At 35.8% G+C, this 57,671-nt stretch carries 37 protein-coding genes, 3 tRNA genes and 1 rRNA gene (1 of these 41 running past the window's edge); 30 read left to right on the top strand and 11 right to left on the bottom strand.

Annotated features, from left to right (window positions below; translation table 11 throughout):
* The 15 genes from E0F98_RS14745 to E0F98_RS14675 form a co-directional block, all read left to right on the top strand.
* On the top strand, positions 1–6,470 hold the end of the coding sequence (locus tag E0F98_RS14745) for an MBG domain-containing protein (protein WP_132112824.1). 8,458 nt of this gene lie to the left of the window's left edge; the window shows 6,470 of its 14,928 coding nt (coding positions 8,459–14,928); its start codon lies beyond the left edge, outside the window; its stop codon occupies positions 6,468–6,470.
* 74 nt (positions 6,471–6,544) lie between these two features.
* The gene (locus E0F98_RS14740) at positions 6,545–7,378 is read left to right on the top strand and encodes a hypothetical protein (protein WP_132112822.1); all 834 of its coding nucleotides are present in this window, start codon (positions 6,545–6,547) and stop codon (positions 7,376–7,378) included.
* Positions 7,379–7,638: 260 nt separating this feature from the next.
* Positions 7,639–12,174 (top strand): DNA polymerase III subunit alpha, encoded by a 4,536-nt coding sequence (dnaE, locus tag E0F98_RS14735; protein ID WP_132112820.1) that lies wholly within the window; start codon positions 7,639–7,641, stop codon positions 12,172–12,174.
* A gap of 240 nt (positions 12,175–12,414) precedes the next feature.
* The gene (locus E0F98_RS14730; protein ID WP_132112818.1) at positions 12,415–13,326 is read left to right on the top strand and encodes an outer membrane beta-barrel protein; all 912 of its coding nucleotides are present in this window, start codon (positions 12,415–12,417) and stop codon (positions 13,324–13,326) included.
* A gap of 355 nt (positions 13,327–13,681) precedes the next feature.
* Positions 13,682–13,999, top strand: coding sequence for a thioredoxin (trxA, locus tag E0F98_RS14725; protein WP_073244015.1), 318 nt, complete (start codon positions 13,682–13,684; stop codon positions 13,997–13,999).
* 103 nt (positions 14,000–14,102) lie between these two features.
* A complete protein-coding gene (locus E0F98_RS14720; RefSeq protein ID WP_132112816.1) occupies positions 14,103–16,664 on the top strand; it encodes a M1 family metallopeptidase in 2,562 nt (853 codons plus the stop codon).
* Between the two features lies 1 nt (position 16,665).
* Entirely contained in the window at positions 16,666–17,595 is a 930-nt protein-coding gene (locus E0F98_RS14715; RefSeq protein ID WP_132112814.1) for a DUF58 domain-containing protein, read from the top strand.
* Positions 17,596–17,681: 86 nt separating this feature from the next.
* A tRNA-Asp gene (locus E0F98_RS14710) sits at positions 17,682–17,755 on the top strand.
* Between the two features lie 665 nt (positions 17,756–18,420).
* Positions 18,421–18,494, top strand: a tRNA-Asp gene (locus E0F98_RS14705).
* Between the two features lie 625 nt (positions 18,495–19,119).
* Positions 19,120–19,626, top strand: coding sequence for a DUF4402 domain-containing protein (locus tag E0F98_RS14700; protein ID WP_132112812.1), 507 nt, complete (start codon positions 19,120–19,122; stop codon positions 19,624–19,626).
* 681 nt (positions 19,627–20,307) lie between these two features.
* Complete coding sequence (locus E0F98_RS14695; protein WP_132112810.1) at positions 20,308–20,820, top strand: DUF4402 domain-containing protein; 513 nt, start codon at positions 20,308–20,310, stop codon at positions 20,818–20,820.
* A 96-nt stretch (positions 20,821–20,916) separates the two neighbouring features.
* On the top strand, positions 20,917–21,765 hold the full coding sequence (locus E0F98_RS14690) for a fimbrial biogenesis chaperone (RefSeq protein WP_132112808.1): 849 nt from the start codon (positions 20,917–20,919) through the stop codon (positions 21,763–21,765).
* 19 nt (positions 21,766–21,784) lie between these two features.
* Positions 21,785–22,297 carry a DUF4402 domain-containing protein gene (locus E0F98_RS14685; protein ID WP_132112806.1) on the top strand — a complete coding sequence of 171 codons (513 nt, stop codon included), beginning with the start codon at positions 21,785–21,787 and terminating at the stop codon, positions 22,295–22,297.
* Positions 22,298–22,320: 23 nt separating this feature from the next.
* Positions 22,321–25,626 carry a hypothetical protein gene (locus E0F98_RS14680; RefSeq protein ID WP_132112804.1) on the top strand — a complete coding sequence of 1,102 codons (3,306 nt, stop codon included), beginning with the start codon at positions 22,321–22,323 and terminating at the stop codon, positions 25,624–25,626.
* A gap of 215 nt (positions 25,627–25,841) precedes the next feature.
* On the top strand, positions 25,842–31,187 hold the full coding sequence (locus E0F98_RS14675; RefSeq protein WP_132112801.1) for an ice-binding family protein: 5,346 nt from the start codon (positions 25,842–25,844) through the stop codon (positions 31,185–31,187).
* 301 nt (positions 31,188–31,488) lie between these two features.
* Here the strand turns inward: E0F98_RS14675 and E0F98_RS14670 are convergent, their stop codons facing one another.
* Positions 31,489–32,748 (bottom strand): DUF819 family protein, encoded by a 1,260-nt coding sequence (locus tag E0F98_RS14670; protein WP_207917114.1) that lies wholly within the window; start codon positions 32,746–32,748, stop codon positions 31,489–31,491.
* A 243-nt stretch (positions 32,749–32,991) separates the two neighbouring features.
* On the bottom strand, positions 32,992–33,492 hold the full coding sequence (locus E0F98_RS14665) for a DUF456 domain-containing protein (RefSeq protein ID WP_132112799.1): 501 nt from the start codon (positions 33,490–33,492) through the stop codon (positions 32,992–32,994).
* A gap of 357 nt (positions 33,493–33,849) precedes the next feature.
* Between E0F98_RS14665 and E0F98_RS14660 the strand changes: the two genes are divergently transcribed.
* Positions 33,850–34,326: a hypothetical protein gene (locus E0F98_RS14660; RefSeq protein ID WP_132112797.1), complete on the top strand. Its 477-nt coding sequence runs from the start codon at positions 33,850–33,852 to the stop codon at positions 34,324–34,326.
* A 136-nt stretch (positions 34,327–34,462) separates the two neighbouring features.
* Here E0F98_RS14660 and E0F98_RS14655 read toward each other — a convergent pair whose 3' ends face one another.
* Together E0F98_RS14655 and E0F98_RS14650 are read right to left on the bottom strand one after the other, a co-directional pair.
* Positions 34,463–35,563: a glycosyltransferase family 2 protein gene (locus E0F98_RS14655; protein ID WP_132112795.1), complete on the bottom strand. Its 1,101-nt coding sequence runs from the start codon at positions 35,561–35,563 to the stop codon at positions 34,463–34,465.
* Positions 35,564–35,575: 12 nt separating this feature from the next.
* Positions 35,576–36,538 carry a lysylphosphatidylglycerol synthase domain-containing protein gene (locus E0F98_RS14650; RefSeq protein ID WP_132112793.1) on the bottom strand — a complete coding sequence of 321 codons (963 nt, stop codon included), beginning with the start codon at positions 36,536–36,538 and terminating at the stop codon, positions 35,576–35,578.
* A gap of 298 nt (positions 36,539–36,836) precedes the next feature.
* Here E0F98_RS14650 and ruvC point away from each other — a divergent pair, with 298 nt between their 5' ends.
* The 10 genes from ruvC (at position 36,837) to E0F98_RS14600 (ending at position 44,855) form a co-directional block, all read left to right on the top strand.
* The gene (ruvC, locus tag E0F98_RS14645) at positions 36,837–37,391 is read left to right on the top strand and encodes a crossover junction endodeoxyribonuclease RuvC (protein ID WP_132112791.1); all 555 of its coding nucleotides are present in this window, start codon (positions 36,837–36,839) and stop codon (positions 37,389–37,391) included.
* Positions 37,392–37,454: 63 nt separating this feature from the next.
* Positions 37,455–37,817 carry a four helix bundle protein gene (locus E0F98_RS14640; RefSeq protein ID WP_132112789.1) on the top strand — a complete coding sequence of 121 codons (363 nt, stop codon included), beginning with the start codon at positions 37,455–37,457 and terminating at the stop codon, positions 37,815–37,817.
* 51 nt (positions 37,818–37,868) lie between these two features.
* Complete coding sequence (gene hemW / locus E0F98_RS14635; RefSeq protein WP_132112787.1) at positions 37,869–38,996, top strand: radical SAM family heme chaperone HemW; 1,128 nt, start codon at positions 37,869–37,871, stop codon at positions 38,994–38,996.
* Positions 38,997–39,155: 159 nt separating this feature from the next.
* Positions 39,156–39,440: a GIY-YIG nuclease family protein gene (locus tag E0F98_RS14630; RefSeq protein ID WP_132112785.1), complete on the top strand. Its 285-nt coding sequence runs from the start codon at positions 39,156–39,158 to the stop codon at positions 39,438–39,440.
* Positions 39,441–39,480: 40 nt separating this feature from the next.
* Positions 39,481–40,254: a cyclase family protein gene (locus E0F98_RS14625; RefSeq protein ID WP_132112783.1), complete on the top strand. Its 774-nt coding sequence runs from the start codon at positions 39,481–39,483 to the stop codon at positions 40,252–40,254.
* Positions 40,251–40,652, top strand: a complete 402-nt coding sequence (locus E0F98_RS14620) for a GNAT family N-acetyltransferase (protein WP_132112781.1) — start codon at positions 40,251–40,253, stop codon at positions 40,650–40,652. The genes E0F98_RS14625 and E0F98_RS14620 overlap by 4 nt, the downstream gene beginning before the upstream one ends.
* Positions 40,653–40,671: 19 nt before the next feature.
* The gene (locus E0F98_RS14615) at positions 40,672–41,043 is read left to right on the top strand and encodes an MmcQ/YjbR family DNA-binding protein (protein ID WP_132112779.1); all 372 of its coding nucleotides are present in this window, start codon (positions 40,672–40,674) and stop codon (positions 41,041–41,043) included.
* A gap of 105 nt (positions 41,044–41,148) precedes the next feature.
* Complete coding sequence (locus E0F98_RS14610; protein WP_132112777.1) at positions 41,149–41,871, top strand: PH domain-containing protein; 723 nt, start codon at positions 41,149–41,151, stop codon at positions 41,869–41,871.
* Between the two features lie 326 nt (positions 41,872–42,197).
* Positions 42,198–43,499, top strand: a complete 1,302-nt coding sequence (locus E0F98_RS14605; protein ID WP_132112775.1) for an aminopeptidase P family protein — start codon at positions 42,198–42,200, stop codon at positions 43,497–43,499.
* A 63-nt stretch (positions 43,500–43,562) separates the two neighbouring features.
* Positions 43,563–44,855, top strand: a complete 1,293-nt coding sequence (locus E0F98_RS14600) for a S28 family serine protease (RefSeq protein ID WP_132112773.1) — start codon at positions 43,563–43,565, stop codon at positions 44,853–44,855.
* Between the two features lie 37 nt (positions 44,856–44,892).
* Here E0F98_RS14600 and E0F98_RS14595 read toward each other — a convergent pair whose 3' ends face one another.
* From E0F98_RS14595 to E0F98_RS14585, 3 genes are all read right to left on the bottom strand, one after another.
* Positions 44,893–45,993, bottom strand: coding sequence for a DUF4407 domain-containing protein (locus E0F98_RS14595; protein WP_132112771.1), 1,101 nt, complete (start codon positions 45,991–45,993; stop codon positions 44,893–44,895).
* A gap of 184 nt (positions 45,994–46,177) precedes the next feature.
* Complete coding sequence (pckA, locus tag E0F98_RS14590) at positions 46,178–47,779, bottom strand: phosphoenolpyruvate carboxykinase (ATP) (RefSeq protein ID WP_132112769.1); 1,602 nt, start codon at positions 47,777–47,779, stop codon at positions 46,178–46,180.
* A gap of 80 nt (positions 47,780–47,859) precedes the next feature.
* Entirely contained in the window at positions 47,860–48,246 is a 387-nt protein-coding gene (locus E0F98_RS14585) for a DUF423 domain-containing protein (protein WP_132112767.1), read from the bottom strand.
* Positions 48,247–48,399: 153 nt separating this feature from the next.
* On the opposite strand from E0F98_RS14585, the gene E0F98_RS14580 reads away from it, so the two are divergent.
* Entirely contained in the window at positions 48,400–49,767 is a 1,368-nt protein-coding gene (locus E0F98_RS14580) for a saccharopine dehydrogenase family protein (protein ID WP_132112765.1), read from the top strand.
* Positions 49,768–49,835: 68 nt separating this feature from the next.
* Here E0F98_RS14580 and E0F98_RS14575 read toward each other — a convergent pair whose 3' ends face one another.
* From E0F98_RS14575 to E0F98_RS14565, 3 genes are read right to left on the bottom strand one after another with little or no spacing between them, the layout of a single operon-like run.
* Positions 49,836–51,305, bottom strand: coding sequence for a M56 family metallopeptidase (locus tag E0F98_RS14575; protein ID WP_132112763.1), 1,470 nt, complete (start codon positions 51,303–51,305; stop codon positions 49,836–49,838).
* Positions 51,302–51,676, bottom strand: coding sequence for a BlaI/MecI/CopY family transcriptional regulator (locus E0F98_RS14570; RefSeq protein ID WP_132112760.1), 375 nt, complete (start codon positions 51,674–51,676; stop codon positions 51,302–51,304). Before E0F98_RS14570 ends, E0F98_RS14575 begins: the two co-directional genes overlap by 4 nt.
* A gap of 11 nt (positions 51,677–51,687) precedes the next feature.
* Entirely contained in the window at positions 51,688–52,113 is a 426-nt protein-coding gene (locus tag E0F98_RS14565; RefSeq protein ID WP_132112758.1) for a hypothetical protein, read from the bottom strand.
* Between the two features lie 383 nt (positions 52,114–52,496).
* Here E0F98_RS14565 and E0F98_RS14560 point away from each other — a divergent pair, with 383 nt between their 5' ends.
* On the top strand, positions 52,497–53,015 hold the full coding sequence (locus E0F98_RS14560) for a hypothetical protein (RefSeq protein WP_132112756.1): 519 nt from the start codon (positions 52,497–52,499) through the stop codon (positions 53,013–53,015).
* A gap of 287 nt (positions 53,016–53,302) precedes the next feature.
* Here the strand turns inward: E0F98_RS14560 and E0F98_RS14555 are convergent, their stop codons facing one another.
* Positions 53,303–54,691: a dipeptidase gene (locus E0F98_RS14555; protein ID WP_132112754.1), complete on the bottom strand. Its 1,389-nt coding sequence runs from the start codon at positions 54,689–54,691 to the stop codon at positions 53,303–53,305.
* A gap of 113 nt (positions 54,692–54,804) precedes the next feature.
* On the opposite strand from E0F98_RS14555, the gene E0F98_RS14550 reads away from it, so the two are divergent.
* Positions 54,805–54,886 (top strand) — tRNA-Leu (locus E0F98_RS14550).
* A gap of 1,194 nt (positions 54,887–56,080) precedes the next feature.
* A 16S ribosomal RNA gene (locus tag E0F98_RS14545) occupies positions 56,081–57,596 on the top strand.
* Positions 57,597–57,671: the final 75 nt, after the last annotated feature.

Genomic DNA, 57,671 nt, shown 5'->3' with positions numbered 1-57,671 from the left:
AAATAAATAGAATAGCAGGAACAGTTACAATTAAAAATTCTTTGCTATCTAAAGCGCAATCTTTTTATAGCGCAATGACATTAGCAAATAATAGCTATGAACAACCTGCTGATTTTATTGATGTAAATGCAAATAACTTTGCTTTAAAAACAAGCTCTGTGGCAGTTGATAAAGGAAGTAATGCATTTTATAATGTTGGAATTGCTGGTAATAAAGATCTTTCTGGTATCAGTCGTTATTTTAACACGATTGTAGATATGGGGTGTTATGAGTCTAAGTTACCACAGATTATTACAGCAACAGCCTTAACAAAAACCTATGGAGAGGTAGATTTTATCCATCCGATGGCAACAGTAAATAGTAGTTTACCATTAACTTTCACTAATAGTTCTGACGTAACTGTTGCTACCATTATAAATGGTATGATTCGTATACTAAAAGCGGGTACAACTACTATTACGATCACCCAAGTTGGTAATGAAAACTATGCTCCACTAGAAAAGACATTTGTTTTAACTGTAGGGAAAGCAACATTGACTGTAAAAGCAAATGATAAGACTAAATTTGCCAGTAATACTGCAATGCCAACTGCAAATTATGATGTAAGCTATACTGGTTTTGTTAATGGTGATGATAGTTCAAAATTAGCAGGAACGCTACTGTATTCAGGTAATGCCATAAGTAAAACAGAAATTGGTATTTACAAAGATGGTATAACTCCAAGCGGTTTAACTTCGGGTAATTATAGTTTTGTGTATCAAAATGGAACTTTAAAAATACTACCCAATACGATACTAATAGACAATACATTATATGTTAAGCAAGGTGCTACTGCTGGTGGAGACGGATCTTCATGGCAACTAGCCTTAAACGACTTATCTTTAGGGTTACGCTATGCTTCTATTCTTAATAGCGCGACACCAAATACTGTAAATAAAATATTTGTTGCTAAAGGTAGTTATACCCCAAAATACAGTGCCAGAGATAATACCAACTTTATTGATGAAGGAAGAGATAATAGCTTTTTAGTATTAGATGGCGTAAAATTATATGGAGGATTTGACGGAGCTATTGCTAATGAAAGTTTGATTGACCGAAAGATTCAAGAGAATAAAACAATCCTAGATGGCGCATCTGTAATCAATCATATCATAACAGTTGCTAATGCAACCGGCAACAACGAAATAGATGGTTTCACTATCTCGAAAGGTGCAGCAGCAAATGCAGGCTATGGCACAGAAGGAACTGTAACAATAAATGGAAAGCTTGTTACTAGAGAATATGGAGGTGGTCTACGTGTACACAGTTCTAATGTTATTATAAAAAACTGTGTTATTTCAGAAAACTCTTCAGGTCATAGAGCTGGCGGTGTTTATATTACAGATCAATCTAATGTTACTCTATACAATACACTCTTTTACGGTAATTCGGCGTATCACTTTGGGGCCACTGGTTCTTCAATGGGAATAAATGATGCCAATGTAAAAATCGTTAATGCTACTTTTGGAGATAATTCAACTCACATTGCTACTTACGGAGCTTCTACTTTAGAAGTGCTTAATTCTATCTTTGGAACTAATGGAGTTAACACTGAAATAAATAGAATAGCAGGAACAGTTACAATTAAAAATTCTTTGCTATCTAAAGCGCAATCTTTTTATAGCGCAATGACATTAGCAAATAATAGCTATGAACAACCTGCTGATTTTATTGATGTAAATGCAAATAACTTTGCTTTAAAATCAATATCTGTAGCAATCGATAAAGGAGATAATACACTGTATAACTCAGCAATTGCAGGTAATAAAGATTTTGAAAATAACAGTCGTTTCCTAAACACTATAATAGATATGGGTTGTTATGAGTCCAAATTGTTACAGACGATTGATATCACTAATATAACTAAAAAATATACAGATCCTGCCTTTGTGATAGGAAACGCATCAAGTAGCCTGCCGCTTACTTATAGTAGTGGTACTAAAACGGTAGCTTACATAACAAAGGATAATAAAATTGAAATTGTAGGCGTTGGACAAACCATAATAACGGTTACTCAAAGTGGAGACGAAATATATGGTTTTGCATCTAAAAGTTTTATACTTACTGTTGAAAAAGGAGATGTTATTGCCACTTTAGACCCAGAAACATATACTTATGATGGTTCTAAAAAATACCTGAATGTTACAGGTTTACCAACGGGGACTACTGTGTATTATGAGGATAATGGACAAATAGAGGCAGGCGATTACGTTGTAAAAGCTTTTATTAGTGGAGGTCAATATTATAATGATACTACAATATCTAATACCCTTAAAATTAATAAAACAACTCTATCAGGAATTTTATTTACTCCCAACACGTTTACTTATAACGGGTTTAATAAACACCCGGAAATTGCTGGAACCTTACCTGAGGGGGTAATTGTAGTTTACTCAAACACCCAAAATAATGCTGGTGTTTATAACAATGTAAAAGCGACAATTTCAGGTTCTAATTATAACGATCTTGTATTAACCACTTCAATGACTATTAAGAAAGGTGATCTTTCGGATGCAATATCTTTGTTAGAAAAAGAGGAAGTGTATGATGGAACTATCAAAGAATTATCATTTGCAGGAACACTTCCTGAAGGAGTTACAGCTACCTATACCAATAATAATAATATAAACGTGGGAGCCTATGATGTTGCAGTTAATATTAATGGTGGTATAAATTATAATGACAAACAGCTTATAGCTAAATTAATAATTTTAAAAGGCAATTTAGATACCAATGCCGTATTAGTATCTACAACGTATACTTATGACGGAAGCGAAAAATCAGTAACTATTGATGGTACTCTTCCTAATCAAGTAACTGTAAGTTATTCGAATAACAACAAAAAAGAGGTTGGTGAGTATAAGGTATACGCTGTATTAAGTAAACCAAATTATAACGATAAAATACTTGAAGCCAATTTAATTATAGAACCAAAGTCTTTAAATGTTATAGCACAAGGCGAAATATCAAAAGTGTATAATGCTAATAGCGTTGTAATATTAAAAGCTAGTAATTTTGCTTTAGAAGGAGTTGTTAATGGTGATACTGTAGAATTAAATAATCCTTTTTCTGGTGAATTAAATGATAAAAATATAGGAGAAAATAAAGCAGTTTTAGTTAACGATTTAAAAGTATCGGGAGCCGATGCTAAGAACTACATCTTAAGCTCTACCTCATTAATGGTTAATATTGGTAAAGTTACTCCTATAAAATTAGATGTTTCATTAAAAGGAAACGTGTCCAAAATTTATGACGCGACAACTAAAGCAGTTTTAGCAGGTAGTAATTTTGAACTTAATGGAATATTAGAAAATGAAATAGTAACTTTAAACAACCCGTCATTAGGAGAATATGACACGAAAGACGTTGGAACTAATAAGGCTGTAACAATTAGCAATTTGACGATCAGTGGAGATGATGCTTCAAATTATATATTAAAGTCTCAATCAACGTCTGGACAAATAGGTGAAATTAGTAGTCAAGCAATAACGGTTACAGCTGCTGCTAAAACAAAAGTGTATGGTACAGTTGATCCTAGTTTGACTTATGTAGTTTCACCAAGTTTAGAAGCAGGAGATTCATTTACAGGATCATTAAGCAGAGCTGCAGGAACTAATGTAGGGGCTTATGGAATTACAAGTACTTTGAATAATGCAAACTACGCTATAACATATGTGCCAGCCGATTTTACTATCACTGCCAAAGCAATAACAGTTACCGCTGCTACTAAGACAAAAGTGTATGGTACAGTTGATCCTAGTTTGACTTATGTAGTTTCACCAAGTTTAGAAACGGGAGATTCATTTACAGGATCATTAACAAGAGCTGCAGGAGAGAATGTAGCGACTTATGGAGTTTCAAGTACTTTGAATAATACAAACTACGCTATAACATATGTGCCGGCTGATTTTACTATCACTGCCAAAGCAATTACGGTTACCGCTGATTCTAAAACAAAAGTGTACGGTACGGTTGATCCTAGTTTGACTTATGTAGCTTCACCAAGTTTAGAAACCGGAGATTCATTTACGGGATCATTAAGCAGAGCTTTAGGAAGTATTGTAGGGGCTTATGGAATTACGAGTACTTTGAGTAATACAAACTACGCTATAACATATGTGCCAGCTGATTTTACTATCACTGCCAAAGCAATAACGGTTACCGCTGCTGCTAAAACAAAAGTGTATGGTACAGTTGATCCTAGTTTGACTTATGTAGTTTCACCAAGTTTAGAAGCAGGAGATTCATTTACAGGATCATTAAGCAGAGCTGCAGGAAGTAATGTAGGGGCTTATGGAATTACAAGTACTTTGAATAATGCAAACTACGCTATAACGTATGTGCCGGCTAATTTGACAATCACTGCGAAAGCAATAACGGTTACCGCTGCTGCTAAAACAAAAGTGTATGGTACAGTTGATCCTAGTTTGACTTATGTAGTTTCACCAAATTTAGAAACGGGAGATTCATTTACAGGATCTTTAACAAGAGCAACTGGAACTGATATCGGAACCTATGTCATTGCAAGTGCTTTAAATAATACTAATTACGCTGTAACTTATGTGCCGGCTGATTTTACTATCACTGCCAAAGCAATAACGGTTACCGCTGCTGCTAAAACAAAAGTGTATGGTACAGTTGATCCTAGTTTGACTTATGTAGTTTCACCAAATTTAGAAACAGGAGATTCATTTACAGGATTTTTAACAAGAGCTACAGGAGAGAATGTAGCGACCTATGGAATTACAAGTACTTTGAATAATGCAAACTACGCTATAACATATGTGCCAGCTGATTTTACTATCACTGCCAAAGCAATAACTGTTACCGCTGCTGCTAAGACAAAAGTGTATGGTACAGTTGATCCTAGTTTGACTTATGTAGTTTCACCAAGTTTAGAAACGGGAGATTCATTTACAGGATCATTAACAAGAGCTGCAGGAATTAATGTAGGGGCTTATGGAATTACAAGTACTTTGAATAATGCAAACTACGCTATAACATATGTGCCAGCTGATTTTACTATCACTGCCAAAGCAATAACGGTTACCGCTGCTGCTAAAACAAAAGTGTATGGTACAGTTGATCCTAGTTTGACTTATGTAGCTTCACCAAGTTTAGAAACCGGAGATTCATTTACGGGATCATTAAGCAGAGCTTTAGGAAGTAATGTAGGGGCTTATGAAATTACGAGTACTTTGAGTAATACAAACTACGCTATAACATATGTGCCGGCTAATTTGACAATCACTGCGAAAGCAATAACGGTTACCGCTGCTGCTAAAACAAAAGTGTATGGTACAGTTGATCCTAGTTTGACTTATGTAGTTTCACCAAATTTAGAAACGGGAGATTCATTTACAGGATCTTTAACAAGAGCAGCTGGAACTGATATCGGAACCTATGTCATTGCAAGTACTTTAAATAATACTAATTACGCTGTAACTTATGTGCCGGCTGATTTTACTATCACTGCCAAAGCAATAACGGTTACCGCTGCTGCTAAAACAAAAGTGTATGGTACAGTTGATCCTAGTTTGACTTATGTAGTTTCACCAAGTTTAGAAGCAGGAGATTCATTTACAGGATCATTAAGCAGAGCTGCAGGAAGTAATGTAGGGGCTTATGGAATTACAAGTACTTTGAATAATACAAACTATGCTATAACATATGTGCCGGCTAATTTGACAATCACTAAAGCCAATCAAACCATCACTTGGAACCAAACTGTGGGACTAGGCTGTGATGCAGTAACTACAGCTGTACTAACAGCTGCTTCTACAAGCGGTTTGCCAATAAGCTACACTTCATCGAATATTAATGTTGCCGCCGTTTCAAATGAGGTGTTAAGCTTTACTAATTTTGGTTCTGCAACGATTACTGCTACACAATTAGGAGATGGTAATTATAATGCTGCCTCTGTCATTACTATACCAGTTCTAAGAAGTCAACCTAATTTAATTAGAAAGCATTTCGACAATGTTATTTTCTTTGACAATAGCTCTGATAGTTTTAAATCATATACTTGGTATAAAAATGGAATGTTAGTTCCAGGTCAAACAGGGCAGTACTTTAAGGAAAGCGAATCTCTAAATGGAAGCTATTATGCTGTCGGGACAAAAGTAGATGGAGCAATAATAACTACTTGTCCTTTAATATTGAGCCCTTCAATAGAACAAGAATTTTTAAAGATAGCGCCTAACCCTGTTAGAAGTAATTCAAGTTATCAACTAATCACGAATGTTACAACTGCTAAACTACAAAGCGCACGTGTTACTGTGATTAGTATGCTTGGAAAGGTTTTGACTGATGCTGCTATTGATAAGAATACGTTAGAGTTGATTGCTCCAAGTGTTGAAGGAATTTACATTGTAAAAATGACTTTAAGTAACGGTCAATACTTTACAAAAAATCTATTAGTTAAAAATTAAATAATAAGAGTAGGAAGTCCTTATTCGATTAGAATGAGGATGGACTATTCTAATTAAAAAAAACAGAAAAACGTATGAAATTTGATGTTAAATATATTTTAGGAATTGCAATACTTTTATTCTCAACAGGAATGAGTGCGCAGTTTTATGTAGGACTACAATCAGGAATTGCTAATCTTCAATCTGATTTAAAAGGAACGAAATCAGGCAATGAATTAGGAGGTGCTTTAAAAGCAGGTTACATTTACTTATTAACAGATCACATTGGTATTGGATCTGGAGTAGAGTTTGCACAATATAAGCAAAAAGCCTTTTTAACTCTAGGTTCAGCAACGCTAACCAATTTTGAGGTTGATGCGTCAGGTTCTGCGTTTGTTTACAATGTAACTACGGCTAACTATAGAGAAGAGCAAACATTACAAGCGATTCAGATTCCGCTTTATTTACAGTATAAAAGGAATATTAACAAAGGCGTTGACTTTAATTTCAGAGCTGGTGTTAAGTATTTTCTACCTGTAAATTATAAGATTGAATCTTCGGCATCATCTGTAAGAGGAATTGGGTACTATCCAGATGTTAATTTGTCTATTGACAATTTACCTGAATATGGTTTTGGAACTCAAAATAATTACTCTGGAACAGGAGAATACCAAACAAAAGGAGTTTTGATGAGTACGTTTGAGTTAGGATTTACTTTCGAAATGGGTGAAAAGAACTCTTTGTATGCTGCTATGTTTCTTGACACCGGTTATGGGTCAGTTATTGATCAAAAACAAAACGAGTCTTACATAGGTTATAATCCAACAGCTGTTAATGATAGAAAAGCAAACGGATTATATAGCACTGACAAAAATGCAACTATTAAACCTGTTGCATTCGGTCTAACATTCGGATTGAATTTTCTATAAATAAGTATGTTTCTTAAAAACTAGAAGGTCTTGAGTAATCAAGGCCTTTTTGGCTTTTAATAAGTACTTAGATAATTTAAATTAGGCGGCAATAATTTTTTTAGTAATTCATCTCTTTTCGTAGTCTAAAAAAACCTAAATTTGAAGTTCAATTTTTATGACTTTTACTAATTTTAAAGTGTTATAAACCAGTTAAATACACGGTCTTTATCTGAAGATTTAGACTCCCTCACCGTGACGAGGGACTGGGTAAGAGACTTATGTACTTAATATTCGATACCGAAACTACAGGATTACCAAAGCGCTGGGATGCGCCCATCACCGATACTAATAACTGGCCGCGTTGTATACAAATCGCATGGCAGCTACATGATGATATGGGGAAACTCATCGAACATCAAGATTATTTAGTGAAACCGGATGGGTTTAATATTCCCTATGATGCAGAGCGAATTCACGGTATTTCTACTGAATTAGCAGCAGAAAACGGAATCTCCTTAGCAGAAGTATTAGAGAAATTCAATCTAGCACTTGGTAAAGCAAAGTTTATTGTAGGTCAGAATCTAGGTTTTGATTTGAATATTATGGGTTGTGAATTTCATCGTTTGGGAGTAGAAAGCCAAATGAGCGCTATGCCAGTTCTTGATACTTGTACTGAAGTTACTGCTTCCTTATTGAAATTACCTGGTGGTCGTGGAGGAAAATTCAAATTACCAACATTAACTGAATTACATAGCTTTCTTTTTAATAAACCATTTGGGGAAGCGCACAACGCCACTGCCGATGTTGAGGCAACTACGCGTTGTTTCTTGGAATTAATTAGAAGAGAGAATTATACTAAGGAGCAATTAGATGTTCCGGCTGGTTATTTCCAGGAATTCCAAAGTAAAAATCCAAGGGAGATTCAGCTTATTGGGTTAAAGCATATCAATTTAAAAGCAGCTTCTGATGCTATTCGTCAGCAGTTTGGTGAAAAACAAACGGCAACGGTTTCTAAACAGGAACTTTCAGAAAATAAGAAAGTACTGGTTGATACTGATTTTGTGCATTTACACAACCACACTCAGTTTTCGGTTTTACAATCTACAATAAGTATAGCGCAACTTGTTAAAGCAGCTTCGAAGGAGAAAATGCCTGCGGTTGCCATGACAGATCACGCTAACTTAATGGGAGCTTTTCACTTTGTGCGTGATATTTTAAATCATAATAAAGCGGCTGAAGCCAAAAATGCGGCCCTAATAGAAAATGGTGAGGAACCTACAGAGGTTCCTATGAAGCCTATTGTGGGTTGCGAGTTTTTTGTTTGTGAAGATCATAAAGATAAATCTCGAAAAGACAATGGATACCAAATAGTGCTTTTGGCGAAGACCAAAAAAGGCTATCATAATTTGGCCAAAATGTCTTCGATCGCCTATACTCAAGGTTTTTATTATGTGCCTAGAATTGATAAAAAAGTCATTCAACAATACAAAGAAGACATCATTGTATTGTCTGGAAACCTTAATGGAGAAATCCCGAATAAGGTTTTAAACCTTGGTGAAAACCAAGCCGAAGAAGCCGTGTTGTGGTGGAAAGAAGAGTTCAAGGAAGATTTCTATATGGAGGTGATGCGTCACAATCAAGAGGATGAAAATCGTGTGAATACAACTTTGATTTCTTTGGCTAGAAAGCATGATGTGAAAATTGTCGCGACAAACAACACCTTTTATATAGATAAAGAAAATGCCAATGCGCACGATATTTTGCTTTGTGTGCGTGAAGGCGAAAAGCAAACTACGCCAATAGGTCGTGGTCGTGGGTATCGTTTTGGTTTGCCAAATCAAGAATACTATTTCAAGACTGGTGATGAGATGAAGCAACTCTTTGCTGACTTGCCTGAAGCGATTTCGAACTTATCGGAAATTGTCGATAAAATTGAAATTTATAATTTGGCGAGGGAGGTTTTGTTACCAAAATTTGAAATTCCAGACGAGTTTTTAGTTCCAGAAGATGCTGTGGATGGTGGAGTGCGTGGAGAAAATGCTTACTTGAGGCATCTTACTTATGAAGGTGCTAATAGAAGATATCCTGAAATTACAGAAGTAATTAGGGAGCGTTTGGATTTTGAATTGCTAACTATTTCTAACTCCGGTTATCCGGGATATTTCCTGATTGTACAGGATTTAATTGCCGAAGCTCGAAGTATGGGAGTTTCAGTGGGGCCAGGCCGTGGGTCTGCGGCTGGATCAGTAGTGGCTTATTGTTTGAAGATTACAAACATTGACCCTTTGATGTACAACCTGCTTTTTGAGCGTTTCCTGAATCCCGATCGTGTGTCTCTACCCGATATTGATATCGATTTTGATGACGAAGGCCGAAGCAGTGTAATGGATTATGTGATCCGGAAATACGGTTCAAAACAAGTGGCACAAATTATCACTTATGGTAAAATGGCGACTAAATCGGCGATTCGTGATACGGCTCGTGTGCTGGATTTACCTTTGTTTGAAGCCGATAAAATCGCCAAATTAATTCCGGGGATGATGCCTGGAAAATGGAATCTCGCCCGATTTTTAAATGAAGACGAGGCCTTAATTAGAAAAGCCGTTCGTCCCGAAGAGTTTGATAAAATTAAAGAATTAATTGCTCTAGCAGGCGAGGATGATTTAGGTGGAGAGACCATTCAGCAAGCCAAAGTGCTGGAAGGGAATTTAAGAAATACAGGAATACATGCTTGTGGGGTTATTATTACGCCTAGCGATATTACTGATTTTGTTCCTGTGGCTACCGCCAAAGATTCTGATTTGTATGTAACACAGTTTGACAACTCGGTTGTGGAAACCGCCGGATTGTTAAAAATGGACTTCTTGGGTTTGAAAACCCTAACACTTATAAAAGATACAGTCAAATTAGTAAAATATAGAAACGGAATCGATCTGGATCCAGATACCTTTCCTATCGATGATTTAAAAACGTACGAGCTTTTCCAACGTGGAGAAACAGTGGGGATTTTCCAATATGAATCTGCCGGAATGCAGAAATACATGAAGGAATTGAAGCCAACGGTTTTCCCCGATTTGATCGCCATGAATGCGTTGTATCGTCCGGGACCAATTGCTTATATCCCTAGTTTCGTCAAAAGGAAAAATGGTGAAGAGGAAATTATTTATGACCTTGAAGCCTGTGAAGAATTATTGAAAGATACTTATGGGATTACCGTTTATCAAGAACAGGTAATGCTTTTGTCTCAAAAACTAGCTGATTTCTCCAAGGGTGATGCCGATGTTTTGCGTAAAGCGATGGGAAAAAAGCAAAAAGATGTCTTAGATAAAATGAAACCTAAGTTCATTAGTCAGGCTGCGGCCAAAGGGCATCCGGAAGATAAATTAGAAAAAATTTGGAAAGACTGGGAAGCCTTTGCTGAATATGCTTTTAACAAATCGCACTCTACTTGTTATGCTTGGATTGCGTATCAAACAGCGTATTTAAAAGCAAATTATCCTGCCGAATATATGGCTGCGGTACTTTCGAATAATATGAGTGACATCAAGCAAGTATCTTTCTTTATGGAGGAATGTAAGCGAATGGGACTTGAAGTATTAGGGCCAGATGTAAATGAGTCGTTCTATAAATTTACCGTAAACGATAATTATGCGGTTCGTTTTGGTATGGGAGCCATCAAAGGAGTGGGAGCGGGAGCAGTAGCAACCATTGTCGAAAACAGAAAAGATGGTAAGTATAAGTCGGTTTTTGATTTAACCAAACGTATCGATTTGCGTGCTGCCAATAAAAAAGCTTTAGAAAATTTAATACTTGCTGGAGGATTTGACTCTTTTGAGGGGACATTAAGATCACAGTATTTTCATGATGACGGCGACGGAATTACCTTTTATGAAAAGGCGATAAAGTATGGTGCTAAATTCCAGGAAAATGAGAACTCGTCTCAGGTAAGTTTATTTGGCGAAAGTAGCGATGTGCAAATTGAAGAACCAGTTATTCCGCCTTGTGAGGATTGGAGTACCATGGAAAAACTCGCCAAAGAGAAAGAGGTTGTAGGTATTTATATTTCTGGACATCCATTAGATGATTACAAATTTGAGATGAAGTATTTTTGTAATGCCAAGTTGGAAGCCTTAAGGAATTTGGAACATCATGTGGGTAAGAATCTAACTTTTGGCGGAATCATAAATAACGTACAACATCGTGTCGCCAAAAACGGAAAAGGCTGGGGAATATTTACCTTAGAAGGATATGATGAAAGTTATGAGTTTAAGATTTTTGGAGAAGAATATTTGAAGTTCCGCCATTTCTTTATTCAAAATAATTTCACTTATATGAAAGTTGTGGTGAAAGAAGGTTGGGTGAATCAAGATACAGGTAAGAGAAGTGAGCCAAGAATACAATTTATGCTGGTACAATATTTACAGGATGTATTAGATGATTTTGCCAAAAAATTAATTGTATTGCTTAACATTAGTGATTTGGATCCTGAGTTTATTCATAAGTTAGGACATCTTTTTTTCGAAAATAAAGGTGATAATCTAGTAACCTTCGAAATCATGGAATTGGAAAAAGTAAAAAAAATTGTGGAAGCTGCTCCAATTATTATTGAAAACGACGCCGACGATTTTATTGAAGATACGGATGCGATGGAAGTTTCTGAATCTATAGAGACGCCGGCGGCTAATGTTGTTGAAATCGAGGAAATTAAAGTGGTTACTAAACTGTCAATGGCCAGTAGAAAACTTAAAGTAAAGATTTCTAATGAGTTGTTATTCGAATTAGAGAAAATGCAAATTAATTTTAAACTTAATTAGGCTAGAGATGTTGCAAAGATATAATTAGTGGAGTTTATAGACTACTATAACGTTTGAAAAACGTCATTTTCTGCCATGAAAATGGCGTTTATTATGATTTATTTAAATTATAATAAAAACTGTTTTTGTGTAACTAGCTGGTTTTTATATGCATGCATAATATTTTGGTTTTTGAGGGTAATATTTAAGGAAATAGAGAATAATTCTTTAAATTTGGTAGCATTAACAAAAAAATAAATTATGAAAAAGAACCTATTTTTATTAGGATTTATGGCTTGCTCTTTGACGATGTTGGGCCAAACAGACAAAAAAGAAAGTTGGTATTTTAAAGCGGGTGCATCTTATTTTGGTCAAACTGCAGCAACTGAATTTCCAACCGTTGGAGGGAATTTACCTTTAAATAGAACTTACGTTGGTGGAAAATTAGTATCAGAGGAAAGTGTTACTGGGTCTTTTGGAGAGGGTTTTAGAACTGGAATTACTGCTGGTTATAGATTCAATACTCGTTTAGGAGTAGAGATGGGTGTGAATTACTATTCTAGTGCTGATAAAACAATGGCGCAAACAACTACTGACCAAATTTTTGTGTCTAATGGTAAGCCAGTTTATAACTTTAAATCAGTTGGACAAATTACAGCATTCGATTTAGCTCCGGCTTTGGTTTTGTTTCTAGGAGAACATGCAGGTTTTGAATCTTATTCTAAGGTAGGAGTTATTGTGCCTATTCATGGAGATTTAGAAATTACTACAGATGCAATAGCACCTACAGGTGTTGCGTCTCCTGCAACAGTAGCTGTCCATAGTGTTGATAAAGTAAAGCCTAACCCAACAATTGGTTTTATGGCGGCATTGGGTACTTCTTATAAATTAGGGAAAAATATTTCTGTTTTTGGAGAGTTAGAATATCGCAACTTCACAGTACATGGTAAAACGAAGGAGACGATTGAGTTTACTCAAAATGGTCAAAACGCCTTAGCTGGTAGAACTCAAGCGCAAATACATACAAATTATCAAGATCGTTTAGATACTAATTCAAACAACGCTGCTACAAATCCAAATGGACTAGATAGCTCAAAACCAATGGATGAGTTAAGTTCTTACGTAGGAATTAGTGGTCTAGGCCTGACATTGGGACTAAAATACAGTCTATAAGTTTTAAATACAATGTTTTTAAATTAGACCTTCTGAAAAGAGGGTCTTTTTTTTGTGCACTATAATGTACTGTAAATGTTTTAGTACTGATAGTCGCGGCATCCTTTTTATCCTGAACTTGTTTCAGAATCCTGAAATAAGTTCAGGACAAAGAGGTACAGCATCCTAAAGTTTCGGGAACGGGAATAACTACTAATTTATAAACAAATTGCTATTTAATATGATTTTTATAAATAAAGTCAATGCACATATAATCAAAACTAATTTGGGAATAGTGATTCTTTTGGTTTTAATGCCTAAATTTGTGTCCAAGTTTTGAATGAGATTAGAACTTTAAATTTTAAATATAAAAAATATGGCTTTAGCAATAACAGATGCTACTTTTGAAGAAGTAGTTTTGAAATCAGACAAACCAGTAATGGTGGATTTTTGGGCAGCATGGTGTGGACCTTGTAGAATGGTAGGACCAATCATTGACGAATTGAGTACTGAATATGACGGTAAAGTTGTAATTGGAAAAGTAGATGTTGATGCAAACCAAGAATTTGCTGCAAAATACGGTGTGAGAAATATTCCAACAGTTTTGGTTTTTCATAACGGTGAAGTAGTAGGTAAGCAAGTAGGAGTAGCTCCTAAGCAAACTTACGCTGATAGTTTAGACGCGTTGTTGTAATCGGTAGATTATAATTTATATACCCTCTGAAGTAATTCAGATAAAAAAGTTTGATGTAAGTCAAACTTTTTTTATTTTTAGTCTGTTTTAAATCTAAGTTTTGATGAAAATAAATTCCGTTTTCCTGTTTTTTGTCTCTTTATTGTTTTCTTGTCAGTCAGTAAAAAAGCCGATTTTGTTAGAGAGGGGAATATCTAAAGAATTGGCTGTCTTTCGTAAAAGTCAGGTTTCTGATGTTTCTTATGCTCTTTCATTCGATTTACCAAAAGAAAAAGAAAGCCCTATTTCCTCTTCGCTTATTTTGAACCTAAAAATTAATAGCCTTCAAGAGCCATTGTATTTGGATTTTAATGAAAGCAAGGAAAACTTAAAAACGATTGTTGTAAACGGAAAAAACATTCCCGTTTTGCATGAGAAAGAACATGTGATTATTCCGAAAGAACAGCTATTAATAGGACAAAATACCATTGAAATTAAATTTATTGCCGGGAATCTATCCTTAAATAGGAATGAGGATTTTTTATATACCTTATTAGTTCCTGATAGAGCCAGTACTTTGTTTCCCTGTTTTGATCAACCTGATATTAAAGCTAGCTACACACTTTCTTTAACGGCGCCAAAGGATTGGACTGTTTTAGCTGGAGCTTCTGTTAAGAAAAAAACAGAACAAGGCAATTATACGCATTATCAATTTGAAGAGTCAGATAAGATGAGTACGTACTTGTTTTCTTTTGTTGCTGGTAATTTTAAAAGTGCAACCCAAACGCTTGATGGTTTTCCTATGACGATGTTGTACCGGGAAAACAATCCTGAAAAAATAAAAGCTAGTACCGATACTATTTTTAATTTACACCACAATGCAGTTAAATATTTAGAAAACTATACCCAATATGCATTTCCTTTTAAGAAAATGGACTTTGCCACTATTCCTGTATTTCAATATGGCGGAATGGAGCATGTGGGTGCAATACAATATAGAGAAGGAACCTTGTTTTTAGATAATAATGCGACAGATAGCGAAAAGCTGAAACGGGGTAAATTGATTGCTCACGAAACGGCGCATATGTGGTTTGGAGATTTGGTGACGATGAAGTGGTTTAACGATGTATGGATGAAGGAAGTCTTTGCTAACTTCATGGCCGATAAAATTATGAATCCTGCTTTTCCACATATTAATCACGATTTGCAATTTCTTACGGCGCATTATTCTGCGGCTTATTCCGAGGATAGAACTCAGGGAACGCATCCCATTCGTCAGGGATTAGCAAACTTAAAAGATGCTGGTTCGCTTTATGGTGCAATTATTTACAATAAAGCACCTATTATGATGCGTCAGTTAGAAGCGACTATGGGGAAAGATTCTTTTCAAAAAGGAATTCAAAAGTATATTTCTAGCTATGCTAATGATAATGCAGACTGGAATAATCTAGTGGAGATTCTAGATCAAGAAACGCCGAAAGATATTAAAAAGTGGAGTGCTGTCTGGGTGAATCAGCCGGGAAGAGCGATTTTCACTGATGAAATATCTTATGATGTAGATTCGAAAATCAAAAGTTTTGTAATCGAACAAAAAGCGGAGGACGGCTCTAATAATGTTTGGCCGCAAATTTTCGAAATTGGATTAGTCTATACTGAAACTACTAAAGTAATTAGAGTGGCTGTTCAAGGCCGCTTTTCAGAAATAAAGGAAGTAGTAGGTTTGCAAAAGCCATCGGCGATTATTTATAATTATAATGGATTTGGCTATGGTGTGTTTCCATTGGAAAATAATGAAGTAAAAAGTATTCCAGTAATTAATAATGAGGTTGCCCGAGCGTATAGCTATATTAATCTATATGAGAATACCTTGACGGGAACTATAGCGCCAAAAGTGGCTTTTGATACTTGTCTTAAGGGAATTAGTATCGAAAAAAACGAGCTAATCGCAAAACTGCTTTCAAGTCAACTCAGTTCACTATATTGGAACTTCCTCACCGAGAAGCAACAACAAGAGCGTCAAAATCAGCTGGAAGAAATAGTTTATGATAGACTTCAAGAAGATTTACCTTCGAATGTTAAAAAAACGTTGTTCGGTTTATTCGAAGAATTGGCCTATTCAGAAAGTGGTAAAGAAAAATTATATCAAATTTGGAACAAAGAATTGTTAATTTCTGGTTTAAAATTTAATGAAGATGATTATGTTGATATGGCTAGTAACTTAGCGTTGTTTAAACATGATAAGTCAGCTCAAATCCTCTCAAAAACTAGAGAATTAATTCGCAACCCCGATAAGCAAAAACGATTTGATTTTTTACTACCTTCACTATCTAAAGAGGAAGCAGTTAGAGATTCTTTTATGGAATCAATGAAAGAAGAGAAGAATAGAGAGAAAGAATCATGGGTACAATCAGCTTTATCGAATATCCATCATCCGTTGCGTCAGCAAAATTCGGTGAAATATTTAAAAAGTGCTTTAGATTTGATTGAAGAAATCCAGCTAACGGGAGATATTTTTTTCCCAAAAGGATGGCTTAATAATAGTATTGGCAAATACACAAGTCCCGAAGCGTTAAATATTATGACCACGTTTTTAAAGGACAATCCTGAATTCAGTCCTATTTTGAAAAGAAAATTACTACAGGCTACAGATGATTTGTCGCGTGCGCAACTAATTAAAAAAGAATAAAATTAAGATAGAATCGCAAATAGAAAAGATTTCGAGTTTCCAACATCTAGAATTGTTGGCAAACCAAGTTGTGGAAGGATTTATCTCCGGAATGCACAAGAGTCCTTTTCATGGGTTTTCGGCTGAGTTTGCAGAGCATAAAGTGTATAATGTTGGCGAAAGCACGAAACACATAGACTGGAAGCTATTTGCTAGAACAGATCGCTTATATACCAAACGTTTTGAAGAAGAGACTAATTTACGGTGTCATATTATAATTGACAATTCCTCGTCAATGCATTACCCAAAGTTAAGGAAGAGTCAAGAGTTTCATGAAAATAAAATTGGCTTCTCTGTTTTGGCTTCCGCAGTTTTAATGAATCTCTTAAAGAAGCAGCGGGACGCTATTGGATTAAGTGTGTTTTCGGATACTTACGAATATTATGCGCCAGAGAAAGGCAGTGATCGCCATCATAGAATGGTGTTGAATGCACTCGAAAATCTGTTAGTGGAACCCAAGATTAAAAAAAGTACAGATACTATTAGTTTTTTACATCAGATAGCTGAGAAAATGCATCGACGTTCGATGGTTATACTTTTTACAGACATGTTTCAACCTGGATCTGGAGACGAGGCGCTGTTTAGTGCGCTGCAGCATCTAAAGCATAACAAACACAAAGTAGTTTTGTTTCATGTTGTAGATAGTGCTACAGAGTTGAATTTTGACTTTGATAACACTCCTAGAAAGTTCATTGATGTGGAAACGGGTGAGTCAGTATCGATTTTTGCTGATAATGTGAAGCAGGAATATGAAAAACAGACCGCTTTGTACTTTAAAAAACTGGCTTTAAGCTGCGCTCAAAACAAGATTAAGTACGTTCCGGTTAATGTGGGAGCTAATTTCGAAAAAATTTTACTGACGTATTTAGCTGAAAAACAAAACTTTGGATAATAGTAATAAAAAAACGCATTTTTTTTTATTGTAAACGCTTGTGTAAGTCGAAAGGAATTGTATCTTTGCAACCGCAATAATGCTGAGGTCTGGTAGTTCAGTTGGTTAGAATACCTGCCTGTCACGCAGGGGGTCGCGGGTTCGAGTCCCGTCCAGACCGCATATTGGGGAGAGCCTTTCTTAACGGAAAGGCTTTTTTGCCCCTTTAAAGTTTCTAAAGTTAGTTGTGTTGTTTGGTCGAGTTGGTAGCAACGAGACCGGGTTTAGTAGTTAGACCAATGAAAAGCTTTCCATGTTTTTGAATTTATTCAAAACCTACGGATGGCTTTTTTGATTTTGCGTAATGTTGGTTCTTTTTTGATGAATTTCAAAAGTTAGATTGATATAATTAAAGATCAAGTCAAAAATTTGTAGGGTAGCACAATTTAGGACTAAAAATATTTCAGGTCCAATAATAGCAAAAGCAATAAAATATTTTAGCCAAGTTGAGAATCTTGTGACTAGGCAACTAATGGTTGAAAAGATAAAAACCTTATAGTTTATAGTGTGAATACCTCCCAATTATTTTTAGAAATGTAATTTTTCTAGCGTTTTTCCAGATTTTTTGGTCGAATAGTTTGTAGATTTTAAGGTTAGAAATCTATGCGCTGCGGTTAAAAAAGGATAAATCGTACTTTTATAAGCTAATTAAAACTGCGGAAATTTAAATACTAGTCTGATGTTTAGTCTTTTGGAAAAAGGTCTTTTAGGAATGATAATTTTTTTGATTTTAGTGTTGGTTTTAAACTAAAATGTGTTGTATATTTGCAACCGCAATAACGCTGAGGTCTGGTAGTTCAGTTGGTTAGAATACCTGCCTGTCACGCAGGGGGTCGCGGGTTCGAGTCCCGTCCAGACCGCATAATAAATGAAGCCTTTCTTAACGGAAAGGCTTTTTTTATTTACCTAAAAATTACATTTTTTATGGTCGTATTTTGATGTTAAAAATGTTTAAAGTGACCAACTCCTCTCGTTTCCAAAAACTCGATGTTATTGTTAAAAGCAATCCTTAATGCAGAGTTTTTTTTTGAGAGCACTTTGCTTTTTCTATCTGTTAATTCAAAAATTTCTCTTTTCTCTTTTATGAAATTGATATAAGGAGTGCGGTATTCAATTCAAATAGTTCTACTGCTATAGCTAGTTATTAGTTCTATGGTATTGCTTGTATATTTAACTTTGGGGTTAGATCTTTATTGGATACTACTTCGCTGCTATTTCACATTATTTTATTGCGTTTTATTTAAAGTAAGAAAAAGATTATTTTTAAAGTAAAAAGATGTAGTTTATCGATTAAATAATACACTTTAACTGAATTAGTATTACATTTAACTTGGCTTGTTGTATCAATTTAGTGCTTCTATTAAGATTCGTTTGATAGTATGTTAACTATTTTAAATTCTCAACACTTTTTGTCTTTAAAGCACATGTTTTATTCGTGTTTTAATTTGGAAAAGAAATGGTCAAAAACACTTTAAATTATGTGTTATGAAAAATTATACTTTAATATTAGTCTTTTTATTCCTAGGTTTTTCAAGTATAGCGAATGCTCAAGTTAGAGCTAACGCGACTGCTTCTGCGACTATAGTGACTCCGATTAAAATAGTTAAAAATTCAGATCTTAATTTTGGAAATTTCACTACTAATGGTGGAGCAGGTGCTGTGGTGTTAGCTGCGGGAAGTGTAGCGTCTAGAACAAGTTCTTCAAATGTTAATATGCCGGCTGTGACTGGAAATGTTACAGCAGCAGTATTTGCGGTTTCAGGAGAAGTAGGGTTTGCTTACAGTGTTACTTTGCCTGCTAATGACCATATAATTTCGAATGGGAACGATAAAATGGTTGTAAATGAATTTACCTCTTCTACATTAAATACACTTTCAGCTGGAGAGGAATTGATTTACCTTGGGGCAACAGTCCATGTCGATGCCGATCAAGAAATAGGAAGCTATTCAAGCTTGGGTGCTGGCTTTGAGGTCGCTGTTAATTATAATTAAGCGAAGCTCTTTTTTTTATTATCTAAGTCTAATTTATGCTCTATTTTTTCTTCTACTTTTTTATTGGTCATAGGGTCGACATGTATTTTTACTTGAAACCAGGACTATTTAGCTGAAATACTTTTTATATTGCTATTGAGTAGTTTTTTATCGCTCGCACTCCGGTACTGACAGGGTCGCTTAACGTACTTCTGTATTTGGCTCTTGTTATTAGTTGCAAATTCTTAGATCTTTTCATTTTAATCAACGGTGTGCTTTTCTTTTTAGGATAGACGAAATATTCTTTCCTACATATTATTGGGCTTTAGAGCTTATTTGCTGTTTTATTATTTTTAGTTTTTTTATAAAACCGACTCCTACTCCAACTTTTTTTTTTGTAAAGCTCTTATTATAAGATTATTACCTCATTAATAGTTTTGGTTATAGTATTAATTAGAAAAAGTTGAATTTCTTTGTTGATTGTTATGGAATTAATGAAGTCAGCGGTTAAATGCAGATAAAAGTGCAGTTTAACGATTATGTAGGTTATTCATCGAGAATATTTTTAGCTTCGTTTTTATCACTGTTTATTTGCACCATCAAAATAAAACAAGTCGTTTTATTCTGATTAAAAAAACAAAAAACAACAGAAAAGATATAATTCCCAAATTCTATCTCTAAAAATTAAAACCTACAATTATTATGAAAAAGATTACTTTATTAGCTATCCTAGCTATCGCTGCATTCTCAAATAACGCAAATGCTCAATCTACTGCAGATGCAAATGCAACTGTGTCGGCAACCATTATTGCTCCAATTGCTATAACAAAAACTGTAGACTTGAATTTTGGTAATATAGCCACTGATGGTACTGCAGCTACAGTGCAGTTATTAGCTGATGGTTCAAGAATTGAATCAGCAGGCGCAACACTCCCGGGAGGGAATAGTACAGTGAAGGCTGCAGAATTCAAGGTTACTGGAGAAGGAGCGTATGCTTTCACGGTAACTTTACCAGCTGATGATACAATAACTATAACAAATGGTACTTCAACAAATGATATGAAAGTGAATAAATTTACAAGTAATTCAACTGGAAAACTTGTTTCTGGAAAAGAAACATTTAGCGTTGGTGCAACTTTAAATATAAACGGTTCTCAGCCTACGGGAACTTATACTAATGATAGTGGTTTTGATGTTATTGTAAGCTACAACTAGATTTTATTCGGTTTTAAAAAAAAGCAAGTATCGCGTATGGCGACACTTGCTTTTTTTTTATCTATATTGCGACTGTTTTAAAAAAGGCGTAGGTATATGATTATGAAAGAGTATTGTTTTAAAAAAAATCTTCTTAGATTTTTCTTATTTAGTGTTTTTAGTGTATTGTCAGTTAATAAAACGATAGCTCAAGGAGATTTGGTTGTTTTTCCAAAAAGACTAGTTTTTGAAGAGAGAAATAGAACACAACAGATTAATCTTGCTAATATCGGCAAGGATTCTGCGGTTTACAATATTTCTTTTGTAGAGTTTAGGATGAATGAGTCAGGTGGTTTTGAGGAGATTACCGCCCCTGATTTAGGGCAGCAATTTGCAAGTCCGTTCTTGAGACTGTATCCAAGACAAGTTACTTTGGCGCCTAACGAATCTCAAACTGTTAAAGTGCAAGTAATAAATACTAGCAAACTCCAAGCAGGAGAATATCGATCCCATCTTTATTTTAGAGCAATAAAAAGTAGTAAGCCACTCGGTCAGGAAAAGACTGAAGTCGATCCTGCTGCTTTGTCTGTTAAAATAGAAGCTGTTTTTGGTGTTTCTATTGCCAGTATTATCCGCAAAGGGGAGTCAGACACTTCTGTTACTTTATCAGGATTGGAATATATAGAGACGGCTGAGTCAGGCAGTGTTCTAAATTTCGATATTAATAGAAAAGGGAATATGTCCACTTATGGCGATATTACGGTCAGCTATAATTCTCCAAAAAACATAGTGTATGAAGTGGGGAAGATAAACGGTATTGGCGTTTACACACCTGGAACTTTAAGGAAAAACCAAATGAGATTACAAAAACCAGAGGGGGTCAACTTCGCTGGTGGGAAATTTAAAGTTGTTTATACTGAGAACGAGAGCAAGGAAATTATTGCAGAAAAGGAATTGAATTTATAATAATATAAATTACATATAGTTGGAAAAAGTAGATTTACATATCGAGAAAAAATCATTATTTTTTATAGTGGTATTCTTTTTGTTTCTAACTATTTCTTATGCTCAACCAGCGCTCCCTCAAAGAACCATTACGGTACAGTCCACGCAACCAATCGATTTTGGAATTTTCTATGACACGGGTTCAGGTGGAACTATTACAGTAGATTATCAAGGGAATAGAACTACAACAGGGGGTATTATTGCAATTTCTGGCTCTATCGCTAAGCCTGCTATTTTTGAAGTAAAACTTTGTCAGGGAAGGAACATAATCATTGACTATGCTTTAATTACAACCTTAAGTAATGGGGTAGGATCACCGCTAACATTAAATATAGGTCCAACTGAAAAGGGGCCAAGAGGTTCTAGATTTCCAGTGAATACCAATTGTAATTTTATCACAACATTACGTGTTGGGGGTACACTTCATGTGCCTGCAGGTTCAGCTAAAGGCACTTACTCGGGTAATTTTGAAATGACTTTTACTCAAGAATAATCATAGCGTTAAGCAGTATAAAAATGAAAACTTCTTGTTGTATTTTGTGTAATAATTATCGTTGTCTATGGCTTTATGCCTTATTTATGGTTGTAACTGCGACGCATACTCGTGCACAAGGAAATTCTTTTCATGAAGAGGTGGCATTATTTGCTGCTTTTGATGAAGTTCCTGTAGAAATTGTGGTAGATGGTAAATGGAGTTTTGAAACCAATGCTATTATTACAGATTCCAATTTACTTTATATAAACGTTTCGGATTTCTTTAAGCATCTAAAAATAGTGTGCAATGAGAGTACAGTTGGGAATAGTTTAGAGGGTTTTATCGAAAATGAAACCAAAACCTACACAATTGATTACAATACCAAGCAAATTAAAGTAGGTAGTAAAATAATTACGTCCAAAAATGGTCTGCTGGAAGAAATGGGTGTTAAATATATGGAAGCTTCTGTATTATCTGAAGTTTTTGGTTTAACATTGACATTCAATCCCAGATCGCTTTCTGCTAAATTAGTGTCTAGTTTTGAATTGCCTTATGTAAGAGAAATGCGAATTGAAAACAGTAGAAACAGCATTTCGAAATTGCAAGGACAGGAAGTAGTCGTTGACACTATTATTCCACGGGATTATAACTTGTTTAAATTCGGGATGTTAGATTGGGCTGTAAACTCTAATCAGACCGTAAACGAAGCCACTACTAATAATGTTATTTTAGGCGTTGGGGGTGAGTTGCTTTTTGGCGAAGCCAATATTTCGATTAATTATAATGATAGGTACGAATTTGATAATCGCCAACTGCAATACAGCTGGCGGTGGATTGACAATGATAAGAAAATTATTAAGCAAGCTCAGGTAGGTAAGATATACAATCAGAGTATTGCCTTTCTAGATTCACCAGTAATTGGAGCGACAATCAATAATTCACCTAATACCGTTAGAAAAGCAACAGGAACTTATGCTATTAACGAGTATACAGAGCCTAACTGGACTGTGGAGCTTTATATAAACGATGTTTTAGTCGATTATACTAAAGCCGACGCATCAGGATTGTATGTTTTTAACGTTCCCATTGTCTATGGATATACGACTTTAAGATTAAAGTTTTACGGACCTCTAGGGGAAGAGCGTACTGAGGAGCGTGTTATGAATACGCCCTATACGTTCATACCAGCAAAAACATTGGAATATAGTATCTCTGGAGGTTTTTTACAAGACGAGAATGGAAGTCGCTATGGAAAAGGGGATTTTAATTATGGTGTGAATCGCTTTTTAACTGTAGGAGGAGGCTTAGAGTATCTTTCGAGCATTCCCAATAGGCCATTTATTCCTTTTGCAAAAGTAGCTTTTCAACCCTTTAGTACGATGGTTGTCAACTTAGAATACGACCATGATGTGAGAATGATTGGGTTGTTGAATTATAACTTCACAAAAAGCGCTTTTTTAGAATTGGATTATACAAAATATGTAAAAGGACAGTTGGCAACGCGTTTTAATGCACAAGAGGAAAGGAAAATTAGAGTCTCGGTTCCTTTTAAAATAAATCAATTTTCAGGTTTTTCTAAATTGAATTTTAGCCAATTTGTCTACGACTCTTTTAATTTCAACCAGCTCGATTTTGTATATTCAGCCTATTACAAACAATTAAGCTTCAACTCTTCTACATTAGTTAACTGGGTTGGGACAAAATCGCCTTATATGACTACTAATTTATCAATGTCGTATAGGATGTTGAATGGTTTTGTTTTACGTCCTTCTGTAGCCTATGATTTGAATGATAATATGTTGACGAGATATCGCGCCGAAATCGAGAAAAGGATTTCTAAAATGTATTTTTCAGCATCCTATGAAAGAAATATTGCTTCGAAAAACGATGCTGTTTTCCTAAACTTTAGATATGATTTTCCTTATGCACGTACAGGTGTGTCTGCATTTTATAGCAATAATAATTTCAGTTTTTCTGAAAATGCGCAGGGAAGTTTGGCCTTTGGAGGAGATAATAATTATGTTCATGCTGGCAATAATTCAGCCTTAGGAAAAGGAGGTATCTTATTTTATCCATTTTTGGACCTGAATCAAAATGAAATATTAGACAAAGGAGAAAAAATGGTGTTGTTGACGACGGTTAAAGTGACAGCGGGTAAAGCGGTAATAAGTAAAAAAGATTCTATTGTTAGAGTTTCTGATTTGAATGCATTTGTCAGTTATAATGTAGAGTTTTCTAATGATGATTTAGAGAGTATATCCTGGAAGTTCAAACACAATACTTATCAGATATTGGTTGACCCTAACCAATACAAACGAGTTTTTGTACCGATTCTCTCTTTAGGGGAAGTAAACGGTACCGTTTATTTGAATCAAAAAGGCGCTACGAAAGGACAAGGCAGAGTGACGGTTCAGATTTATGATAAGCAAAGTAAAAAAGTAGCGGAAACCTTGAGTGAGTCCGATGGATATTTCAGTTATTTGGGATTGAAACCAGGTAATTATACCATTCGAGTTGATGACCAACAGTTAGAAAAGCTGAATTATCAATCTTTTCCAAAAGAACATACGATTGAAATAGCAGTTTCTGAGGATGGAACGATAGTGGACGGACTGGATTTTGAAATTAAAACTAAGGTAGCGGCAGCTGAAATTGAGATGGAAGCTTCTGAAGTTAATGTCCAAATCAAGCCCAAGAAAATTTCTGAAGATCTAGCGGCAAAACCGATAGAAAGCATTACTAATACAGAGGAAGTTTTTTATAGTATTCAACTTGGAGTGTATAAAGATCATACAAAACCAAAAGCGTTGGATAATCTAGACCTAGTTTTTTATGAAGATTTAGCTGATGGTAATGTTCAGTATTATTATGGTTTTTTTAGAACAAAGGAAAAAGCAAATATTGCTAAGAATACTCTTGCGTTTAGAGGTATTAATGGAACATCAATTGTTACATATCAGTTTGGAAAAAAAATTGCGACTCGGGAGACATCGGTAGTTAAAGAAGAAGAGGTAAAAGAAAGTTTTGTTCCTGTTGAAGCAAAAGAGCAAAATAACACTAAAAAGAATACTGCTTTTGGCAAAATATCAGATGAAAAAGGGCTTTTTTATAGTGTTCAGATTGGAGTATTTAAAAATTACGTACATTCGAACTGGTTTTTAAATTATAAACCAGTGTTTTATGAAATTTTATCCAGTGATAGGATTCGGTATATTTCAGGTAGATACGATTCGAAAAAAGAAGCTAAAGCTGCACAAAATAGAATAATAGCTAAGGGTATAAAAAAAGCTTATATTGTTAAATACAATGATGGAAAAAAGGTTGATACCAGCAATGGGGAACATTAATAAAAACGAATAAGCAATGAAGGTAAAAACAAATAGGTCAGTTCAGCTTAAGTTGGCTAGTGTTAATTTTGAACTTAATAAATAGCAACTGAATTATATAATAGATAATTGAAGAATAATAAGATTATTAATTAAAAAGTTGCATTTGTGACTTGAATTTAAATATGAAAAAAGATAGTTTTTCAGAAAAAACAAAGATAACAAAAAACACAAATATGTATGTAAAGATACTTTTTCTGTTGTTTTTACTATTTGGATTAACTTCCGTTTTTGGACAATCAAAAACAACATTTACTACAGCAGAAAGTACAAGTTTTACGGTGCCTTCAGGAATTACTGGTGTTACGCTAGAAGCCTGGGGTGGTGGAGCAGGAGGTGGGAGTAATGCAACAGGAGGAGGAGGAGGTGGAGGGGCGTATGCTTCAGGATTTGTCAATGTTAATTCAGGGTCTTCACAAAAAGTAACTGTTGGTGCAGGTGGTAGTGCAAATAGTAGTGGAGGTAATTCTGTATTTGGTTCCAATCTTATTATCGCAGCAGGTGCATCAGGGCAAACTGGAGGTGCAATCAATTCAAGTACTGGAACAATAAAATTTGCTGGTGGTGATGGAGGATCGGCAGGCGGAAGTAGTGGTGGCGGAGGTGGTGGATCTGCCTTTCCAACAGCTATTGGAAACAATGGGGCTACAGGATCAGGGAATTCTAATGCAGCTGGTGGAACAGGTGCAGGAGCAGGTGGAACAGGTGGAGGAAATGGAGAAACTGGAGGGAATGGGGTTGTTCCCGGCGGCGGCGGCGGCGGCGGTAATAAGGCCAGTGGCGGTAATGGCGCCAGTGGGCGAGTTATTGTGGCGTATTATTTATTAGCAAGTACATCTACGACAAGTTCTATCTGTGTAGATAATAATTTAACGATAACCATAAGTGGTAGTGCCGAAAGCTTGCCAGTTGGATCTTATACAGTTACTTATGATCTGAGTGCGCCAAATGCTTCAGAAAATAATAGCACAACCATGATGGTAACTACCGCAGGTACTGCAACATTTACAACCGTAGCTTTAAATAATGTAGGACCAACAACTATTACAATTACCTCTATTACTGCTACTATGGAAGGTTTGGTTTATAAAACGACCTATGATGGTACAGGAAACGCAAATAATAAAGCAACAATTACAGTAAGCCCAATCTCAGTTGGCGGAATAGCAGTAGCTACTACATCGACTGTTTGTTCAGGAAGTGGCACTACCATTAGTTTAACTGGAAGTACCGGAACTATTCAATGGCAACAATCAGCTGATGGAAATACAGGTTGGTCAACTGTAACGGGAGGAAGTGGAGGTACTACTGCTAGTTATAAAACTCCTAATCTTTATACAACGACATATTATCGCGCTTTAGTTACTAGTGGCGCCTGTACATCCGCGATTTCTACAGCAGCTACAATAATGGTGTCCAGTATTCCTGCTAGTCCTGGCATAATCACAGGTTTAGCTGCGCAATGTGTTGGAGCAACCACACAAATATTCAGTATTGCAGCAGTGGCTAATGCAACCAACTACTCATGGTCGGTGCCAGCAGGAACAGGATGGTCAATAACTAAGGGGCAAGGTACAAACACTATTGAGGTTACTGTTGGGACTGGTTCTGGAAATATTTCAGTAAATGTAGTTAATGCTTGCGGAATAGGATATGCAAGTGGTGATAATGGCTATAAGTATGTTACTGTTGTTTCAGCGCCTGCTGCACCGGAATCACCTAGGGCTGATAGTCCAAATTGTACCGGATTTACGGTTCGATGGGCATATACGGCTAATGCAACAAAATATTATCTTGATGTATCCATAAATAGTGACTTTTCAACATTTGTATCAGTGTATAATAAATTAGATGTAGGGAATGTTTTAAATCATGTTTTAACCGGATTAAATCCAGGGACTACCTATTATTACAGAGTTAGAGCTAATAATAGCTGTGGTACAGGTCCTAGTTCATCGACCATGAGTTTTGCCACAAGTCCTATTCCAACTACAGCTCCTGTCGTTACTAATGCAGCTGATATTATATGTGATTCAGCTCAACTTAATTGGAATATAGTCGATAATACAACAGGTTTGTATTTAGATATTGCTACAGATGCTAATTTTACGGAGTATGTTGGTATCTATCATGATTACAATGTCGGTTATAATAATGGAAGTTTTTACGTTTCTAACCTCCCTTCCGGAGATTTATATTATAGAGTGAGAGCCTATAATAGCTGCGCAACAACTGGATATTCTAATACTGGAATCTTTAGAACTACTGCTCCTTTAGGAGGTTCAGTTTCTCCTGCTCAAACGATTTGCTCTGGAACTTCACCAACCACTAATTTGACATTGAGTGGATATGCAACGGCAAACACAAAAATTTTGAAATGGCAAAAAGCAAGTGATGCAGCTTTTACTACTAATGTATCAGATATCGCTGAAACGACGAATGTTTTAACTGTAAGTAAGATGGGTGCTATAACGGCAAATACCTACTTTAGAGCACAAGTACAAAATCAGTTTGGGTCCTGGTGTAGTTCTTATTCTTCGCCCGTTTTAATAACTTTTAATAATTCAGGTACTCCAGGTGTAGCTCCTAGCACACCGGGTGCAATTTCAGGAAAGGTTTTACAATTTCCTGGCGTTGTAGATCAGGTATATAGTATTGCAGCAGTGGATAATACTACAACTTATAATTGGACAGTTCCTACAGGATGGATCATAACTGCAGGAGCGGGGTCTACATCGATTGTGGTAACTACGGGTTCAGCCGCTCAAAATGGAAAGATATCAGTATCTGCATTAAATAATTGTGTGAGTAGTATAAGTGCGGCAACACTTCCCGTAGCAGTAACGGTTGATCTCAAGTCACTTATTAATTTTACACTTTTTACATCCGAAGGGGCAGTATCGAATACCGCTGTTTCTAATGTTGAAGGCAGTGTCGGGACAAATGTAGGTGCGGTAACTGGTTTTGAAAGCCCATCAGTTGTTAATGGAAGTATTGAAATTGCGAATAATGTTACTGCACAAGCAGTTCTAGATTTAAAAGAAATTTGTAATCAGATAACTAACACGGTAACAACAAATTCTACATCTGGAGCTAGAGCTATGGGTACTGGTGAGACACTTTACCCAGGTGTCTATTTTATAGGAGGTGCAGCATCAATAGGAGGTACTCTGATTTTAGATGCGCAAGGAGATCCCAATGCTCAATTTATTTTTAAAATAGGAGGTGCATTTACAACTGGTGCAGGTACTAATGTAGTTTTGTTAAATGGAGCTTCCCCCGCAAATATATTTTGGATGGCTAATGGTGCAATTGCTATGGCTGCTTCGACAACGATTAGTGGAAATTTAATTAGTAATCCTGGTGCCGTTTCAATGGGTGCTGGAGGACAATTGTCTGGAAGAATGCTTTCTACATCTGGTGCCGTTTCTATTTATGGAACCCTAGCTGCAAACACGAGCATAAACAAATGGAAAGGCTCAGTGAGTACTAACTGGAATAATGCCAATAACTGGACTCAAAATTTTGTTCCTGCTGTAGATGCTAGTATTGTTTTTGACGATGTTCCACTAAACAATTTAGTATTAGACCAGAACCGATCAGTGACTAATATTCTCAACACACAATCAACTTATAAAGTGGTTTGCAACGGCAAAATACTTACTATAAAAGGAAATACTCTTTTTACAAACGGAGCGCAAATAGATGCTTCGGCTACGGGTTCTGTAATGGAATTCGCTGGTAGTATTACCCAATCTATTACTTCTGGATCTTTCTTTAATGATCAAGTTTTTAATTTGACTGTGAACAATGCCAATAATGTAGCCGTAAATGGAAATCTTCGTATATTAAATATACTTAATGTTTCTTCAGGGCGCTTGGACGGGATTTCAAATTTACCGACCATTATTTATGGAGGTTCTTCAGCGCAAACTATAGAAAGCAATCAGTATCTCAATGAAAAGATTTTTAATTTGAATATTGATAATGCAAATGGGGTTACTCTTAAAACGAACTTTGCCCTTGCTAATAATTTGACAATTAACTCAGCTAAAAAATTTATCATTGATGCAGCCCAAAGCTTAACGGTGACAGGTTCTATCACTAATAACGCTGGAACTATAGGGTTAGTTTTAAAGTCCACAGCCGCCGGTACCGCTTCTCTAATCCATAATACAAATAATGTTCCTGCTACGGTACAAAGATATATTAGTGGGGCTAAAGAAGCTTGGCATTTTCTTTCCGCTCCAGTTTCTAATCAAACAATAGCGGGAAGTAGTTTTACACCTTCTGGAACGTATGGTAATGGAACTGGTTATGACTTATATCTCTGGAATGAGCCAACTCCTTGCTGGGTATATCATAAAAATGATGAAGGCGGTTTAACGGTAGATCCTAAGAATCCAAAGTGGCCAGCGGTACATTCTTCGACAAATTTCATTCCTGGCCATGGCTATTTGTATAGTGTTCAAGCTACAAATCCAACTGCTGAATTTGCAGGAAATTTAAATAATGGAAGTATAACTTATTCGATTACAAATAGTATTCTTGGAGAGGACCCAAATGTGAGAGGGTTTAATTTAATTGGGAATCCATACCCTTCCTCAATTGATTGGTTAGCAACTTCAGGTTGGACGCGTGACGCTTTACTAGTGTCTGGTGGAGGTGGTTTTGACATGTGGATATGGAACCCTGTCACAAGTAATTACGGGGTGTACAATTCATTAACATCCATAGGTACAAATGGAGTGACACAAAATATTGCGCCAATGCAAGGTTTTTTCGTTAGGGCGGCAACTAACGGTACTGTTACTATGACAAACAGCATCAGAGGAAATAGCGGTGCAAATAATTGGATGAGGATGAAAACGACGAAAGCCGAGATTATAAAAGTCCAAATAGCTTCTAAGGAAGATAATGGTTCTGATGAAATATTACTTCAATTTGGCGCTCCTTCAAATGAGGCTGGTGCTGCAAAACTTTTTAGTACGGTTACAACAGCGCCTTCACTCTTTTTAAACCATGAGAAAAAGGAATTATCAGTGTTGAATTTAACTGATATTATCGAAAACGCGTCGGTTCCTCTAATGTTCAAAGCAGGAAAGGATGGTAATTATGCGTTGAGTATTGGTAGTGAAAGCGCCTCTTATGATGTTCTATTATTAGAAGATAAGAAAACAAAGACGATTACTGATTTAAATACAAATGGAACATATCAATTCAATGGTTCAGTTAAAGACGCTGCAGACAGATTTGTACTTCATTTCGTGCCTATAATTCCAGAGGTGGTTCATTTACCGGCCACAATTTATTATGATGGAAATGAAATTAATGTGGACTTAACTTTGGTAGAAGGACAAACTGATATTAAAGTATATGATATGTTAGGCAGGTTATTAGTAGATAAAAAAGTGGAAGGAAAAATGATTCATAGTTTTGCTATCAAGGTAAAAAATGAGGTTTATATTGTTTTAGCAAATAGCAAAGGAAAATCTATCAGTCGAAAAGTTTTGGTTTACTAATAAACAGTTAGTAGATTTTAAAAAAGCCCTATTCATGTAGTTGAATAGGGTTTTTTTGTATGCGTGCTTTCTGCGTGAGGGATAGTAGCGGCATCCTTTTTATCCTGAACTTATTTGAGGATCCTGAAACTAGTTCAGGATGAAAAGATATAGCGCATAGCCCGACCCGCTTTTTAGCGGGTCACGCCCTGATTATTAGACCAATTAAAGAAGTGCTAATCTCATTGAATCTTTGGTGTGCTTACAATGAGAATTAGCGCTTAAAAGCCTTTATTTTATTACTATTGAATCGTAGTAATATCTAAGTTATAATTTGGAAAATTTGCTGCAGTAACAATCCACAAACATAAGCTCCATAAGTTCCCACAGCATAACCTAAAACTGCAAGTAACACGCCTACAGGAGCTAAAAACGGACTAAATGCTGCAGCAACAATTGGTGCCGAAGCTGCTCCGCCAATATTCGCTTGACTTCCTACTGCCACATAAAAGAAAGGTGCTTTAATAATCTTGGCTACAATTATCATAACAATAATATGTGTGGTAATCCATATAATCCCCACAAGGAATAATAAAGGATTGTCAAAAATAGCACCTAGATTCATGTGCGTTCCTATGGTGGCTACTAATATGTACAAGAATACTGTTCCTACCTTTGAGGCACCATAGCTTTCTATTTTTCGTGCTTTGGTAAACGATAATAAGACCCCTGCTGTTGTAGTGATAATTACCAGCCAGAAGAATTCATTTGTAAAAGAATATTTCTCTAATGCAGGATAGTTTTCCTTAAAAAATGGAGCCAGGATGTCGGCTAAAAAGTGTCCTATTCCAGTCAGTCCAAAAGCCACCATCAGAACGATCATTAGATTATTAGTAGTCAGCGGTGTTCTTTTACCAGCTTGTTCTTCTTCTAGTTTTTGTTCTAATTCGGCAATTGCAGCATTATCGGCTTTGAGCCATTTGTCAATTTTGTCTGATTTTTGAGCACCATAAAGAAGAAAGCCCATCCATAAATTAGCAACCAAAACATCTACTGCAATCATTTGAGCAAACATGCTTTTGCTTGCGCCAAATACTTCTAGCATGGCGGTTTGATTTGCACCACCACCAATCCAACTTCCGGCAATTGTAGATAATCCTTTCCAAACTTCTTCTCCGTTTGATAAAGCTACTTCAGGGAAAAAACTCCCTACAATATATAATGCTAATGGACCGCCTATAATTACACCTAAGGTTCCAGCAAAAAACATAATAATAGCTTTGCTTCCCAGTTTTTTTAATGCCACAAAATTGATGCTTAAAGTAAGCAACACTAAACTCGCGGGTAATAAATAGCGAGACGCAATATTATAAAGATTTGATGTCTCTCCTGATATGATATTGAAGGTGTTGAAAAGTGCTGGTATAAAATAGCACAATAAAACCGAAGGAATTATGCTGTAGAATTTCTTGAAAAAAGGTTTCTCGCTGGACGAAGTGATAAAAATAAAACCTAATATAGTCATAAGAATTCCTAGTACGACAGCATCGTTTGTTATTAGGGCAGTTGGATGTTCGATCATTGTTTTTTGGTTTGTATGGTTTTGATTAGCAAATCTAACATTTCGTTTTTAGTTGCAGCATCAATTTTTAATAGTTCGCTTGAATTTCTTCATTTTAAAAGAAAACGAAGGATTTAATTAGTTGATACAAGTTTAAGCTTTAAATGGGAGTTTTTTTTTAATAGAAAAGACTATCAGTAGCAAAGAAATAAATCCCCTTCAATTTCTTTAGTTTCCAATGTATTAATTTCGCTCTTTTAAGTTTTAAAACAAAACATCTTTGTAGCGCCAAACAATAGTAATGTATAGTCCTAAAAACAACACGCAAACTAAAAATTGCATGAAAGTAGATGCTAGAAAACCTATAATTGATCCTGTTGCCGCTCTTAAAGCTCGCTTTTGGTTCTTCGAATCATAAATTAATTCTCCAATAAAAGCGCCTAAGAAGGGGCCGATCAAGAAACCAAACGGAATAGGAGCGAAGATGCCGACAACCAGTCCGATATTTGTTCCCCAAATTCCATATTTACTTCCGCCAAAGTGCTTCGTTCCTTTAGCAGGAATAATGTAGTCTAAATAAGAAATCACGACCGTAATCAATAAAGTAATACTAAGAATCCAATAGTTCGAAGGAACAGCATTGGTGAAATAAAGTAATACAAGTCCCAGCCAACTAATTCCAGGACCTGGTAAAACTGGAATTATACTTCCTATAATGCCAATAAACATGCAGCCAAAACCGAGAATTAAAAGGAAGATATCCATAAATTTATTTTTAGTATTTTTGAAAAATAGAAAACGAACGCTTATTTACAGAACGCAAATGAGAAAATTAGCGGTGATAATTCTGATATTATTTTTTGTCAATGCCGCTTTCGCCCAATCTAAAGAGTACAAAGTCGCGGATTTGAAACAATATATATATTTTGCGAACAAAGCAAAAGTATTGAAATTTTCGATGAAAGATTTTGATCGCCTCTTTTTTCAGATAAAAAGGCATTAGCCGAAGCAAGTAAAAAAAACTGGTTTTCTGAAAGCTATTAAGATTATTCGCTTTCGAAACAATCTCAACAATAATAATTGTATTTTTATAGCCTAATACTCCCATTCAAAAACAAAACATTGAAGCACTATTACTTTTTTTTAGTACTCTTACTTTTTAACTCCTGTCAATATTTCGAAAAGCAAGTGCCTTCGGAAAAGGAATTATTGAATAAAGAGCTGAAAGCCATCAATTGGAAAGAAGTGGATGAGTATCCCTCCTTTGTAGACTGCGAAAAATTAGAAAATAAATCACAGCGCCAACTCTGTTTTTTTGAGTTTTTAACCGAATTGATTCAGCAAAAACTCACCAGCGACACACTCTCCATCTTGTATCCTGAACTAGATACCATCGAAGTCAAAGTGACTATTTTTCCTAATGCAAAGATGAAATTTGAACCCCAGTTTCCTAAGGATTCCGTTGCTTATGACACCATTAAAATCGACAGTATTCTCCATGCGCGATTGGTTGATTTTCCAAAGGTCAATCCAGCCATTAAGCGAGGAATTCCGGTAAAAACACAGTTTATACTTCCAGTAATTCTTAAAGTAGAGTAGTTTTTTAGCCTTAAGTTAAATTTAGATTAGGAGCTATTTCCGGCTTTCGCTTTTATCTCGCTTCGTTTCACTCCGCGAGGATATCAGCTCTATCCGGGCTAGGGCTTTAGTTTTTCATAGCAACTATTAATAAAACCTAAAACCTACGTCCTTTCCATTCGTATTTTCCAAACAGCGAATATAAGGCAACACTCACGCTGAAGAACGGATAAAATAAGCTGCTCAAAACTACGTAGCGCATTTTAGTTTTACTCAAAAAAGAATGAGATTTGCGGATTAAAACAAGATCTACAACAAATTTCGAAAGCAGTAATAAAACGATGGTCAGCCAGGAGAATAAACCTAAAATACAGAACCCAATACCTACTACAATACTTAAATTCCCAGCAAAAACGATTAAACCTAACACTTTACCAAAACTGCTTTGATACGAAGTCGTCTTCGATGCCCAGCGAACTCTTTGGTAAAATAATGCGGACCAACTATCAACTGGTTTAGTAACCACAATATTACTTTTGGATTTTAAATAACGCACTCTTTCTGGGAACTTGGCGACCGCTTTTTGCAGCAAGAAAACATCATCTCCGCTGGCAATGGAGTTATTGCCTTCAAATCCATTCAACTCTTCAAATAGGGATTTTGTGTAAGCCAAGTTGGCACCATTGCACATAAAACCTTTCCCAATGCCAAAACTACCAATGGTAGCTCCCTGCAAACTCGTCAAATCCAACTGCTGAAAATGATGCAAGAACGAATTTCCGCAATCATAGGTTACTGCTCCAGCAATCATATTCGCATCATGATTCTGAATGTAATTGTCCAATGTCAACAACCAGTTTTCAGCCACCACGCAATCCGCATCAGTGGTGATAATCCAAGCGCTATTTAGGTGTTGCATTGCAGTCGTAATCGCATCTTTCTTGGGCGAATTAGAAACTCTATTACTTTTTATGACCCGTACTGAAAACTGAAAACCGAAAACTGAAAACTGTTCCTCAGATTCATCATCGACCAGAAGTACTTCAAACAGTTCCGTTGGGTAATTCAACTTCGAAAAGCTATCTAAAAGTATAGGTAGCGTAGCCGCTTCATTTCTAAAAGGAACTACAATAGTGAATTTAGTTTTTGGCGCTAAACCAATAAATTCAAAGGAATTAATTTTTGTAAAACCATAGATTAGCCATGCAATGGTAATGCAGTAAATAATTAAAATCAAGGGCAAAAAAAACACAAACATATACTTGACGTATTAATTTTTATTTCCCACTTCGGGGGTTAGGGGGACTTTAAAATTCAGCACATAATAACTACCTATAATAACAGGAATGACCACATTTAGAAACCACATTAAGGTAGTAATAAAAATAACGATCCACTCATTTACGCCCAATATTCCGAAGATATAAATAGATAAACCGCCTTTTACAGCAAAGTCTAGAAATTGAAAAGTAGGTAGGGAAGACGCTAGGAAATAAACAGCGGTGATCGCAGCCATTAATGTTAGATAAGGCAAATCAACATCAAAAGCCAAAAACAAGAAATAGTATTGATGCGAGAAAACGAAATAACGGCAAACCGCCAAAAATATATTTTTCTGATGAATTGATTTTGGGATTTCGTTAATCTTATGAATCAGTTTTTCGATGGAATATCCTTTTATAGTTAGTTTTTTTACTAAGAACAAAGATCCGAAAATGAGAATTAAAACTCCAAAAAGGATAATTACCGTTTTTGTGGTAATGACATTGTATTGGGCATTAAAATACAACAAACCAAAAACTCCAAGGAAAATAGTCAGTACCATCTGGATTCCGTTACAAATCAAGTTTAGAAACAGTACCTTCTTTGTTTCCGATTTTTCGAAAAACATGGCTTTTCCGGCATATTCGCCAACGCCATTTGGAGTAAACAATCCAGCAGTCAAGGCGGAGAGAACCTGTTTACTAGCTTCTACTTTAGAGATTTTGTGTATTACAGAAACTAGATTTTTCCATTTTAGAATCTCAAAGAAACGATTTAATACACTCAACAACAATAGGAAACTAATTCCCACAACCGACTGTTTTTTTTCGAATAAAACTAGAAATTGGGCCCAATCGAGTTTATTGTTATTTGCCAGCTGATTGTAAATAAAATAAAAGGCACCCCCTACAATCAAAAGTTTGATTAGAAGTACGAGGAAATGCTTAGTTTTGTGAGGAATCGAAATCATTGATGTAAAGTAAAGCAAACTATTGTGAAAATGCTATTCGGATCGAGTTTGCTTATACCGGGTGAAGTGAAGAAAGTATTCCGCAAAGATTCACAAAGCAACAGCAAAGTTGCGCTAAGAATTTAAATTAATTTACGACTCTCTGAGACTTCTTTGCGAGGGACTGTGCAAGAAAAAAAGCATTACGCAAAGCTGCATAAATATTTAAATTAGTTTTGCGACTCTCTGAGAATTCTTTGCGAGGTTCTGTGTAATAAATAAAAATTGATCCTTCGCAGCAAAAAAAACGAACAAAATAATGGCAAACGAACGCATCATACTAGGTATTGACCCCGGAACCACCATAATGGGTTTTGGTTTAATACGGGTTATCAATAAAAAAATGGAGTTTATTCAGTTGAACGAACTGCAGTTGAATAAAATGGACGACCATTATATGAAACTGAGAAGAATTTTTGAGCGTACCATCGAATTGATTGACACCCATCATCCAGACGAAATTGCAATTGAAGCGCCTTTTTTTGGAAAAAATGTGCAGTCCATGTTAAAATTGGGAAGAGCGCAAGGCGTTGCTATGGCAGCAGGACTTTCGAGAGATATTCCTATTACTGAATACGAACCCAAGAAAATTAAAATGGCCATTACTGGAAACGGAAACGCCAGCAAAGAACAAGTTGCCAAAATGCTGCAACAGCTTTTAGGACTCAAAGAATTGCCAAAAAATCTAGATAGTACTGATGGACTAGCAGCTGCGGTTTGTCATTTTTTTAATTCTGGAAAGGTGGTTGGTACAAAAAGCTATACAGGTTGGGATGCTTTTGTAAAACAGAATGAAGAAAGAGTAAAAAAGTGATCAGTATTTAGTGATCAGTCGAAGTCGTTAAAAAAAAGTAGTAATCAGTTTATAAATGTAATTATGAGATTTCAAGATTTATTAGCTTATGAGAAATCATTTGCGTTAGTAATGAAGATTTTTGAAATTACAAAATCATTTCCAAAAGAGGAAACCTATTCTTTAACGGATCAGATTCGGCGGTCGTCTCGAAGTGTCCCTGTTACTATCGCTGAAGCACATAGAAAAAGAATTTATCCAAAACATTTTTATAATAAATTGACTGATTCTGATGGCGAAAACTCAGAAACACAAGTTTGGTTAGCGTTTTCTTGTAAATATATTTCAGAACCAATTTTTAAAGAATTTATTTCAGAAAGCTTAGAAATAGGAAATCTTATTAATTATATGATTTTAAATCCTGAAAAGTTTGGAGTAAAAAAATAATAATCAGCAGTTACAATTGAATACTAATAAACTGAACACTGAATACTAATTATGTCCGGAATATACATACATATCCCTTTTTGCAAGCAAGCCTGTCATTACTGTGACTTTCATTTTTCGACTTCGATGAATAAGAAGGAGGAAATGGTTTTGGCTTTGGCCAAAGAAATCAAAATGCGTAAAAGTGAATTCGAAAATGATACAATAGAGACTATTTATTTTGGAGGAGGAACACCGTCAGTGTTGACTTCAGCTGAAATTAATTTTCTGATTGATACCGTTTATGAAAATTATAAGGTGGTTAAAAATCCAGAAATTACGCTCGAAGCCAATCCAGATGATTTGTCGATGGATCGAATTCTTGAGCTTTCAAAAAGTAAAATCAACCGTTTGAGTATCGGGATTCAATCTTTTTTTGAAGATGATTTAAAGATGATGAATCGAGCACACAACTCGGTGGAGGCGCAAAAATGTTTAGAAGAAGCCACGAAGTATTTTGATAATATTTCGCTCGATCTAATTTATGGAGTTCCCAGTATGAGCAATGAAAAATGGAAGCAAAACATTGAAAAGGCGCTTTCTTTTGGAGTGCCGCATATTTCGAGTTATGCACTTACGATCGAACCCAAAACGGCGATGAGTAAAATGATTCAAACTGGAAGGATGGAAGCGCCCAAAGACGAAGTGGCTCAGGAACATTTTATGATTTTGGTGGAAACGTTGGAAGCAAATGGTTTTATTCACTATGAATTATCTAATTTCGGAAAAGAAAATTATTTTTCAAAAAACAACTCCGCCTACTGGTTGGGAAAAAAATACATGGGCATTGGTCCATCGGCACACAGTTACGATGGTATTTCTCGAAGTTGGAATGTAGCTAATAATCCACTTTATTTAAAAGCAATTCAGGATGACAAATTACCAAACGAAATAGAAACCTTATCAGAAGCCGACCGTTATAACGAGTATATTATGACCGGATTACGTACTATTTGGGGAGTTTCATTGGATAGAATTGAAAGTGAATTTGGACAAAGCTATTTCGATTATTTGATGAAACAAGCTCAGAAATTCTTAAATGATGACTTGGTTTTTATTGAGGATAATATTTTGAAACCCACTAAAAAAGGAAAGTTTTTGACAGATGGGATTGCGAGTGATCTATTCATCCTGAACTAGTTTCAGGATCTCATGATCTTAACTCAGGACGTGACGAACTAGTTTCAGGATCTCATGATCTTAACTCAGGACGTGACGAACTAGTTTCAGGATCTCATGAATTTATCTCAGGGCGTGACCAATCATTTTTAGGATTCTTTATAATTAAAATGGTGTTGTATGGAAAAAGGATTTACATATATTTTGACAAATAAAAATCAAACCGTTTTATATGTTGGAGCAACGAAGGATTTAAAAAAGAGAATTGAAAAACATATAAGTGGTACCGGAGCAGCCTTTACCAAAAAATATAATGCTACAATGCTAATTTATTTTGAGGAGTTCGAGCAGTATTCAGATGCTTTTATAAGGGAAAAACAATTGAAAAATTGGCACAAGGACTGGAAATTGAATTTAGTAAAACTAAGCAATCCCGAATTAAAAGATTTATATTTGAGTTTATAAATGTATCTCATGATGAGATGCTGAAATAAATTCAGCATAAATGATAGCAACAATCAACAATTTTCAAATCGATTTATCAAAACCCATTGATATTTCGATTCCGATAACTAATTCTGAAGCGAATCCAATTGCATGGTATATAGAAAAACCAGTAATTGAACCAGTACGTTTTGGAGAATGGGTAGGAAAAGTGTCTTCAGGAATGTCTTCTACAAATTTTAATACTATTTCTTTCAATCCGCATGGACATGGAACCCACACCGAATGTTTGGGGCACATTACGCGTGATTTTTATAGTATAAATCGATCCCTAAAACAGTTTTTTTTCATGGCTGAATTAATTTCGGTAGCGCTCGAAGAAAAAGATGGAGATTTTATTATTAGTAAAGAAAAAATTGTAAAAGCTTTAAATCATAATAGGCCCGAAGCTATTGTTATTCGAACATTACCAAACGAAACTTCTAAATTGTCAAGAAAATATTCGCATACAAATCCGCCATATCTAGATGAAGAGGCAGCGCGTTTTATTCGCGAAAGCGGAATACAACACCTGCTTATCGATTTGCCAAGTGTCGATAAGGAAAAGGATGAGGGGAAATTATTGGCGCATAAAGCATTTTGGAATGTTACTGACGTGAATAATTTAAATTCGGATGCCAGATTAGAAGCTACTATTACGGAACTGATTTTTGTGCCAGATAGTGTTGCAGATGGAAGTTACTTACTCAACTTACAAATTGCTTCCTTTGAGAACGATGCGAGCCCTAGTAAACCCGTTTTATATGCTGTTGAGAATATTAAAATAGAGCTATGATCACTGTTTCTACCGATAAAAATAAATTAGACGTTCCGTTTATTCAACATTTTCTAAAAGATATTTATTGGGCTGCAGGCCGAACAATCGACGAGGTGCAAATGACAATTGACCATTCATTTTGTTTTGGAATTTATCTTAATGAGAAGCAAATTGGTTTTGCCAGAGTAATTACGGATTATATAGTTTTTGCCTATGTGATGGATGTATTTATTACTGAAGAATATCGAGGCAAAGGATATTCTTCCGTTTTAGTTGATGCCATGATGAAGGAACCACAATTAAAGCAAGTTCAAGTGTGGCGATTAGCAACTGCTGACGCACATTTTTTATATGAAAAATTCGGATTCACCCTTTTGGCTAAACCAGAAAGGATGATGGAAAAGATAATTAAATAATTTTTTAAAGTAGTGATAGATGAATTTAGAAACCTACTACGAATATTGTTTGAGTAAAAAAGGAGTGACGGAGCATTTTCCTTTCGATAAAGACACTTTAGTTTTTAAGGTGGGAGGAAAAATGTTTGCCTTATCGTCTTTGCAAAAATGGGAATTAGGGGAGTCGGCTGTGAATTTAAAATGTGATCCTGAGCGCGCTCTGGAGCTTAGAGCGCAGTATGACAGTATTAAACCTGGATTTCATATGAGCAAAACGCATTGGAATACCGTTGTAATGCATCAAGATGTTCCTACTGCTCTTGTTAAAGAATTGATCGATCATTCTTATGAATTGGTCTTCAAAAGTTTAACAAAGAAATTACAAAATGAAATCTCAGAATTATCAAATTAGGTATTACTTTTGCATACCAATTCTCACACTGCATTTTAAGAAAGTGTTTTGAGAATTAGTACTGCGAAATATTCAATTGGGACAAAGAATTTTGAATTAAACAACATGAAAGAACAGATAAAGAAATTTTTAAACGAGGAGCAAGACCCTAAAGCTATTGAAAAAATCACTTCAAAGCTGAATGATCTCCTCATGAAATATGAGGAAATAGGATATATTGCGGTTCAGAAAAAACCGGCATTAACCGTTTTTCCAGATAGTATTGTGGTGACAAACAAACGAATTATAATCTGTCAGCCTAAAAACTTAGGGCTATCTATGGATTTTACTGATTACACCTGGGATCAAATTGAAGGAACCTCTGTGAAAGAGAATATCTTAGGGTCGGAGTTTTCATTTTCGACCAGGACAGATATGGAAGTTTCAATCGATTATATTCCAAAAATTCAAGCTAGAAAGATATTTACTTATGCTAAGGAACAAATAGATATTCTGAAAAGTGGAGCAGTTCCAAGTGCTACAATAATTGAAGAGGTTGCCGCCGATGCTACTGATGAATTTGAGGATGTTGAAGAAATGGAAACCGAAGAGGTAACTAGTTTTATGGAGATAATGCCAAGCACGCCGCCGCCATTACCTACTGTTAACGAGTATTTTGATACTCCTATTGAAACTCACAAAGAAACTCACAAAGAGAGTGGATTAGCTGGATTATCGCAAGATGAGCTTTTCGAAAAATTACAGAATTATAAAAAACTCTTGGATAACGGACTGATTTTACAAGGAGAATATGATAATTTCAAAAAGGAGATTTTGAGCTATATGTAGTTCTTAAGAATAAATAAATTTTAAGGTTGTCTATTATAGACAGCCTTTTTTTTGAATTTAACTTTCATAGATGTTTAATGGTCTCATTATGTTTTGCTGATTTTTTAAAGGGAGAAACCTTTATGAATTGTAGCATATTTTTATACTTTTATGGATTGGAATTGTAGTGTGTCTATTGGGATAAGTTATAAAATTTGTAGTTGTACTAATTGTATGTCTTTTAAAAAAATATGTAATTATTAGTAAAGAAAATAGGATGACTAGAATTAAATTGATCACCACACAAGCAGCTGCTGTTCCAGCTAAAATCTTTCAATTATAAAATTATGCGATATAAATCGATTCCCGCTACTTTATTTGTTGCAAACAGAACGCGGTTTGCCAAAAAAATGAATGCAAATAGCATTGCGATGCTGTCTTCTAATGATGTGATGCCAAATAATGCTGATGATGTAATGGGTTTTGCCCAAAACAATGACTTGTTTTATTTGTCAGGAATCGATCAGGATGAGACGATTTTAATACTATATCCAGATGCTATAAAAGAAGAAAACAGAGAAATATTATTCGTAAAAGAAGTAAGCGAGCAAAGTAAAATATGGGATGGTGATTTCTTGACAAAAGAAGCTGTATCTCGTATTTCGGGAGTGAAAAATGTAAAGTGGACTCATGAAATGGAGAAAACCCTACAGCTTTTTGCCTTTGAAGCCGATACTTTTTATTTGGGGCATAATGAGCATATAAAAAGACTCACTTCAGAGATGACCACCAGGCAGGATCGCCTAATTCACTGGTGTAAAGAAAAATATCCATTGCATCAGTATGATCGAGCGGCCAAGATTACAAGAGAACTTCGCCCCATAAAGTCAGAGGAGGAAGTAGCGCTTATCAAAGAGGCTATCGCGATCAGTATAAAAGGATTTATCGGGATTTTAAAAGCAATTAGATCCAATACTCCAGAATATGCCCTGGAGGCTGAATTGACTTATGAGTTAGTAAAAAACGGAGCGACTCGTCATGCTTTCAAGCCTATTGTAGCGTCGGGAAAAAATGCTTGCGCTTTGCATTATAATTCTAATGATGCAATTTGCAAAGATGGAGATATGGTATTGCTTGATTTTGGGGTTTGCTATGCAAATTACAATTCAGATACTACCAGATGTGTTCCTGTAAATGGAACTTTTTCGTCTCGTCAGCGCGCTGTATATGAGTCGGCTTTACATTGTTTAAAAGAAGGGTCGAAGCTCTTAAAGCCAGGAGTCTTTTCTGCTGACTACGAAAAACAAATGGCAGCATTAGTCGAAAAAGAATTAGTAAAATTAGGACTGATTACTGCCGATGAAATCGCAAATCAAGATGTGGATGCTCCGGTGTATAAAAAGTATTTCATGCATGGAACTGCGCATTATCTGGGATTAGACGTGCATGATGTGGGACTGTACTCTCGCGCCTTCGAAAAAGGAATGGTGCTTACCTGCGAACCAGGAATATATATTCCCGAGGAAGGAATAGGTTGTCGTTTAGAAAATGATTATTTAATTACTGCCGATGGAAGTATAAACCTTTCGGAAGCCATGCCCATTGAGATTGATGAAATTGAAGAGATCATTAGAAAGGTGAATTCTTAATAATAAGATGTTAGGTTTAGGAGAAAGCCAGTACAATTTTCGAAAAATAAATTAATTAGAAAGATGAATAAGATTAAATATATAGCAGTATTACTATTAGTTACCCTTAATTTTCAATTTGGTTTTGCACAAACTGATGTAGCTGTAGGTACTGATTTGGAGAAAAGTTTAATGGAATTGTTTCCAAAAGCAGAAATAAAAAAAATGAAGAATTTAGATGGATATTCTGAATCCTATCAATTGATTTTAGACCAGCCCTTGGATCATTCCCATCCAGAAAGGGGGACATTTAAACATTTTATCTACCTGTCGCATCTTGATTTTAAGAAACCTATGGTTATTGAGACTGAAGGTTATGCGGCGCGTTATGTTAAAAATGAAGTCAGCAGTTTATTGAATGCAAATCAGCTTATTGTGGAATATCGGTTTTATGGAAAATCCAGACCCAATCCTATTCCTTGGGAGTATTTGACAAATGATCAAGCCATTGCCGACTATCATTCGATAGTTCAAAAATTAAAGCCACTGTATAGCGGAAAATGGATTTCGACGGGAATCAGTAAAGGCGGAGAAACGACACTTATATATAAATCTAAGTATCCAAAGGATGTCGATGTTGCAATGCCTTATGTTGCGCCCTTAATCAAAACTCAAGAAGATCCACGAACTGTAGAACATTATACTTCGAAGGTTGGTACGGCTGAATGTCGCGCAAATGTAGTGCAGTTTCAAAGAGCATTACTACTTAATAGAACAGCACTTTTGAAAGAAATAAAAGAACATGCTGCTAAAGAAAAAATGAAGTTCACTGAATTGTCCATTGAAGAAGCCTTAGAGTATGGAGCCTTAGAATTTCCGTTTTCTTTCTGGCAATGGGGCGCAAATTGTGCTGATATTCCTGATAGTAGTTCTACTGCCAAAGAGCTATTTGATTATTTGAATAAAGTGGTAGGAATTAGCTTTTACAATGATGAACAATACTATAACTTATTGCCATCTTATTACCAACACATGAGTGAACTGGGCTATTATGGGTTTGATTTTACACCAGTAAAGGATTTGTTGCAAGTGGTTAAAAGTACATCCAATATGCGTTTTGCACCCAAAGACGTTGCGATTACTTACAATCCAAAATACATCCAAAAAGTTAGGAAGTTTGTAGAGAGAAAAGGGGATAAGATTCTTTATATTTATGGCGGAGATGATACTTGGGGTGCATGTGCTCCAAGTCCTAAACGCAGGCTTGACGTACTTAAAATGGTGTTGCCAGGCGGAAGTCACAGTACTAGGGTAAAAGATTTCCCAAAGGAAGACCAACAGAAAATTATGAAAACGCTAGAGCGCTGGTTACAATAACAATAAATGGGCTATCTTATTAGGATAGCCCATTTATTTATAAAGTTTTCTTCTGTTTTTCTACAAAATTGTGTGCTTGTAATTGCAGTAATTCGGTCGCTTTCTTGCGCTGTAAATCATATAGATTTTTGTCTTGGGCAATATCCTCATATACTTTATCGTGCATAGCGGCACTCGTTTTTACAAGTAAATTTCGCTGGTATTTGTCTTGTTCTAAAGTTGCTTTTAAGGCTGTTTCTAAATCTTCCAGTTTAAAATCATATTCTCCCTTTGGCGACAATAATTTAGCAATAATAGGGGAGGTTTCAATTGCTAGAAAAAGCAGCATGATAAACAAGGAGGGAAGTGAAGGCAGCTTATTTAATGCATTTATTCGGGCCATTAATCCATCAAATCCGTCAATGATAGGTTGGGTTTCAGTGATTTTTTTATCTAAGTCCGCTTGAAGTAGCGTTGCAGTTTTTTCTTTTTCGGCAATTTTTTCTAGGTTGTTTTTTCGAATAGTATCTAATTCAGCGGAAGCCAGATTGTGTTTGGAGATTTTTTCTTTAAAAACAGGTCCTTTTCCTAGTTTTTTAGTTCCTGCTGTTCCTTCGGCTTCAGTAATGTATGTTTCATATAGTGTATTAACCTCGGTTTCTTTTTTCGAAATATCTGACTTTAAGCTTTCAATCTCCGCCTTGTTTTTAGCTAGATCGGATTGAAAATAATTAGCTACCTCTTTCTTGTTTTCGAGAGCCATTGCATTTTTCTCTTTCAATAGAACGGTGTTGATTTCTTTTTCGAAAATTTTAATTTCTAATGGTTTCGAAATAACGATGGCGATGATAATTGCCAAAATAATTCTTGGCGTAGCTTGTAGAAATTCGCTGCCAAATTTATCTCTTTTTCGAATAGTAGAAACAATAAAACGATCTAGATTGAAGATGAGTAAACCCCATACCAGTCCAAAGAGTAAGGCGGGGTAAACGCTGTCAAAGACTGTAAATAAGGCATAAGTACTGGCGATAAAGGCCATTACTGCGGTAAAGAAAACGGTGGCGCCAATACCTGCGTATTTGGTTTGCTCCCCTTGAGAACAGCCTTCAAGAATTTCTTCGTCGGCTCCTGAACAGAGAATAAAGAATTGTTTTAACATGATTGATTTTTTTTTGATTGATTTGCCAGTTAACCTTAATTAGGCTCGGCTGATGATTGCAAATTTAACGCCAAAAAAATTAAACTATTGTAAATATCTGATTTGTTTTTGTTTAGGAGTTTATAGAAATCAAAAAGAGCTGTCCTATGAGAACAGCTCTTTTCTTTATTGAATTATAATTAACTTATGCTTTTGGCGCTCCTGCCATTATTTCAGGATTTGCAAACTCTTCAAATTTAGCAAAGTTGGCTTTAAATTTTTGACCTAATTCTATCGATTTTTGGTCGTATAATTCTTTGTCTTCCCAGGTATTTCGTGGATTTAAAATTTCACTAGGCACTTCAGGACAAGATTGCGGAATTGCAATTCCAAAAACGGCGTGATCTTTATATTCTACTGCATCTAATTCTCCGTTTAAAGCGGCAGTTATCATAGCGCGAGTGTATTTTAATTTCATTCTGCTACCAGTTCCATAAGGTCCGCCAGTCCATCCTGTGTTGATTAGCCAAACTTTTACATCGGCTTCTTGGATTTTTTTACTCAACATTTCAGCATATTTCGTTGGGTGAAGCGGCATAAAAGGCGCTCCAAAACAAGCAGAAAAATTAGGTTGAGGTTCAGTAACTCCAGCTTCAGTTCCAGCAACTTTTGCAGTATAACCAGAGATGAAGTGATAAGCAGCTTGTCCAGGTGTTAATCTAGAAATAGGAGGCAAGATTCCGAATGAATCTGCAGTAAGAAAAAATATATTTTTTGGGTTACTACCTATTGATCCCGGTTGAATATTGTCAATATGATAAATTGGGTAACTTACTCTTGTATTAGGGGTGATAGAAATATCATTATAATCGACTTTGTTAGTCCCTTTTTCGAAAATGACATTTTCTAAAATAGATCCTCTTTTAATTGCTCTAAAAATGTCTGGTTCGTTCTCTTCAGAAAGATTGATCACTTTTGCATAGCATCCGCCTTCAAAATTGAAGACTGTATTTTCACTAGTCCATCCATGTTCGTCATCACCAATTAATTTTCTTTTTGGATCGGCAGATAGTGTTGTTTTTCCAGTTCCTGACAATCCAAAGAAGATAGCTGTATCATCGTTGTCACCTACGTTTGCACTACAATGCATTGGCAAAGTGTTTTTGTCAACCGGTAATATAAAGTTTAAGGCAGAAAAAATTCCTTTTTTCATTTCACCTGTATATCCAGTACCACCTATAAGTGCAATTTTTTTAGTAAAATCTAAAATAGCAAAATTAGGTTGACGCGTTCCATCAGTTGCTGGATCAGCAAGGAAACTTGGAACACATATTACAGTCCATTCTGGTGTGAAATTTTCAAGTTCCTCTTGTTCGGGTCTCAAAAACATATTGTAACAAAATAAATTTGCCCAAGGTGTTTCAGTAACTACACGAACATTTAATCTATAATTAGGATCAGCACATACATAAGAATCTCGAACGAATAATTCTTTGTTAGATAAGTACGAAGTAACTTTTTTATAAAGTGCTTCAAAAGCTGTTGGTTCAAAAGGAATATTCACTTTTCCCCACCAAACTTTGTTTTCTGTTACGCTATCTTTAACGATAAAACGGTCTAAAGGCGAGCGCCCTGTAAATTCCCCTGTATTGATAGCGAGTGCGCCAGTCGAAGTTTCGATTCCTTGACCTAAAGCGATGGTCATGTCATGTAATTCGTTGGCTGATAATTGGTAATGAATCTTTGCGTTTTCAATTCCTAGGTCAACAAGCGAAATCGATTGCGTAAACGGTGTGTTATTATTCATAAAATTATGTATTGTGTTGTTTAGTTTAACTGCTACAAAAGTATAAATTATATCTTAGATATGTTTTGATAATCTAAGTTTTATGTTTTTTTGTTAAAATAATTCAACAATAAGGTTCCCCAAGCTAGAATTAATAAGAGTCCGCCCACAGGGGTTATGAATCCTATCACTTTAAAATCGAAGGAGGTCATGCTATTTGTTGCTAATAAATAAATCGAACCTGAAAAGAAAAGGACACCAGAAATAATTAAGTAGTAGATGATTTTCTTAGTTTTTTCAGTTAGGTCTGGTAACAGTCCAATGAAAATTAAAAACAAAGCATGATACATTTGATAACGAACTCCTGTTTCAAAAGTAATTAGCTGATCGGCAGATAAAACTTGTTTTAATGCATGTGCTCCAAATGCTCCTAATATAATTGCAATCATTCCAAAAAGTGCGCCGGTTGAAATTAATTTCTTATTCATTATTCTGGGATTTTTTAACTGTAAAAGTATTCCTTATCTGAGGAATCTAAAAGTTATTTGACAGATACTTTCGGTTTTTTCTTGTTTTTTAACACATAGTAGTTGTTGTAAATATAACATTTATGTATGTTTGTGTTATATTTACATATATTTATGAGAAACATTTTAGTAATTGGTGCAGGTAGATCTGCATCTTCGTTGATACAATATCTTTTAAATAAGTCAATAGAAGAGGATTTGCACCTTATTATTGGTGATTTGTCATTAGAACTGGCACAAAAGAAAACAGGTAATCATCCAAATGCCACTGCAATTGCTTTGGATATTTTTGATGCCAATCAAAGGAAAGAAGCAATTCAAAAGGCTGATATTGTAATTTCGATGTTGCCTGCTCATTTGCATATTGAGGTTGCTAGAGATTGTGTTGTCTATAAAAAGAATATGGTTACGGCATCTTATATTAGTAATGAAATGCAGGAACTCGATGCAGCAGCCAAAGAGAATAATCTTATTTTCATGAATGAAGTAGGTCTTGATCCCGGAATTGATCACATGAGTGCCATGAAAGTCATTGACGAGATAGGAGATAAAGGCGGTAAAATGCTTTTATTCGAATCTTTTTGTGGTGGACTTGTAGCTCCAGAATCAGACACAAATCGTTGGAATTATAAATTTACTTGGGCTCCTCGGAATGTTGTCTTGGCTGGACAAGGTGGTTGCGCTAAGTTTATTCAAGAAGGGACTTATAAATACATTCCCTATTGCAACTTATTTAGAAGAACTGAATTCTTAGATGTAGAAGGCTATGGCCGCTTTGAGGCTTATTCGAATCGAGATTCCTTGAAATATAGAAGTGTTTACGGACTGGATAATGTGCTAACTTTATATAGAGGAACCATTCGAAGAGTTGGTTTTTCTAAAGCGTGGAATATGTTTGTGCAGCTTGGAATGACAGATGACAGTTATGTGATGGAAGATTCTGAAAACATGAGTTACCGTCAGTTTGTGAATTCGTTTTTGCCGTATCATCCAACGGATTCTGTAGAAATTAAGACACGCTTGATTTTAAAAATCGATCAAGATGATGTTATGTGGGACAAATTGCTGGAATTAGATTTATTCAATAGCAACAAAAAAGTGGGGCTTAAAAATGCTACCCCTGCACAGATATTAGAAAAAATATTAAATGATAAATGGACTTTGGAAGCAGACGATAAGGATATGATTGTGATGTACCATAAATTCGGATATGAATTAGACGGTGTAAAAAAGCAAATTGATTCTAAAATGGTTTGCATTGGCGAAGACCAAACTTATACCGCTATGGCAAAAACCGTTGGTTTACCGGTTGCGATGGCGACTTTACTTATATTAAACGGTAAGATTAAAACTCCTGGAGTACAACTTCCTATTAAAAAGGAAGTGTATTTGCCCATTTTAAAAGAACTAGAAGAATATGGAGTTGTTTTTAAAGAGCAATCGATGCCTTATTTTGGATACAAGCCAGATAAAACCAGTTAGTTAGTAGTTTAATTTGTAGTTAGATAAATCCGCTTCTTGATGAAGCGGATTTGTTGTTTTTAGAACTATTAGTCTGCGTGAATTGTTATAGGTAAACTGTACATTACTTTCACAGCTTCGCCGTTCACTTTTCCAGGACTCCATTTCGGAGATAGCTTCATGACTCTGATAGCTTCTTCTCCTGTTCCGTAGCCTACATCTCTAAGACTCTTTACATCACTAATGCTACCGTCCTTTTCTATTGTGAATGTTATGTATACACGGCCTTTTACTTTGTCATCTGACATTTCTTTTGAAATTTTAAAATTTTGACCCACAAATTTGTAGAATTCGCCCATGCCTTCCGGATAGCTTGGGTTTTCTGAAAGCTCGTTTGTATTGTAAATTTCACCTTCTGCTTTTTTTACTTTTTGATTTTCTGGACTAAAAACGTCTATTTCGATTATCTCAGAAGCTCCTTTTTTTAATTCAGCACTTAGTTCCTCGGTTGTTGGTAACCCTTTCTTGTTCGATATAATCGATGGAAGAGCTTTTGCCTCAACAGGAGTTAAATCGTTATATTTTTTTTCGGTCACTATATTACCGTTTTTATCTTTAATTTTAAAAGTGGTTTTTTCGTAATATTTGTTAAATATTCCATTTGATTTTTCAGAAGTGGCTGTTTGTTTCTTATTGGTTTCTTGCGCTACTACTTTTGTGCATAATGAAAATACTATTGCTGTCAATACTGGAATTAATATTCCCTTTTTTAAAGTAGCACGAGCTACCGATGTGGTTTTAGTCATCATAATTAATCTTTTTTTAGTTACTGAATAATTCAAATTACTGGCTAAGTAATAGGTTGGGTTCGCGTTTGCCTTTGTGATTAATAAGTTTTGGTAAAACGGAACATTATTATGTGATTGCACGACTTTCTCATCAGCGAGGAATTCATGGTTGAGTTGGATTGCTTTTTTGTAGAAAATAAAAATAGGGTTGAACCAAAAGACGGCTTTCAAAGTCTCTAAGAGTAAAATATCTAAAGTGTGCTTTTGGTTTACGTGAATTAATTCATGGGTGAATAATTCGGCTTCAATTTTTCTATTGTTGTAATCCGTTTCATTGATGAAAATGGTGTTCATGAAAGTGTAAGGCAGTGTTTTTTCTTTTAGTAAAACTAGCTTTGCGTTTTTGTAAGTAATTTTAGTGGCTGATTTTGATTTAACATTCAATTTTAAGATGTTTCTAAGGAACCTAAAAAGTAATACTGAAGTTATTACGCCATAAATGCTCCACATGGTAATTATCCAGTAATTTGTTGAATCTTCAACAACAGTCATAGTTGCTCCTTCCGTTGTGATTGCATTTTTGGAGGTAAAAGGAGTTGTGATTTCTTGAATCACTTCAATGGTTATAAATGGGATTGTGAATGAGAAAATAATGGCAAACAATAAGTAAAACCTATTGAAGTGATGCATTTTTTCGTTTTCCAATGCTAAATGGTACACGGCAAGTAGCACAAATAATGATGCAGTCGATTTGATGATGAAGTCTATCATTTTTTCTTTTTTTGAATGGCACGATCTACTATTTTTTTGAGTTCTTCTAATTCTTTCTCAGACAAATTAGTTTCTGTGGTAAAGAAAGAAGCAAATTGCGATGCGGAATCGTTAAAGAAATTCTTGATCAAGCCGTTGACGTGTTTCGAGAAATAGTCCGTTTTTTTGACCAAGGGAAAATATTCTCTAGAGTTTCCAAATTCAGTGTACGCCACAAAATCCTTATCAATCATTCTTTTTAGTAAAGTGGCCACGGTTGTAGTTTTTGGTTTTGGCTCTGGAAATGCTTCAAGCAAATCTTTCATAAAAGCTTTCTCTAGCTTCCAGAGGTGTTCCATCAATTGTTCTTCGGCGTTAGTGAGTTGTTGCATTTTATAGATTTTTATTGTGTGTAAATTTCTTCAATTGGGATTCCCTTTTTATAGATTTTTGTTCCAAGTAAGAGTCCTTCTGAATCATAAAACTCCCATTTTCCTGTGGGTAGCCATTCTGTTTTTGAACCAACTATTTCTTTATTAGAAAATCCTCTTGCTCTTATTTTTCCAGTATTGTGATATTCGATTACATAGCAGGTGTTTTTTTTATACTTTATTTTAGAAAGCAATTTGTTGTTCATGTGGTTTTTCCAAGACCCTCTTTTAATTCCTTTTTTGTACTTCCCTGTTTCAGTGAATACTGTAGTGTGGTAACTTTTATTTTTGATCCATTTTCCTTCCTCTAGGCCGTTTCTGGTTTGGTTTATTTTACAACTTGCCAAACATATACATGCAAGGAGGAGGAGCATTTTATACTTTATTTTGGTTTTCATCTTCTACGTATTAAAACATTGCTCTACAAATGTAGAATAATAATTTAATAAAATAAGTAATTTTATTAGTTATTTGAAATATAGTCTGTTACAGTTTTGTTTTCACAATGATTTATTGATGTATGCGGAGTTTAATGTTTGTTTTTTTTTCGAAATAGAAAATATTGAACCCAAAGGCGTCTTGATTTTCCCATGCTGCAAGTGAGTTTTGATTTATTACAGAGGTATTTTTGTTTCCAGACAAAATCTAACACAGTAGATTGTTAGTTTGAATGTAATTTCATTCTTTTTCTAAACTAAAAACAGCTTTTTTTGACTTGCTTAACGACTAGCAGCCGTATTTTAGGGTAAATTTGTAGGGACGATCAATTAAAACAAAAACTATGAAAATTAAAGTATTATTAATAGTATGTGCTCTCTTTGGGTTTCAAATGGGTTTTGCTCAGGAAGTCAAGACAGTAGCTATTGACTCTGTAAAATCAATGTCTATTGATCTTGCATCGCAAAAAAGCATTGATAAGGAAGTGGCAAGGGAAAAATCAAAAGCAGATAGAGCAATAAGAGACCAAGAAAGAGCAGAGAAAAGCCGTCAAAAAGCGGAGAAAAAAAGGGAAAGAGCTGAAAGAGCAAGGGAAAAAGCAATCAAAAAAGAAGAAAAGCAAGAGCGAAAAATTGAAAAAGCCGATAATTCAGTTCAAAAATTAAATAGCAAAATCACCAGGGCCAAAAGAGATTTGGATAAAATGGAGGCTAAATTAGATAAAACGATGTCAAGAGGAAAGCTTTCGGAGATTGAAATTGAAAAAGGGAATCTGAAAATTAGCAAGCAACGTCTTAAAATTCAAGAGTTGGAAGTTGATATCGCTAAAGCGGAAAATAAGTTTAAAAAACTAAACAATTAACTATAGTCCTCAACCTTGGTTGGGGATTTTTTTTGTGACCTTGGGAAATGTGAATTTTATTGCTTTATGTCGATGGCAAAACTTGATTTTTAATTTTACTTGCGTTAAGGATTGAAGTGAAAATCCTTTTTATGTGAAGGAACGTAGCATAAAAAGATTGTAACGAAAAGCCTGACCTTGTTGCTGACTCTTGTTGGTGTGTTTAACAAATTGTTCAGCAACAAGGTAATGCACAAAAAAAATCCGCTCACTGCTGAACGGATTTTGTGGATTGATGCGGAAACAGCTTATTTGCTTAACTCTACAAAGTATTTGTAAAATAAAGGAATAGTTTCGATTCCTTTTAGATAGTTGAAGACCCCGAAATGTTCGTTTGGCGAGTGAATTGCATCGCTATCCAAGCCGAATCCCATTAGGATGGTTTTACTTTTTAGTTCTTTTTCGAATAATGCGACGATAGGAATACTTCCTCCAGAGCGAACTGGGATAGCTGGAACACCAAAGGTCTCAGTGTACGCCATATTTGCCGCTTTGTAGCCAATGCTGTCAATAGGTGTCACATATCCTTGGCCACCATGATGTGGTTTAACTTTTACGGTCACACCAGCAGGAGCAATGCTCGTGAAGTGTTTAGCGAATAATTCTGTGATTTCTTCCCAGTCTTGATTTGGAACTAAACGCATTGATATTTTGGCAAAAGCTTGGCTGGCGATAACCGTTTTTGCTCCTTCTCCTATATATCCACCCCAAATACCGTTTACGTCAAGTGTAGGGCGTATCGAGTTTCTTTCGTTAGTGGTATAGCCTTTCTCGCCGTAAACGTCGTTTAGGTCTAATGCTTTTTTATAGTTTTCTAGACTAAATGGGGCTTTTCCCATTTCGGCTCTTTCTTCAAGAGACAATTCCTCTACATTATCATAAAAACCAGGAATGGTAATGTAGTTGTTTTCATCATGAAGCGAAGCAATCATTTTTGACAAGATATTAATAGGATTGGCAACCGCTCCTCCGTAAAGTCCAGAGTGTAAATCACGGTTAGGTCCCGTTACTTCTACTTCGACATAGCTTAAACCTCTTAATCCAGTGGTGATAGACGGTTGCTGATTAGAAATCATTCCAGTATCAGAAATCAAAATCACATCGTTTTTAAGTTTTTCGACATTTTTTTCAACGAAAGTCTTTAGATTGACGCTACCTACCTCTTCTTCTCCTTCAATCATGAATTTTACGTTGCATGGCAGGGTGTTGCTTTGAACCATGTATTCGAATGCTTTTACATGCATATACATCTGGCCTTTGTCGTCGCAAGCGCCACGTGCAAATATGGCTCCTTCGGGATGGATTTCGGTTTTTTTGATCACCGGTTCAAAAGGAGGAGAGGTCCAAAGTTCGATTGGATCCGCGGGTTGAACGTCATAATGACCGTAAACTAGAATCGTTGGTAAGCTTGGGTCAATCATTTTTTCACCATATACGATAGGGTATCCAGCGGTTTCGCAAATTTCGACTTTGTCACATCCTGCTTTTTCTAAGCTTATTTTTACAGCCTCAGAAGTGTCAATAACATCTTGAGAGTAGGCTGTGTCTGCGCTTACAGATGGTATTTTTAATAATTCAATTAATTCGTTAAGGAAACGCTCCTTGTTTTCTTGTACGTATGACTTGATATTTTCCATGTATGGGCTTAATTTTTAGATAAATCAAAAGTACAAAAAAGAGAATGATAAATTTTTTTAAAAAATGTTTTGATTATTCGAACTTATGACTATATTTGCACCCACAATTACACGCGGATATGGTGAAATTGGTAGACATGCCAGACTTAGGATCTGGTGCCGCAAGGCGTGTAGGTTCGAGTCCTATTATCCGCACGAAAAGCTTCTCAATTGAGAAGCTTTTTTTATGTCTAAAAGTGAACAAAACCCCGTTGCTTATGCCGAAAATAGAATATCCGGACTTTGTAAATGGTTTAGTTAATCTAAATAGAAAATGTTCTAACATTAATGTTTTACATTTAGGGACATGGGAGAAGGATTGATGGTTTGAGATTTTTCTGTAAATAATATTGAGATTTTTATAATGAACCACATCTTGTTTTGATTCATTATAAGGTGGAAAGTATAGGTTCGTTCCTCGTTATAAAAATGCTACTCCTTCTTATATATAAGGAGTAGCCACTTTTTCTCAGAATCTATCCCGATCGCTATCGGGATCTGCTCCTGAGACTTCTGGACGCTACAATTTACCTCTTCGTTCCTTCTCGTCCGAAAGGACAAGGAGGGGTTGGCTCGCTAGAATTTTCACTGCTATGGGGGCTAGGGGAGTTGTTTCCAGCGGTGAGATTTCGATTTAATCGATAAAGTGACTAAAAAAACCAGACCTATATATAGACGTATAGCAAGCAAAACTACTAATTAAAGTAGTTGTCAAGAGTAGGAAGTTTGTCTTGCTAATTATAAAGTATTAGCAAACATGCAGTATTCTCAACGAAACAAGGCAGACTAAGAGCACAAAGGCACTCTTTCCTTGGGAGACTCCCGACGGTTTTGGCGGAGGAGGAGAAAACTTTCCTTTTCAAAACACGTATTTCCAGCGAGTTAAACGCTGCGTTAAGAAAACGTGAAAAAATAGTCTATTAAAAGTATTGTTTAACGGTATAAAGGTGCTACTTTTGCACCCGCAACAGCGAATAAGTTCATAAGAATATTGACAGGTTATAAAGGGGTTTAGGTTTGGAATTATTTCTAAAATAAATCAAAATAAAGCTTGTGAGATTCGAAATTGCTTATTACATTTGCAGCCCGCAAAACGCGCAATGTTCCTTGAAAGACTGCAAAGAAAAGATAAAGAAATGAGGATTTAAATCTTCAAAAAAAACTTTAAATTTTTCTTGCGAGAAACAAAAGACTTTGTTACTTTTGCACCCGCTTCGAGAAACATGTTTGCATGATGATTGAAGTTGGAAACTGAAATAAATTCAGTTTTAAAAAAAAAGAAGAACACGTTTGAAAAAACCACTAGACCTTCAGTCAAAAACAAAAAGAGAATTTATTCTCATATAATATACGATGAAGAGTTTGATCCTGGCTCAGGATGAACGCTAGCGGCAGGCTTAACACATGCAAGTCGAGGGGTAGAAGAAGCTTGCTTCTTTGAGACCGGCGCACGGGTGCGTAACGCGTATGCAATCTACCTTTCACAAAGGGATAGCCCAGAGAAATTTGGATTAATACCTTATAGTAATATGACTTGGCATCAAGATGTATTTAAAGATTTATCGGTGAAAGATGAGCATGCGTCCCATTAGTTAGTTGGTAAGGTAACGGCTTACCAAGACTACGATGGGTAGGGGTCCTGAGAGGGAGATCCCCCACACTGGTACTGAGACACGGACCAGACTCCTACGGGAGGCAGCAGTGAGGAATATTGGACAATGGGCGCAAGCCTGATCCAGCCATGCCGCGTGCAGGATGACGGTCYTATGGATTGTAAACTGCTTTTATACAGGAAGAAACACCTCTACGTGTAGAGACTTGACGGTACTGTAAGAATAAGGATCGGCTAACTCCGTGCCAGCAGCCGCGGTAATACGGAGGATCCAAGCGTTATCCGGAATCATTGGGTTTAAAGGGTCCGTAGGCGGTTTAGTAAGTCAGTGGTGAAAGCCCATCGCTCAACGGTGGAACGGCCATTGATACTGCTAGACTTGAATTATTAGGAAGTAACTAGAATATGTAGTGTAGCGGTGAAATGCTTAGAGATTACATGGAATACCAATTGCGAAGGCAGGTTACTACTAATATATTGACGCTGATGGACGAAAGCGTGGGTAGCGAACAGGATTAGATACCCTGGTAGTCCACGCCGTAAACGATGGATACTAGCTGTTGGGAGCAATTTCAGTGGCTAAGCGAAAGTGATAAGTATCCCACCTGGGGAGTACGTTCGCAAGAATGAAACTCAAAGGAATTGACGGGGGCCCGCACAAGCGGTGGAGCATGTGGTTTAATTCGATGATACGCGAGGAACCTTACCAAGGCTTAAATGTAGATTGACCGGTTTGGAAACAGACTTTTCGCAAGACAATTTACAAGGTGCTGCATGGTTGTCGTCAGCTCGTGCCGTGAGGTGTCAGGTTAAGTCCTATAACGAGCGCAACCCCTGTTGTTAGTTGCCAGCGAGTCATGTCGGGAACTCTAACGAGACTGCCAGTGCAAACTGTGAGGAAGGTGGGGATGACGTCAAATCATCACGGCCCTTACGCCTTGGGCTACACACGTGCTACAATGGCCGGTACAGAGAGCAGCCACTGGGTGACCAGGAGCGAATCTACAAAACCGGTCACAGTTCGGATCGGAGTCTGCAACTCGACTCCGTGAAGCTGGAATCGCTAGTAATCGGATATCAGCCATGATCCGGTGAATACGTTCCCGGGCCTTGTACACACCGCCCGTCAAGCCATGGAAGCTGGGGGTGCCTGAAGTCGGTGACCGCAAGGAGCTGCCTAGGGTAAAACTGGTAACTAGGGCTAAGTCGTAACAAGGTAGCCGTACCGGAAGGTGCGGCTGGAACACCTCCTTTCTAGAGCCTTATTGTTAGCTTATTTATAAGCACTGTAGGGAAAGAGACGAAAAGAGAAAGTGGAAACAAAGAATG

This window comes from Flavobacterium hiemivividum (assembly GCF_004349145.1).
GTDB classification, from domain to species: Bacteria; Bacteroidota; Bacteroidia; order Flavobacteriales; family Flavobacteriaceae; genus Flavobacterium; species Flavobacterium hiemivividum.
Note: the sequence above shows the minus strand (reverse complement) of the source record. Positions and strands in the feature narration are given on the sequence as shown.

Excerpts from the sequence above, each read along its gene's own strand:
- E0F98_RS14740 (WP_132112822.1), top strand. The coding sequence starts at position 6,545 with ATGAAATTTGATGTTAAATATATTTTAGGAATTGCAATACTTTTATTC.
- dnaE (WP_132112820.1), top strand. The coding sequence starts at position 7,639 with ATGTACTTAATATTCGATACCGAAACTACAGGATTACCAAAGCGCTGG.
- E0F98_RS14730 (WP_132112818.1), top strand. The coding sequence starts at position 12,415 with ATGAAAAAGAACCTATTTTTATTAGGATTTATGGCTTGCTCTTTGACG.
- trxA (WP_073244015.1), top strand. The coding sequence starts at position 13,682 with ATGGCTTTAGCAATAACAGATGCTACTTTTGAAGAAGTAGTTTTGAAA.
- E0F98_RS14720 (WP_132112816.1), top strand. The coding sequence starts at position 14,103 with ATGAAAATAAATTCCGTTTTCCTGTTTTTTGTCTCTTTATTGTTTTCT.
- E0F98_RS14700 (WP_132112812.1), top strand. The coding sequence starts at position 19,120 with ATGAAAAATTATACTTTAATATTAGTCTTTTTATTCCTAGGTTTTTCA.
- E0F98_RS14695 (WP_132112810.1), top strand. The coding sequence starts at position 20,308 with ATGAAAAAGATTACTTTATTAGCTATCCTAGCTATCGCTGCATTCTCA.
- E0F98_RS14690 (WP_132112808.1), top strand. The coding sequence starts at position 20,917 with ATGATTATGAAAGAGTATTGTTTTAAAAAAAATCTTCTTAGATTTTTC.
- E0F98_RS14680 (WP_132112804.1), top strand. The coding sequence starts at position 22,321 with ATGAAAACTTCTTGTTGTATTTTGTGTAATAATTATCGTTGTCTATGG.
- E0F98_RS14675 (WP_132112801.1), top strand. The coding sequence starts at position 25,842 with ATGTATGTAAAGATACTTTTTCTGTTGTTTTTACTATTTGGATTAACT.
- E0F98_RS14670 (WP_207917114.1), bottom strand. The coding sequence starts at position 32,748 with ATGATCGAACATCCAACTGCCCTAATAACAAACGATGCTGTCGTACTA.
- E0F98_RS14665 (WP_132112799.1), bottom strand. The coding sequence starts at position 33,492 with ATGGATATCTTCCTTTTAATTCTCGGTTTTGGCTGCATGTTTATTGGC.
- E0F98_RS14655 (WP_132112795.1), bottom strand. The coding sequence starts at position 35,563 with ATGTTTGTGTTTTTTTTGCCCTTGATTTTAATTATTTACTGCATTACC.
- E0F98_RS14650 (WP_132112793.1), bottom strand. The coding sequence starts at position 36,538 with ATGATTTCGATTCCTCACAAAACTAAGCATTTCCTCGTACTTCTAATC.
- ruvC (WP_132112791.1), top strand. The coding sequence starts at position 36,837 with ATGGCAAACGAACGCATCATACTAGGTATTGACCCCGGAACCACCATA.
- E0F98_RS14640 (WP_132112789.1), top strand. The coding sequence starts at position 37,455 with ATGAGATTTCAAGATTTATTAGCTTATGAGAAATCATTTGCGTTAGTA.
- hemW (WP_132112787.1), top strand. The coding sequence starts at position 37,869 with ATGTCCGGAATATACATACATATCCCTTTTTGCAAGCAAGCCTGTCAT.
- E0F98_RS14630 (WP_132112785.1), top strand. The coding sequence starts at position 39,156 with ATGGAAAAAGGATTTACATATATTTTGACAAATAAAAATCAAACCGTT.
- E0F98_RS14625 (WP_132112783.1), top strand. The coding sequence starts at position 39,481 with ATGATAGCAACAATCAACAATTTTCAAATCGATTTATCAAAACCCATT.
- E0F98_RS14620 (WP_132112781.1), top strand. The coding sequence starts at position 40,251 with ATGATCACTGTTTCTACCGATAAAAATAAATTAGACGTTCCGTTTATT.
- E0F98_RS14615 (WP_132112779.1), top strand. The coding sequence starts at position 40,672 with ATGAATTTAGAAACCTACTACGAATATTGTTTGAGTAAAAAAGGAGTG.
- E0F98_RS14610 (WP_132112777.1), top strand. The coding sequence starts at position 41,149 with ATGAAAGAACAGATAAAGAAATTTTTAAACGAGGAGCAAGACCCTAAA.
- E0F98_RS14605 (WP_132112775.1), top strand. The coding sequence starts at position 42,198 with ATGCGATATAAATCGATTCCCGCTACTTTATTTGTTGCAAACAGAACG.
- E0F98_RS14600 (WP_132112773.1), top strand. The coding sequence starts at position 43,563 with ATGAATAAGATTAAATATATAGCAGTATTACTATTAGTTACCCTTAAT.
- E0F98_RS14595 (WP_132112771.1), bottom strand. The coding sequence starts at position 45,993 with ATGTTAAAACAATTCTTTATTCTCTGTTCAGGAGCCGACGAAGAAATT.
- pckA (WP_132112769.1), bottom strand. The coding sequence starts at position 47,779 with ATGAATAATAACACACCGTTTACGCAATCGATTTCGCTTGTTGACCTA.
- E0F98_RS14585 (WP_132112767.1), bottom strand. The coding sequence starts at position 48,246 with ATGAATAAGAAATTAATTTCAACCGGCGCACTTTTTGGAATGATTGCA.
- E0F98_RS14580 (WP_132112765.1), top strand. The coding sequence starts at position 48,400 with ATGAGAAACATTTTAGTAATTGGTGCAGGTAGATCTGCATCTTCGTTG.
- E0F98_RS14575 (WP_132112763.1), bottom strand. The coding sequence starts at position 51,305 with ATGATAGACTTCATCATCAAATCGACTGCATCATTATTTGTGCTACTT.
- E0F98_RS14570 (WP_132112760.1), bottom strand. The coding sequence starts at position 51,676 with ATGCAACAACTCACTAACGCCGAAGAACAATTGATGGAACACCTCTGG.
- E0F98_RS14565 (WP_132112758.1), bottom strand. The coding sequence starts at position 52,113 with ATGAAAACCAAAATAAAGTATAAAATGCTCCTCCTCCTTGCATGTATA.
- E0F98_RS14560 (WP_132112756.1), top strand. The coding sequence starts at position 52,497 with ATGAAAATTAAAGTATTATTAATAGTATGTGCTCTCTTTGGGTTTCAA.
- E0F98_RS14555 (WP_132112754.1), bottom strand. The coding sequence starts at position 54,691 with ATGGAAAATATCAAGTCATACGTACAAGAAAACAAGGAGCGTTTCCTT.